We start from the raw sequence: 55623 nt of genomic DNA on the forward strand, positions 1-55623 counted from the left end.
TTGCGTCTGCTGGTGGATGATCTCCAGCAATCGGCGGTCGGCGTCGAGGATTTCCTTCGACTCTTCCAGCAATTGCGTCGCGTAGCTGATCGCCGCGAGCGGGTTGCGGATCTCGTGCGCCAGGCTGGCGGAGAAGCGGCCCAGCGTGGCGAGGGTGAGGGATTCGGCGCGGCGCGAGAGCAAGGACGTGTCGTCGAGGAAGACCAGCGACTGGTCGCTGTCGGCGAGCAGGCGCGTGAAGCGCGGCACGATCTCGGGCAGGTCGGGGCCGAACTGCATCGGCGTTTCATCGGCGACGCCGTCGTGGCGCCAGCGACGCAGGCGGCGATCCAGGTCGGGCGAGAGCGTATGCAGCGCATCGCCCTGCGACCCGGCGATCACCAGCAGCGCCGCTTCGTTCGCCAGGCGCACGGCGCCGCCGCCATCGACGAGCAATACGCCGGTGCGCATGCGGCGGATGATCAGCTCGCTGACCTCGGCCATGTTCGCGGCCTGCGCGCCGCGGTGTTCGGCGAGCGCCTGGCTGGCGCGCATCTGCCGGCCGAGCAGGTTGGTCAGCGTGCCGACGGCGATGAAGCTGATCGCGTACATCAGCAATTCGGCCGGTTGCCGCGCCGAGGCCACGCCTTCGGCACCGCTCCACAGGTATTCCAGGATCAGCGCGACGCCGGCGAAGGCCGCGATCGCGATGCCCGTGCGCATCGACAGGAACAGCGCCGCCGCGCCCACGTTGAACAGCAGCATCAGCGCCACGCCCGAAGCGGCGGAGGGCAGGGCGTGCATCGCCAGCGTCGCCGCCGCGATGTCGACCAGCACGCCGACCAGCGCCTGCACCTTCAGCGAGCCGCTGCGACCGGTGTAGAGGAGCACGACCGCGGCGACGAGATAGCCGGTCGCGGCCATCCCGCCGAGCATCGGCAGCGCCGGCGCGGCGAAGTAATTGCCGAACGGGCTGAAGACGACCAGGGCCAGCAGCCCGGCCTCCAGCGCGCGGTAGAGGGTGAACAGATAGAGCTCGCGGCGAAGCGCGCTCTGCGTGGTGGCGGGGGTGGGCGTGCGCGGCAAGCGGGGGTCCCCGATGAGGTTGGCCGGAGTATAGGGGGAGGCGGCTTTGCCCCGGGGGTCCCGCTTCGGCGACAATACCGCCCCTTTTCGCGCGTAACCCCCCATGAACTTCCACGAATACCAGGCGAAGCAGTTGTTTGCCGATTACGGCATCGCGGTCCCGGCAGGGCGCGTCGCCCGAACGCCAGAAGAGGCCGTCGACGCGGCCAAGGCCATCGGCGGCGACTTCTGGGTCGTCAAGGCCCAGATCCACGCGGGCGGCCGCGGCAAGGCCGGCGGCGTCAAGCTCGCCAAGACCTTCGACCAGGTGCGCGAATACGCCAAGGGCATGCTCGGCACGAAGATGGAGACCTACCAGTCCGCCGGCGTGGCCCTGCCCGTCGACTGCGTGCTGGTGACCCAGGCCACCGACATCGCCAAGGAGCTCTACCTCTCGGTGCTGGTCGACCGTTCGAGCAAGGCAATCACGTTCATCGCTTCGGCCGAAGGCGGCGTCGAAATCGAGAAGACCGCCGAGGAAAACCCCGACGCGATCAAGACGCTGCACGTGAACTACGTGCAGGGCCTGCAGCCCTACCAGTGCCGCGAAATGGGCTTCGGCCTGGGCCTGGATGCCAGGCAGGTGAACCAGCTGACGAAGATCATGCTGGGCCTGGCCAAGCTGTTCAACGAGAAGGACCTGGCGCTCGTCGAACTCAATCCGCTGGCGATCATGACCGACGGCAACCTCGCCGTCCTCGACGGCAAGATCAACTCCGACGACAACGCGACCTTCCGCCATCCGGAACTGGCCGCGATGCGCGACATCCGCCAGGAAGACGAGACCGAAGTGCTGGCCAGCCAGCACGACCTCAACTACGTCACGATGGACGGCAACATCGGTTGCATGGTCAACGGCGCAGGCCTGGCCATGGCGACGATGGACGTCATCAAGCTCAATGGCGGCGAGCCGGCGAACTTCCTCGACGTGGGCGGCGGCGCGACGAAGGAACGCGTCACCGAAGCCTTCAAGCTGATCCTGCGCGACGCGCACATCAAGGCGATCTTCGTGAACATCTTCGGCGGCATCGTCCGCTGCGACATGATCGCCGAGGGCATCATCGCGGCGGTCAAGGAAGTCGACGTCAAGGTGCCGGTGATCGTGCGCCTGGAAGGCACGAACGTCGAAGCCGGCAAGGAAATCCTCAAGAATTCGGGCCTGGCGATCATCGCCGCCGACGACATCAACGACGGCGCGAAGAAGGCGGTTGCCGCCGCCGCCGGCAAGTAAGGACCCGACACATGAGCGTTTTGATCGACAAGAACACGAAGGTGATCGTGCAGGGCTTCACCGGCTCGCAGGGCACCTTCCACGCCGAACAGATGATCGACTACGGCACCAAGGTGGTCGGCGGCGTCACGCCCGGCAAGGGCGGCACCAAGCACCTCGACCTGCCGGTCTTCAACACCGTGCGCGAAGCGGTGGAAGCCACCGACGCCGACGCCTCCGTCATCTACGTGCCGCCGCCGTTCGCGGCCGACGCGATCCTCGAAGCCGCCGATGCGGGCATCAAGGTCATCGTGTGCATCACCGAAGGCATCCCGGTGCTCGACATGCTGCGCGTCAAGAACGCGCTCAACGGCTACGAAGACGTCGTGCTCGTCGGCCCGAACTGCCCGGGCGTGATCACGCCGGGCGAGTGCAAGATCGGCATCATGCCGGGCCACATCCACAAGCCGGGCGTGGTGGGCATCGTGTCGCGTTCGGGCACGCTGACCTATGAAGCCGTGAAGCAGACCACCGACGTCGGCCTCGGCCAGTCGACCTGCATCGGCATCGGCGGCGATCCGATCAACGGCACCAACTTCATCGACGCCCTGCGTTGGTTCCAGGACGACCCGCAGACCCAGGGCATCATCATGGTCGGCGAAATCGGCGGCAGCGCCGAAGAAGAAGCGGCCGAATTCATCTCGCAATACGTGACCAAGCCCGTTGTCGGCTTCATCGCCGGCGCCTCCGCCCCGAAGGGCAAGCGCATGGGCCACGCCGGCGCGATCGCCTCCGGCGGCAAGGGCACGGCCGAAGGGAAGTTCGAAGCGATGGAGAAGGCCGGGGTCACGACGGTGAAGTCGCCGGGCGACCTGGGTGCTGCGATTGCGAAGCGCTTGAAGAAGTAATCGCGCCAAGCGCCGGAACGAAAAAAAGCCCCGCGAATGCGGGGCTTTTTTTGTTCATGCAACGCGGCGTCGAATCTCCCTGCCAAGTGCAACGACCCGGCGGCTCGCTCGCTGAAACACCTGGTTAATGATCGGCCAGTGCGAAGCGCGCTTCGCACCCCCCAAAGAATCACAGAGGCGAAGCCCCCGATCGAAGCGACCCGCAAGGTGATGCCCCAGCGTTGAGTGTTTCAAACTTTTTTCCCAAAAAAAGTTTGGAACACACAACGTTCGGGCGGCGCGCCAATGATTACTTAGGAGCCGAAGGCTCCAGGAAAATCAACCACGCAGCCACCGCAATCAACGCAAACCCAGCCCAGTGATTCCACCGCAACGGCTGCCCGAGATACCAGGCCGAGAACCCGGCGAACACCACCAGGGTGATCACCTCCTGCATCCCCTTCAACTGCGGCGCCGAGTAAACCGCGCTGCCCCACCGGTTGGCCGGCACCATCAGCGAATACTCGAACAAGGCGATCCCCCAACTGGCGAAAATCGCCAGCGCCAGCGGCGCCGACTTGTACTTCAGGTGCCCGTACCAGGCGAAAGTCATGAAAACGTTGGAACCCAGTAGCAACAGGATCGGGATCAGGCGGTCGAAACTCATGGAAGGGGGTCCTCGGAGGGGCGGGAATGGCACGGATATTGACGCGGATGAGCTTCTTCACGGAGCCTCGACCCCCGGATCGGCACCTTCACGAACCTGAAGACCCACCCAGGAGCCCTCCCATGCGCAGCAGTGAAGAACCCGCTGGCCTTGTCCTCATCGTCGAAGACAACCGCAACATTTCGGAAATGGTCGGCGAATACCTCGAAGGCCGGGGATTCGAAGTCGACTACGCCTCCGACGGGCTCGACGGCTATCGCCTCGCGGCCGAGAACAGCTACGACGTCATCGTCCTCGACCTCATGCTCCCGCGCCTGGACGGCCTGGAAGTGTGCAAGCGCCTCCGCGAGGAAGCCCGCAAGTCGACCCCGGTCCTGATGCTGACCGCCCGCGACACCCTCGACGAAAAGCTTACCGGCCTAGGCGCCGGCGCCGACGACTACCTCACCAAGCCCTTCGCGATCCAGGAACTGGAAGCGCGCCTGCGTGCCCTGATCCGCCGCGAACGCCGCCAGGTGGGTGCCGAGGTCCTCAAGGTCGCCGACCTGGTCCTCGACCCGGCCTCCCTGCGCGCCACCCGCGCCGGCAGCGAACTGCAGCTCTCGCCGATCGGCCTGAAACTGCTGACCATCCTGATGCGCGAATCGCCGCGCGTGGTGAGCCGCCAGGAGATCGAACGCGAGATCTGGGGCAACGGCCTGCCGGATTCGGATACGCTGCGCAGTCATCTCTACAATCTCCGCAAGACGATCGACAAGCCGTTCGAGAAGCCCTTGCTGCACACCGTGCAGAGCGCCGGCTACAGGATCGCGGACATCGAACAGCCGCCGGCCTGAGGATCGAAGTGCCCCAAGGGTTGCCACGCAAGATCCGGATCGCCTTTCTCCTCCAGGTGGTGCTGGTCAGCCTCGCGGTCGTGATCGCGGGCTGGCTGGTGTCGCTGGTGATTCGGGTCGGCTTCGTTCGCTCCGCCTCCGAAGCCGAGGCGGCGGACTTCTTTGCGCAAAAGGCGGTCAACGCCGAGTACGCGCTGCCGCACGGGCGCAACTTCCGAAGCTGGTTCGTGCCTGATGGCGAAACGCCGGTCGGGTTGCCGGACGGCGTCGCGCAATTGCCCGTCGGCCACCACGACCTGCGCACGCGGGACATCCAGGTCCGCGTTGCGAAGGGCGGGGGCGGCACGCTGTACATCGTGTACGACCAGGACCGGATCGACCGGCTGATGTATGCCTACGCGGTGTTGCCGGTCGCGCTGGGCCTGGCGGCCGTGTTCGCGGTGTCGCTGCTCACCTATCGCGTTTCCAAGCGCCTGGTCACGCCGGTCAATTGGCTCGCGCGCGAAGTCGCGGCCTGGGATCCGCGGCAACCCAACATCGATGCGCTCGCACCGCATCGATTGCCGGCGGACATCGGCAGCGGCGAAGCGCGACAACTCGCCAAGGCCTTGCACACACTCGGCGAGCGCGTGGAGTCCTTCGTCGCGCGCGAAAGAAACTTCACCAGAGATGCCAGCCATGAGCTGCGCACGCCGCTGACGGTGATTCGCGTTGCGGCGGATCTTCTCGAAGCCGAGCGCGATCTCAGCGCACGCGGCGAGCGATCGCTCCGTCGTATCCAGCGCGCAAGCCGCGACATGGAAGCGGTCATCGACGCCTTCCTGATCCTGGCGCGCGAAGCGGACATCGAACCGCAATCCGAGCATTTCGTCGTGTCGGACATCATCGACGAGGAAGTCGAGAAAGTGCAGCCGCTGCTGGACGGCAAACCGGTGGCGCTGAAAGTGATCAAGGACGCGAGCCCGGAATTGCACGCGCCTTCGCGCGTTTTGGCGGTGATGGTGGGCAACCTGCTCAGCAATGCGTGCCAGTACACCGACAGCGGCGACATCGAAGTGCGCATCGGGCAGGACCGCGTCACCGTGCGCGATACCGGCATCGGCATGACGCGCGAAACGCTGCAGCGGGCCTTCGATCCGTTCTATCGCGCCGACCAGGACACCGGCGGCATGGGCCTGGGCCTGTCGGTCGTGCGCCGCCTGGGTGAACGTTTCGGCTGGCCGGTGGTATTGGAGAGCGTGCCCGGCAGCGGCACGTTGGCGACGATCCAGTTCGTTCCCTGAACCGCGGAACCTTGGACGGGGCGCGTGGTCAACGCGCCGCGCGACTGCGCGTTCCCGCCGTCGACACCCCTCTCCCCGGATCCGACCCTTCCGCATGGCTGCTTCCCGTCCCGCGCCCGCCCGCAAGAAGCGTTTCGCCCTCCCGCCGCGTTCGGTCGCGGTGGCCCTGGTCCTGCTCGCGCTCATCGCCGCCGGTTGGTGGTGGACCCAGCGCAACGCGGAGGCCGCGCAGGGCGCCTTCCGCACGGCGGGGGTGGAACGCGGCGACATCCGCGTGGCGATCTCCGCCACCGGCACGCTGAGCGCGATCTCCACGGTCGACGTCGGCAGCCAGATCTCCGGCCAGGTCACCGACGTGTTGGCCGACTTCAACGATCGCGTCAGGAAGGACCAGGTGCTCGCGCGCATCGATCCGAGCACCTACCAGGCGCAGATCGCGCAGGGCGCGGCGTCGGTCTCCAGCGCGCGCGCCAATCTCGAAACCGCCCGCGCTTCGCTCGCCAACGCCGAAGCCGACTACCAGCGCAAGGCCGGCCTGTCGAAGGACCAGTTGATCGCGCGCAGCGACCTGGACCTGGCCAAGTCCGCGCGCGACCAGGCGCGCGCGCAGGTCGCCGCCGCGCAGGCGCAGATCACGCAGCAGCAGGCGTCGACGCAGACCTCGCAACTCAACCTGCAGCGCACGGTCATCCGCTCGCCCGTCGACGGCGTGGTGCTGACGCGTTCGATCGAACCCGGGCAGACCGTCGCCGCGAGCCTGCAGGCGCCGGTGTTGTTCCAGATCGCCGAAGACCTGTCGAAGATGGAAATCGTGCTGCAGATCGACGAGGCCGACATCGGCCAGGTGAAGTCGGGGCAGGGCGTGAACTTCACGGTCGACGCGTTTCCCGATCGCTCCTTCCGCGGCACGGTGCAGCAGGTGCGCCTGTCGGCGACCAACACCAACAACGTGATCACCTATCCGGTGGTCGTGTCGGTCGACAATCGCGATCAAGTGCTGCTGCCCGGCATGACCGCGAATGCGGAAATCGAAGTCAGCCGTCGCGACGGCGTGCTGAAGCTCCCGAATGCCGCGCTGCGCTTCAAGCCCGCCGACGAGGATGCATCCGGTGGTGCGGCGCCGACGCAATCGCGCGGTGCGCTCGCGGGCGAGTTGCCGAAGCTCGCGGCCGCGTTGCAGCTGCAACCCGCGCAGCAAGCCGCCTTCGACGCAGCGCTCAAGCAGATGCGCGAGCGCATGGCGGCGCGCCAGGCGCCGGTGGCATCGCAGCAGGGCGGTGGCAGCGCGTTGTTCGGCCGCGGCCCGAGCGGCGGCCCGTCGGGCGGCAACAACAGTGGCGGCGGCGCGAATCCCGCGATGCGCCAGAAGATGCTGGAGCGCTTCAACCAGCAGTTCGCCGCGTTCCGCGCCACGCTCGACGACAAGCAGCGCACGCAGTGGGATGCGGGGGTCGCGGGCCTGGTCGGCGCGCGTCGCGCACCGATCTACAAGCTCGTCGACGGCAAGCCGCAGATGGCGATGGTGCGCGTGGGCGTGTCGGATGGTTCGAGCACTGAAGTCTCCGGCGACATCGCCGCGGGCGATGCGGTGATCGTCGGTGCGCAGCGCGCCGAACAGAAGACCGCGCAATGAAATCCCTCCTCCGCGACCCCGCCCGCGACGGGGCGGTGATCGAAACCCGCGCGCTCGGCAAGGTCTACGCCGAAGGCAGCGAAGCCGAAGTGGTTGCGTTGCGCGATGTCGACCTGCGCATCGGGCGCGGCGAGTTCGTCGCGATCATGGGGCCGTCGGGTTCGGGCAAGTCGACGCTGATGAACCTGCTCGGCTGCCTGGACACGCCGAGCAACGGCACCTACTGGTGCACCGGCGTGGATGTCGCCTCGCTCGACGCCGAAGGCCGCGCGCGCCTGCGCCTGGACAAGATCGGCTTCGTCTTCCAGGGCTTCAACCTGTTGCCGCGCATGGATGCGCTCGAAAACGTCGCGATGCCGATGGGCTATGCGAACGTGCATCGCGACGAGCGCCTGCAACGCGCACAGGCGGCGCTGGAAGCGGTGGGCCTGGGCAACCGGCAGCATCATCGGCCGAGCGAGATGTCGGGCGGCCAGCAGCAGCGCGTGGCGATCGCGCGCGCGCTGATCAACCGCCCGCCGATCCTGCTCGCCGACGAACCCACCGGCGCCCTGGATTCGAAGACCGGCGAGGAAATCCTCGCGCTGTTCAAGCGACTGCAGCAGGAAGACCACACGGTGGTGCTGATTACGCACGATCCGGACGTGGCCCATCACTGCGACCGCATCTTCACGATGCGCGACGGCCTGTTGACCGAAGAGGCGCGCGCATGAACCCGATGGAAATCCTGCGCACCGCGTTCTACGCCCTGCGCGGCAACTGGATGCGCAGCGCGCTTACCTCGCTCGGCGTGATCATCGGCATTGCCGCGGTGATCGTGATGGTGTCGGTCGGGCAGGGCACGCAGGCGGAAATCGACAAGATGGTCGCCGGGCTGGGGTCCAATCGCCTGGACATCAGCGCAGGTTCGGGCCGCGGCTTCGGCGGCGTGCGCATCGGCAGCGGCAACACCTTCACGCTGACCGAGGACGACGCGCACGCGATCCGCACCGAGATCCCCGAAGTGCAATTCGTCGCGGGCAGCCTGCGCGGCAGTAGCCAGCTGGTTTTTGCCGAGAACAACTGGTCGAGCAACTGGCAGGGCGTGGAAGCCGACTGGTTCGACATCAACCGTTGGAAGATCGCCACCGGTGGCGGCTTCGATGCGCGCGCCTACACGGGCGCTGCGAAGGAAGTGATCCTCGGCGAAACCGTGCGGCGCGAGTTGTTCGGCGAAGACGATCCGCTCGGGCAGACGATCCGCATCGGGCGCGTGCCGTTCACCGTGGTCGGCACGTTGAGATCGAAAGGCCAGGGCGGCTTCGGACAGGACCAGGACGATGTCGTCGTGGTGCCGCTGGAAACCGCGCGTCGCCGCCTGATGGGCGCGATGGGCCTGCCGCCGGGCGCGGTGATGCAGATCGCGCTGGGCGTGGGCAACGCGAACGACCTGGACTACGTGCAGGGCGAAGTGGAAGCGCTGCTGCGCCAGCGGCACAAGATACAGCCCGGCGCCGACGACGACTTCAACGTGCGCAACATCGCCGAGATCATCAGCACGCGCACGGCGACCACCAACCTGATGTCCAAGCTGCTCGGCGCGGTGGCGACGATCTGCCTGATCATCGGCGGCATCGGAATCATGAACATCATGCTGGTGTCGGTGACCGAGCGCATCCGCGAAATCGGTTTGCGCATGGCCGTGGGCGCGGGGCCGCGCGACGTGCGGCGGCAGTTCCTCGCCGAGGCGATGCTGATCTCGATGATCGGCGGCGTCATCGGCATCGTCATCGGGATCGCGGGTGCCTTGCTCGTCGGCAAGTTCAGCGAATTGCCGGTGCAGGTGAACGCGAACGTGGTGGGCCTGGCGGCGGCGTTCTCGATCGCGACGGGCCTGTTCTTCGGGTACTACCCGGCGCGCAAGGCGTCGATGCTGGATCCGATCGAGGCGTTGCGGCAGCAGTAGTCCGAGTGCTGCGGAGACATTTCTCCACTGCATTCGCGGCCGCAACCACGTAGTGCGAGGCAGCGCGCGTCCGTAGCGTCGCTGCATGCTCCAGGTTCCCTCGATCCACGGCCGCGCATGCGTGCTCGGCGTCGTCGTGCTCGCGCTCGCGTTCGCCTTTCTCGGCACGCGCGGATTGTGGGAGCCCGATGAAGGCCGCTACGTCAACGTCGCGCTGGTGATGCTCGATCGCGGCGATTGGCTCGTGCCGATGCGGAACGAAGTCACGGGCCACTGGACCAAGCCGCCGATGACGTATTGGTTGATCGCCGCGAGCGTGTCGGGCTTCGGCCAGCATGCGTGGGCGGCGCGGTTGCCGATCGCACTGGCCTTCGTCGTGTGCGTGGCGTGCGTGGGTTGGATCGCGCGGCATTGCGCGCCGGGCCGCGCTGCGAAGGCCTGCCTGGTCTTCGCGACGATGCTTGCGCCTGCGTGCGCCGCACAACTGGTGACGACCGACTTTCCGCTTGCCGCCGCCGAAGCGCTGGCGATGGCGGCGTTCGTGCAGTCGCGGTTCGGGGCCGATCGATGGCGCGCTATCGCGTGGCTGGGGACGTGGGCGGGGTTCGGCCTGGCCTTCCTGATCAAGGGGCCGCCGGCGTTGCTGCCGTTGTTGGCGGTGGTGGCGCTGGCGTGGTGGGTGCCATCGCCGCAGCGCCTGTCGTGGCGGTGGCATGTGGGTGCCGTCGCGCTTTTCCTTGCGATCGCCATGCCGTGGTACATCGTGGTCGTCGTGCGACACGAAGGGCTGCTCGCGTATTTCCTCGGCGCGGAAATCGTGGATCGCATGGCGTCCGACCGTTTCGCACGCAATGGCGGCGCGTTCGGGTGGGCGATCGTGTACGGGCCGATGCTCGTGCTGGGCACGCTGCCCTGGACGCTGGCGTTGTGTCGATGGAGTTGGCGCGTCGGCGTTCGTCTGCGCGGATGGCGCGATGTGGCCGCGCGTGCCGTCGATGCGCCCGATGTCTTGCTGCTGGCCTGGATCGCGCTGCCCCTGCTCGTGTTCTGTCTCGCGCAATCGCGGTTGCCGTTGTACGTGCTGCCGTTGTTCGTGCCGATCGCGGTCGCCATCGCGCGCGTCGATGGGCGGTGGCCGCGTTTGTCATGGCTGGCACTGTGGGTGGTCGGTCTGCTCGCCATGCGCCTGGTCGCGGCGCATTGGTCGACGTCGCAGGATGCCTCGGCATGGGCGAAAGCGCTGACTGCACGCCTCGACGATGCCGTCGTGCGCAAGGTCGTCTTCGTCGACGACACGCCACGTTGGGGCTTGCATCTGCACATGGATGCGCAGGTCGAACGCCGGACGCGCGCAACGCACGTGGACGCACCGGTCTACGGCGGGCGCTTCGATGGCGGGGTGGTGGAGGCATTCGCCGGCGCGGGCACGGTCTTCATCGCACCGCATGCGCTATGGCCGGAGTTGCAAGTGCTGGCGGCCGGGCATGGATACACGGCGCAGGCGCGGGGCGCGCCCGTCGAAGGGCGCCAGGTCTTCACGCTGCGGCCGGCGCCGTGATCGCCGAATCGTCGCGGGCAACGCGCTGGAACAAGTGTCGATGCAAGTACGCGATGGCCGAAACCGCCATCAGGATTTCCAGCGAGCGGTAGGGAATCGCATAGCGCGGCTCTGCCTGCAGCACGACGTGGACGGCCGTGAGGTAGACCAGTGCGATTGCGACGACGCGCTCGGGGCCGCCACGGAACGCAGCCAGCACGAGCCCGCAGAAGGCAAGGCAGAACACGAGGGGGTTCAGTCCGTTCTGCAATGCAGACACGACCAGCAGCCAGCCGCGATCCAGCGGGGAATCGTTCTCCAGCACGGCATAGATGCCGCCCTGGCCGATGCGAATGTCCCAGTCGAACAGAAGGGTCGGCTTCGATAGATACCAGCCGGCGTACTTCACCGGATCGGCGGACATCCGCGCGATGGTCGCGCTGTAGTCGCCCTGCTTGGCGGCATCGACTTCCGCATTGATCGCCGCGTACTGGCTCGCCATGAATTGGCGTTGCCACTTCCACGCCTGGTGGTACTCGGGGAACGCGCCCTGGACCAGGTTCACCACTGCGCGCGTGTCGCCCTGCGCGCCCGTCAGCGCATTGCGCGCGGACCATCCCCCGATGGCGAGCGACGCAACCAGGCACATCACCACGCCGGCCCGCTTGCGCGCGAGCAGGAAGGGCAGGAACGCAATCACCGGATTGACGAGGTAGCCGAACCCGAACAGCGCGCCCGCGCCGACAGGACGCCGCAGGAGGACGCAAAGGAGTGCCGCGATCAGGCAGAAACCGAAGGTGATTTCCGTCAACACCGCGCCGGTGGCGGCGATGTGGTGCGGCTGGAGTGCCATCCACACCCCGGCGACGACGGCCCATGGCTTCGACAACCATCGACGCGCGATCGCCATCACGCAGCCGACCGTCGCCACGCCCATCAGGACCTGCGCCTGCAGCACCGCGGGGATCGAATGCAGCGCGGCCAGGAGGAGCGGATAGCCCGGCGTGCGGAACGCGTCCGGCGTGACGCCGTTCGCCGAAAACATGCCGTGTTGCAGCAGGTTCGCGGCGTAGGCGAGGTAGGTCCCGGAGTCGCCGCGCGCCAGATCGGGACACCATGCCGTCAGCACGAAGGACTCGCGCACGAGCAACGCGAGCGCCAGGACGGCGACGTATGGCAGCCACTTTCGAATCCCCATGCCCCGAAGCATACGGCCTGCACCCCGGTCGGGCTATGCTCGGCGCCAAACCAGCCGGTGCCCGCCATGCGCACATCCTTCCTGTTCGCCACGCTGCTCTGCTTCGCCGCCGCCGCCATGCCCTTGCACGCTGAAGAAACCGCGAAACCGAAGACCGCACTCGTCATCCACGGCGGCGCCGGCGTCATCGAGCGCGGCTCGATGACGAAGGAAGAAGAGGCGCAGGTCCGCGCCGCGCTCGACAGGGCGCTCGATGCGGGCAATGCGGTGCTCTCCAAGGGCGGCAGCGCGCTCGACGCCGTGGTCGCCACGATCCGCGTCCTCGAGGAAGACCCGCACTTCAACGCGGGCAAGGGCGCGGTGTTCAATGCCGATGGGCACCACGAACTCGATGCGTCGATCATGGAAGGGCACACGCAACGCGCGGGCGCCGTCGCCGGTGTTTCGACCGTGCGCAGCCCCATCAAACTTGCGCGCGCAGTGATGGAACACTCCCAGCACGTGATGCTCGCCGGCGCGGGCGCGGAGAAGTTCGCCGATTCGCAGCCCGACATCGAACGCGTTCCGAATTCCTGGTTCGACACCGACAATCGCCGCAAGCAGCTCGAAGAGGCGCAGGCCGCGGAGAAGGCGAACAAGCAGGCCGGCATCGATTTCCCCGGAACGCATTTCGGCACCGTCGGCGCCGTCGCGCTGGACGCACAGGGCCACATCGCCGCGGGCACGAGCACCGGCGGCATGACCAACAAGCGCTACGGCCGCGTGGGCGATTCGCCGATCATCGGCGCGGGCACCTGGGCCGACGCGCGCTGCGGCGTCTCGGGCACGGGCTGGGGCGAGTTCTACATCCGCGCCGCGGTCGCGCACGACATCTGCGCGCGCGTTGCCTACAGGGGCGATGCGCTGGCGGTCGCGGCCGAGGAAGTCGTCGACAAGATCGTGCCGGCGATGGGCGGCGACGGCGGTGCGATCGCACTCGACGCGCAAGGCAACATCGCGATGCCGTTCAACACCGCGGGCATGTATCGCGCGTGGCTCAAGCCCGACGGTTCGCGCGGCACGGCGATCTACCGCGACGAAGCGAAGAAGGACTGACGCGCCGCCCTCAGGCGATATTGGCCTGCGCGTATTGCGCCTTCGTCCATTCCTTCATGCGCGAGGCCAGGTCTTCGGGCGAGACGTCTTCCTTGTGCGTGCCCAGCGTCCATTTGTGGCCGAAGGGGTCGATCACCGTGCCCATGCGGTCGCCCCAGAACTGGTCGGCGATCGGCTTGTCGACCGACGCGCCGGCCTTCACTGCCTGGTTGAAGGCTGCGTCGCAGTCGGGCCCGTAGATGACGAAGCTCGTCGTCGCGCCGCCGCGGCGTTTGGGGCCGAGCGCGCCCATGTCGGGCCATTCGTCGCAGAGCATCAGGTTGGTGTCGCCGATGCGGATCTCGGCATGGCCGACGCGTTCGGTGCCGTCGGGGCCGGGGACGGGCAGGCGGTAGAGCTCCTTCGCGCCGAAGGCCGTGGTGTAGAAATCGATGGCCCGGGCCGCATCGTCGACGATGAGGTAGGCATTGACGGTGTGATAGCCCTCGGGAATGGGGCTGACGGCCATGGCGGCGCCTCCGGCTCGGCAAGCCGGCACCGTGCGCCGCCCAACGTTATGGGTCGGTGACCGGGACCTTTCGCGGTCGCCGTGCCCCGGCCGACGTGGCAGAATCCCGGCTTCTTGCGGTTCGCCGCGTCCGATGATCGTTCATGGCCGACCAATTCGGGCATATGCCCCGCGGTCCGGGAAGGATCCTGAAAGCCGCGACGTGGTCGATGCAGGGCCTGCGGGCGGCGTGGCTCCACGAGTCGTCGTTCCGGCTCGAGGTCTACCTCTTCGCCGTGCTCGGCCCGCTGGGCCTCTGGCTCGGCCAGTCGGGCGTCGAGCGCGCGCTGCTGGTCGGTAGCGGTTTGCTCGTGATCGGCGCGGAACTGTTGAACTCGGCCGTCGAAGCGGTGATCGAACGGTACGGCCCGGAGTTCCATGAACTGGCCGGGCGCGCGAAGGACATGGGCTCGGCGGCGGTCTTCGTGCTGATGCTCAATTTCCTGCTGGTGTGGGGCCTGATCCTGGGCGCGCGGTACTTCTGAAGACGCTGTAACCGAATACGTAGAGGATTCCGATGTTCGATTGGTTGGCCGACCCACAGGCCTGGCTCACCTTGTTCACCCTGAGTGCGATCGAGATCGTGCTCGGCATCGACAATCTCGTGTTCATTTCGATCGCGGTCAGCAAGCTGCCGCACGAAAAGCGGGAGAAGGCGCGCAAGTTCGGCATCGCGGTCGCGTGCATCACCCGCATCCTGCTGCTGCTCACCCTGGCGTGGCTCGCGGGCCTCACCGCCGACCTGTTCACGCTGTTCGGCCAGGGCATCTCGATGCGCGACCTGGTGCTGATCCTCGGCGGCGTCTTCCTCGTGGTGAAGGGCATCATGGAGATCCGCGACCTGGTCGCGGGCCAGGACGAATCGGAAGACATCCACACCAAGCCATTGGCGTCCTTCGGCATGGTGATCGCGCAGATCGCGATCATCGACATCGTCTTCTCCCTGGATTCTGTCATCGCCGCGGTCGGCATGGCCAACCACACCACGATCATGGTCGGCGCGATCCTGCTCGCGGTCGCCGTGATGCTGCTGGCCGCCACGCCCCTGGGCCACTTCATCGAACGCCACCCGACGATCAAGATGCTGGCGCTCGCCTTCATCGTGCTGGTGGGTGCCTACCTGCTGCTCGACGGCTTCGAGATGCACATCCCGAAGGGCTACCTCTACGGCGCGATGGGCTTCTCGGCGCTGGTCGAATGCCTGAACCTCTGGGCCCGGCACCGCGCCGCGCGGCGGAGCCTCGCACCCTGACGGCCCGCGCCCCGGCAGGGGCGCGGCGAAACGTCTTGATTGCCACGACACACCGCCGGTGTTCGAATGCCGCGTCCCCCACGCGGAGTCCACCCCATGCGATCGATGTCCCTGCGACCCACGTCGAACGTTTCGATGGGCCTGCGCGCCCTCCTGCTCGTCTTCGTGCTGACCCTGCTCTCGGGCTGCGGCTACAACCAGATCCAGCAGAAGGACGAGGCCACCAAGGCCGCCTGGTCGGAAGTGCTGAACCAGTACAAGCGCCGCGCCGACCTCATCCCCAACCTGGTCAACACCGTGAAGGGCTACGCGGCGCAGGAGAAGGAAGTCCTCATCCGCGTGACCGAAGCGCGCGCCAAGGTGGGCCAGATCAACGTCAATGCCGAGGACGCGGCGTCGCTGGCGGCCTTCCAGAAGGCGCAGGGCGATCTGTCCCAGGCGCTCTCGCGCCTGATGGTGGTGACCGAGAACTATCCCAACCTCAAGTCCGACCAGTCCTTCCGCGACCTGCAGGCGCAACTGGAAGGCACGGAAAACCGCATCACGGTCGCGCGCGGCCGCTACATCACCTCCGTGCAGGACTACAACACCTACATCCGCCAGTTCCCGCAGAACTTCACGGCGAAGATGTTCGGCCACAAGGAAAAGCCGAACTTCACGGTCGAAAACGAGGCCGCGATTTCCAACGCACCGAGCGTGGACTTCGGCGCCGCCGCGCCGCCGGCCGCCTCGACGCATTGACGCCATCGCGCTGATGCGCCGTTTTCTCGCCACGTGGCTGGCGTGCCTGCTGTTCGCATGCGCGCCGGCCTTCGCGCAGCAACTCGCCGCGATCCCCGCGCTCGACAAGCCGGTGATCGACACGACGGGTACGCTCGATGCCACGCAGGTCGCGGCCCTGGATGCGCAGGCGCGCGCGCTGCAACAACGCAAAGGATCGCAGTTGCAGATCCTGGTGGTGCCCACGACGCAGCCGGAAACCATCGAGCAATACACCGTGCGCGCGTTCGAACAGTTCAAGCTCGGGCGCAAGGGCGTGGACGACGGCGTGCTGATCGTCGTGGCCAAGGACGACCGCCGCGTGCGCATCGAACCGGGCTACGGGCTGGAAGGCGCGATTCCCGATGCGATCGCCAACCGCGTGATCCAGGAATACCTCGTGCCGAAATTCCGCGCCAACGACTACGGCGGCGGCCTGATCGATGCGAGCGCGGCCCTGGTGAAGCTGATCGACGGCGAGCCCTTGCCCGCGCCGATGGCCGACAACGCGCCCTCGCGCGAGGGCGGCGGCGGACACAACTTCCTGTTCGCCTTGTTCGCCGCGTTCCTCGTCGCGCAGGTGGCGCGCGGGATCTTCGGGTTCCTGCCGGCGGGTGTTCGCGGGATCGTCGGCGGCGGCGTGGCGGGCGGGATCGCCTGGCTGATCGCCGCCAGCCTGTTCGCGGGCGGCATCGGCGGGATCATCGGCTTGTTCATCGGCCTGGCAGGCAACGGACCGGGCGGCCGCTTCGCGCGCCACGGTGGTTGGGGCGGCATGGGCGGCGGCGGATTCGGTGGTGGCGGGTTCGGCGGCGGCGGGTTCGGCGGTGGTGGTGGCTGGTCGGGCGGCGGCGGCATGAGTGGGGGCGGTGGCGCCTCCGGGAGTTGGTGATGCGCTTGCTCCGTCACTTGTTCGCGCCCTCCGCCCAGGCCTGGCTGCCGGCCGACGCGATGGCACGCATCACCGCGGCCATCGATGCCAGCGAGCTCCGGCATTCGGGCGAAATCTGCTTCGCGGTCGAACCGGCGCTGCACTGGCGCCACATCCTGCGCGGCATCGATCCGCGCGAACGCGCCGAGCAGGCCTTCGCCAAGCTGCGCGTGTGGGATACCGAGGGCAACACCGGCGTCCTGCTCTACGTCCTGCTGGCCGACCACCGGCTGGAAATCGTGGCCGACCGCGGGCTGCGCGGCGTGGATCCGGCGGCCTGGCGCGCGGTCTGCACGACAATCGAATCGGGGCTGCGCTCGGACGATCCGGGCAGCGCGATCGTGCGCGGCATCGAGGCGATCTCCGGCCTGCTGGCCGAACATGCGCCGCGCATCGCCGGCCGCGAGGATCGCGACGAGCTGCCGAACAAACCGCGCTTCCTCTGACGCCCGATGTTGCACAATTGGGCGTCCCCGCCGACGGATTCGACGCCTTGCACGACTTGACGTACCTGCTCCAGGCCGATCCGATCGCCTTCGCGATCGGCCCGCTCAAGATCCACTGGTACGGCCTGATGTACCTGCTCGGTTTCGGCGTCGCCTGGTGGCTGGGCAACCGCCGCGTGCGCGCCGGGCGCCTGCCGGGCGTGGATGCGCAGGGCTTCGGCGACCTGATGTTCTACGCGATGGTCGGCGTCGTGCTCGGCGGCCGCCTCGGTTACATCCTGTTCTACGACTTCCACACCTACATCGCGCATCCGCTGCAGATGCTCAAGGTGTGGGAGGGCGGCATGAGTTTCCACGGCGGCTTGCTGGGCGTGGTCGTCGCCGTGTGGTGGTGGTCGCGCAAGCACGCGCTGCAGGTGGTAGACACGCTGGAATTCATCGCACCGCTGGTGCCGCCCGGCTTGGGCTTCGGGCGTCTGGGCAATTTCATCAACGGCGAGTTGTGGGGCAAGGAAACCGGCGCCGGTTGGGGCGTGGTGTTTCCTTCTTCGCTCGACGCGAAGTACCGCGCGCTGCCGCCCGATGCGCTGCGCGAGTTGTTCGACAGCGGTGCGCTGAATGCCTTCGCGCGCCATCCCTCGCAGCTGTACCAGGCCTTCCTCGAAGGGCTCGTGCTGTTCACCGTGTTGTGGGTGTATTCGCGCAAGCCGCGGCCGCGCTATGCGGTGGCCGGCCTGTTCGTGCTGTTGTACGGCGTGTTCCGTTTCCTCGTGGAGTTCGTGCGCGTGCCCGACGCGCAACTGCAATACCTCGCGTTCGGGTGGGTCACGATGGGCCAGGTGTTGAGCCTGCCGCTGATCGTCCTGGGCCTGGTCTGGTTGTGGATGTCGCGCCGCGCGCCGACGCTGCAACCCCGCGTCGCCTGATTCCACGGAGCGTCCCATGCGCCAGTACCTCGACCTGATGCGCGAAATCCTCGAGCACGGCACGCCCAAGGGCGATCGCACGGGCACGGGCACGCTGAGCGTGTTCGGCCGGATGATGCGGTTCGACCTGCGCGAAGGCTTCCCGCTGGTGACGACCAAGAAGCTGCACCTGAAGTCGGTGATCCACGAGCTGCTGTGGTTCCTGCAGGGCGACACCAACGTCGGATACCTGCGCGAGCGCGGCGTCACGATCTGGGACGAATGGGCGACCGAGGAGGGCAGCCTCGGCCCGCTGTACGGCGCGCAGTGGCGCAGCTGGCCCACGCGCGATGGCGGGACGATCGACCAGATCACCGCGCTGATCGACGGGATCAGGAAGAAACCCAACTCGCGCCGCCACATCGTCAGCGCCTGGAACGTCGAATATCTCCCCGACGAATCCCGCAGCCCGCAGGACAACGTCCGCGATGGCCGCATGGCGCTGGCCGCGTGCCACACCCTGTTCCAGTTCTACGTCGCCGACGGCCGCCTGTCGTGCATGTTGATGGCGCGCAGCCAGGATTTCCTGCTCGGCACGCCGTTCAACATCGCCAGCTACGCGCTGCTGGTGCACATGGTGGCGCAGCAATGCGACCTGGACGTCGGTGAATTCGTCTGGGTCGGCGGCGACGTCCACCTGTACAACAACCACCTCGAACAAGCGCGCCTGCAACTCACGCGCGAGCCCCGTCCGCTGCCGCAACTGGCGATCCTGCGGAAACCGGAATCGATCTTCGACTATGTATTCGAAGATTTCGAGATTCGCGGCTACACCCCGCACGCGGCGATCAAGGCTCCGATCGCGGTCTGAAGCGTCCTTGCCCTTAAGGGAGCCTTTGACCCGTCATCGGGCGGGCGTATGCTCGCCGGCGCCGGGGTTTCAGGGCTCGCACATGCGCATTCTGGTGGCAGACGACCATCCCATCATCTGCGTCGCACTCGGCGAAATGTTGCGCGTGGCGTTTCCATCGACGCTGCAGGGCGTCGACATCGTCGTCGACAGCGACGCGCTGCTCGCGCACCTGGCCAGCGACGTGCCGTGCGAGTTGCTCGTGCTCGACCTGTTCATGCCCGGCGCGGTCGGCAGCATCCCGCTGCTCGAACGTGTCGTCGCGCTGCGGCCCGGCCTGCGCGTGGTGACCTACACCGGCGCCAACCAGCCGATGCTGGCGCAGCAGGCCTTGTCCGCGGGCGCGCGCGCCTTCGTCTCGAAGGCGAGCGGGCCGGAAGTCGCGCTCGATGCGATCCGCGTGGTGCTCGGCGGGCAAGTGTTCGTCGACCCGCGCATCGACCTGGACGTCGCGCGCAAACATCCCTGGCATCTGCTGACGCCGGGCGAGCGCGGCGTCATCGTCGCGCTCGCGAGCGGGCACCACCTGCACGGGATCGCGCTCGACAGCGACCGCAGCTACAAGACGGTCACCGCGCACAAGTACAACGCGCTGCGTAAATTGCAGCTGGATTCCAAGACCGACCTGAAGCACTACCTCTCGCAGATCGGACTGGGTTACCTGCTCGGTTCGCACTGAAGCGCGGAGGCGGCATCCAGCTGGGCTTCGACCAGGTCGAGCGCCGCTTCCAGCGCCGACGCGCTCCACTCCTCGCATCCGGCTTCGCCGCGTGCGCACGCGGCCGCGACATCGTTCTCGCCGAGCATCAGCGCCGCGCCCCCGATGCGATGGAACATCGCGCGCAATTGCGCGAGGTTGCCGTTGCGCAAGGAAGTACGCGCCTGGCGCAGGTCCTGGTGCGAGGTGCCGACGAACAGCTCCCATTGCGCCACGTTGCGCGCACGCGCCTGCTCCGGCCCGTGCGTGCGCAACAAGGTGCCGAGCAGCGTGTCGAGCGTGGCCAGCGGAATCGGCATCGGCAGGCATGCGCGCATTCCGGTCTGCATCGACAGGGGTGTATCGAGCGCGGCGTCGTTGCTGTAGCCGACGATCGGACACGCATCGACCCCGCGCGCGATCGCCAGGTCGTTGATGCGCACCGCGAGCGAGAAGCCATCGGTGCCCGGCATGCGGCACGCGGTGAGCACGAGGTCGAATCGCGCTGCGTCGAGCAATGCGAGCGCTTGTTCCGCATCGTCCACGCACAGCGGCGCATGGCCGAGCGTGCTCAGTTGTTCGGCAACGACGAGACGATTGAGCGGATGCGCGTCGACGACGAGGATGCGATGCGGCATGCGAACTCCGGTGCTGGTCAGCGAGCCCAGCATCGTGGCGGATTTGCGTCCATGCAAGGCGGCAAAAACGTGCATCGGGGAAAACCTCAGGGAATTCGGGGAAGTTTCCCAATAGCTGTTTCCACCTAATCGCGCGTAGTTTGGAACTGTCGTCACCTCTGGGACGAATCGGCAGGGAGACAGGGCAATGAATGGGCTCGCGGATTTCGAAAAAGGCGTCAACGCGGTGGTGATGGACGAAGGTTTGGTCCATGTCGTGGACGAGGACGCATCGGTGCGCGACACCTTGCGGCGAATGTTGGAGGCCGATGGTTTCGCGGTGCGATGCCATGCCAGTGCGCGCGGCTTCCTTGCGGCGTGGCCGTCGGCGCCGGGCTGCGTGCTGCTCGACGTGCGCATGCCGGGGCCGGATGGCTTCGACCTGCAACTGGCGTTGGCGTATCGCCACGACGCGTTGCCGGTCGTCTTCATGGGGGCCTACGGCGACTTGCCGATGAGCGTGCTCGCGCTCAAGCGCGGCACCGTGCATTTCGTCGCCGAACCGATCCAGCGCGAGGCGTTGCTCGTCGCGGTCGGCAAGGCGGTCGAACGGAGCCAGGCGCAGCGGGAACTGGATTGCCGCCGCCGCGCGATGCGGGAACGTTTCCTGACGCTCACCGTGCGCGAACGAGCGGTGTTCGAACAGGTCACCGCGGGGCGCCTGAACAAGCAGATCGCAGCGGCCCTGTGCACGTGCGAGCGCACGGTGAAAGCGCATCGCGCCAACATGATGCACAAGCTGCAGGCGCATTCGGTGGCCGAGCTGGTGCGCATCGCCATCCACATCGAAGCGGACGCAGAAGTCGCCGCCTGAGTACGCGCCGTTTTCGTTTCGCCGCGGTTATGCGATGCCGCACTTGTCGGTTGTTCCGCATCCCGCGCCGCTGGCACGCTGGCTCCGCGCGCAAGATCGCGCGCGCTGCTTCCGACGGCCATGCATCGACTTGTCGTTGCCGACGACCATCCCATCGTCTTCCGCGCGGTGCGCGACGCGCTGCCGCCCGGCGGATTCCGCATCGTCGCCGAGTGCACCGATGCGGCGACGGCGTTCGCGGCGGTGCGTGCGCATACGACGGCCACGCATCCGGTCACGCTGATCCTGGACCTCGAACTCCCCGGCAGCGGCATCGCCGTGTTGCGGCGCCTGCGCGCGCAGCACGTGCCCGCACGCGTGCTGGTGCTGTCGGGCGAAGAGGAACGCGCCGGCGGCCTGCGTGCGTTGCGCGCCGGCGCCGACGGCTACGTGCCGAAGACCGATTCGCTGGCCGATCTTTCCCTGGCCATCGACCTGGTCGCGCGCGGCAAGCGCTTCTTCCGCCCCCTGGTCACGGCCGGCGCCGGACAGGGCGTGCAGGACGACGACACCTTGCTCGGCAGCCTGAGCGATCGCGAGTACGGCGTGCTGAAGGGCCTGGCCGAAGGCCGGACCAACGGCGAGATCGCCTTCGACCTGGCCCTGACGCCGAAGAGCGTCAGCGCCTGTCGCAACAAGCTGATGCGCAAGCTGGCCCTGGACAATTTGCCGGCGCTGATCGCATTCGCGCGCCTGAACCACGTGACGCACGACTAGTCATTCGACGGGCGCCACCAGCGTCGCCAGCGCCGCCGCCAGCTTGTCGACCTGGAAAGGCTTGGCCAGGTACGCATCCATGCCGGCGGCCAGGCACCGCTCGCGTTCGCCCTGCATCGCATTGGCCGTGAGCGCGAGGATCGGAAGCCGCGCGCGCTGCCCCGAGGCTTCCTGCGCGCGGACGCGTTCGACCAGGCCGTAACCATCCAGGCGTGGCATGTGGCAATCGGTGATCAGCGCGGCATAGCGTGCGGACAGCGCCGCATCGGACAACACCGCCCACGCCGCTTCGCCGTCTTCGGCCATGTCGCATTCCCAGCCGAGCTTGGCGAGTTGGCCGGCGATCACTTCGCGATTGACCGGATGATCTTCCGCCAGCAGCGCGCGCATGCCGCGCGGTGGAACGGCCGCCATGGCCTCCGACGCATTGTTTGCCGGCATGGCCGCGGCCACGAGCGGCAGGGTGACCGTGAAGCAACTGCCGGCGCCGGGCGTGCTCTCGCAGGCGACCGTGCCGCCCATCAATTCCGCCAGGCGCTTGACGATGCTCAGGCCCAGTCCCGTTCCGCCGAAGCGGCGCGTGGTGGCCGCATCGGCCTGTTCGAAGGGACGGAACAACTGCGCCATCGCTTCGGCCGTCATGCCGATGCCGGTGTCGCGCACGCGCAGTTGCAACGCGCTGCTGTCCACGCGCGCCTCGACGTCCACGCGCCCCTGCCCGGTGAACTTCACCGCGTTGCCCGCGAGGTTGAGCAGGATTTGCCGCAGCCGCACCGGATCCCCGACGACCCATGGCGGCACGTCGCCGTCGACGTGCACGCCGATGTGCACGTTGCGCGCGTTGGCCTGCGGCGCCAGCGAAGCGCACACCGCGTCGATCAGCGGGCACAGCGCCACCGGCACGTGTTCGAGTTCCAGCTTGCCGGCCTCGATCTTCGAGAAGTCCAGGATGTCGTCGAGGATGGTGAGCAGCGCGACCGACGAGGCGCGGCAACTGTCGAGCAGGCGTTGTTGCGCCGGCTGCAGCGGGGTATCGCCGAGCAGGTCGATCATGCCGAGCACGCCGTTCATCGGCGTGCGGATCTCGTGGCTCATCATCGCCAGGAAACGGCTCTTCGCCGCCGCCGCCGCGCGCGCCTGTTCGACGGCGTGCGCGAGTTGCTGCTGCACGCGCCGCTCCTCGGTGCGATCGATCGCGATGCCGACGATGCCGATCGCGCGCCCCCGCGCATCGAACACCGCTTGCTTCCGCGCGCGCACGTCGCGCAATTCGCCGTTGATGCGCATGCGCTCGTCGAAGGTGCGCGCCTGGCGGGAGGACAACAGCTGCCGGTCCTGCATGACGAAGCGGTCGTGCAGGCGCTTGCCGAACAACTCGCGGTCGTTGCGGCCGGTGATGGATTCGACCTCGCGCGCGAAGGTCGTGGCGAAGGCGCGGTTCACGCGGCGATAGCGCAGCGTGGTGTCCTTGAAGAACAGGATGTCGGGCACGGCGTCGAGGATGGATTGCAGCGTGCGTTCGTTCGCATCGTTGCGGCGGCGGCGTCGCAGGTCGAGGATGGACAGCACGGCGATCGCGCCCATGCCCAGCAGCATGAACGCGCGCTCGTGCCAGTGCTGCGAGACGAACCACAGGGCCGCGCCCATCGCGCAGATGAGCAACGGCGTGGCGAGGCCGGCGTCGAGCTGGCGGCGGAGACGATGGCGCAGGGTCGGCATGGGCCGAGCATAGGCGTGACGAATCGGGCAGGCGCCGCCAAAAGTACAAGCGCGAAATCTCGCGCTCCATTGCGCCGGATTCGGCCGCTCGTTGCCCTTTGGGCCAATGTCGCGCGTCGACCGTGTCCGAAAGAATCTTCTTCCACCAGACCCTCTCGATCAGAGCAGGAATCACGGCATGAATCGGTTGCGCTTACGTGTTGCAGGCCTCTTGCTGTGCTTGTCGCCCTTCGCCGCCAGCGCGGCGACGCCCGACGGCGGGTGGGATTGGGTCGTGGCGCCTTACGCCTGGGCGGCCAGCATCGGCACCGACGTGCGCACGAATACGCCGCCGACCGACGCCAGCACCGACACCGCCTTCCCGGATGTCGTCGACATCCTCGACGGCGTGTTCGAGGTGCGCGGCGAAGGGCAGGGCGATGCGTTCGGCGCGTTCGCCGACCTCACCTACTTCGGTCTCGCCGACGACACGCAGCGGCGTTTCCAGCGCACCGAGTCGGACCTGGACATGCGATTGATCGAAGTCGCCGGCGTGTGGAGCCCCGGGCCCGCACGCTTCACCGGCTTCGAGGCCTTCGCCGGCGCGCGCGTGATCGACCTGGATTTCACGGTGACTTTCCTGCCCGACAATCCCGCCTTCGCGCCGCATTCGATCCGCAAGGGCGAAACCTTCTACGACATGATGGTGGGCGCACGCTACACGTGGGCGTTCTCGGACCGCTGGTCGCTGACCCTGCGCGGCGATGGTTCCTTCGGCGACACCGAGGGCACCTGGAACGCGAGCGTGCTCGGCCAATATCACACCCGCCATGGCAGCTGGGCCCTGGGTTACCGCTATCTCGACGTCGACCTCGAGGATGCGGGCGACACGCTCAGCGTGACGCTCGACGGCCCCGTGATCGGTTACGCCTTCCGCTTCTGAGGAGTTCCCCATGCGCACATTGCTGACTTCCTTCGCCGTCGTGTTGTTCGCCTTCGCCGTGCTGCCCGCTTCGGCGCAGAAGCCGTCCGCGTATCCCTCCAAGGGGCAGACGGCCGAGCAGAAGACGCAGGACGATGCGGCCTGCGCGACCTGGGCCAAGCAGGACACCGGCATCGATCCCGCGGCGACGGCCGCGGCGCCCCCGCCAGCCACGGGCCCGCAGGGCGAACGCGCCCGGGGTGCCGTGCGTGGGGCCGCGGCCGGCGCAGTGATCGGCGAAGTGCACAACGGCGATTCCTCCGACGGTGCGAAGATCGGTGCGACGGCGGGCGTGGTCGCCGGCGGTCGTGCCGCGCGCCGCAACCAGGCCGCGCGCACGCAGCAATCGCAGCAGGCCCAGTCCGATGCGCACGCCAAGTACTGGAGCGCCTGGGGCGCGTGCATGGCGGGCAAGGGCTATTCGGTGAGTTGACCCCGGCCCGTCGGGGCAACGCCTGTATCGGTTCCAGTAAAAGTACGCTCGACAAGCCGACCGGGCCGGGCGATACCATCCGCCCAAACCTCGCCGAACCAGGCGGAGGAGGCCGGATGCATATGCTGCGCAAGGGATGGATCGCAGTGCTGTTGGCGTCGATGACCGCAAGCCCGGTCTTCGCGCAGCAAACGCCGGCGCAGCCGGCGGCACCGGTGGCGACCTCGGCGATGCCTGCGAAAGCTTCGTGCGGCACGCGCGGCCCGGGCGACACACGTCCGCGCATCGGCCTGGCCCTCGGCGGCGGCGGCGCGCGCGGCGTCGCGCACATCAGCATCCTCAAGGAACTCGAAGCACTGCACATCCCGGTCGACTGCATCGCCGGCACCAGCATGGGCGCGCTGGTCGGCGGGCTGTACGCCTCGGGCCGGTCGACGCAGGACATGGAGAAGCTGATCCTCTCCACGGACTGGAAACAACTGTTCGACGACAACGTCCCGCGCGAAGAACGCTCGTATCGCCGCAAGCACGACGACCGCGATGGCCTGGCCACCGTCGGCGTCGGCATCAGCGGCGGGCGCGTGCGCGTTTCGCCGGGCCTGTTGCAGGGCGAGCGCATCCTGTCGATGTTCGAACGCGAAACGCTCGGCGTGAGCGAGATCGACGACTTCGACAAACTCCCGATTCCCTTCCGCGCCGTCGGCACCGACCTCAACACCGGCCAGCCGGTCGTGCTCGGCGCGGGCAGCCTGCCGATGGCGATGCGCGCGAGCATGTCCTTGCCGGGCATTTTCCAGCCGATGCAGATCGACGGCACCGTGCTGATCGACGGCGGCGTCGCCAACCAGGTGCCCATCGATGTCGTGCGCGCAATGGGCGCCGACATCGTCATCGCAGTGGACGTGGGCACGCCGCTGGAAACGCTGAATCGCAACGCCAGCCTGTTGCAGGTCGTCTCGCAGATGAGCGGCATGCTCACCGTCGGCAACACGCAGCGCATGCTCGCCACGCTGGGCGATGGCGACGTGCTGATCGTGCCCAAGCTCGGCGCGGACGTGAAAACCGGCGACTTCGAAAAGGCGGCGCGCGCGCTGGAAATCGGCGACGCCGCGGCCGTCGCCGCGCGTCCGCAGCTTGCGCGCCTGTCGGTCGCGCCCGATGTGTACCTGGCCTGGCAGCAACACCGTCCCCTGCCGGCGAGTGCGCCCCCCGTCATCGCCTTCGTGGCGCTCGACAACGAGACGCCGTATTCCAACGAATTCCTGTTGTCGCAGCTCGACATCGACGTCGGACAACCGCTCGACACGCAGCGCATGGAAGAAAAGCTGATCCGCGTCTACAGCATGGGAACGCTGGCGAGCATCACGTACGACGTCGTGCGCGAAGACGGCAAGACGGGCTTGCGCGTGCACGCCCGCCAGAAGCCGCAGGGGCCGAACTACATCCAACTCGGTTTCACCCTGAGCAGCGATTTCAAGGGCACGTTCGAAACGGCACTGCGTGCGGCGATCCTGGTTACGCCCCTGTCCGAAAACGGCGCCGAAGGGCGCGTCACCGCGACGGTGGGCACCGAGCCGTCCCTGTCGGGCGAGTACTACCATCCCTTCGGCAAGTCGAACCGCTGGATGACCTACACGCGCGTGGGTTACTTCAATCCGAACTACCACGTTTTCGACGATGAAGGGAACGACATCGCCGAGTACGACGTGCGCACCTTCGCCGCCGATTTCCAGTTCGGCCGCGAGTTCGGCAACTACGGCGCGGCGGGCGTCGGCATCCAGCGCGGCACCGGCCACGCGAAAGTGGAAACGGGCGATCCGACGTCGCCGGATTTCGATTTCGACAGCGGCCGTGCCTACGCCTTCGTCAGCGTGGATCGCGCCGACAGCCTGTATTTCCCGCGCAAGGGCTACTGGGGGAACCTGTCGTACACGGTCGCGCGCGAAGGCCTGGGCAGCGACACCGACTACGACTCGATCGACTTCGACGTCATCGGGGCCAAGACCCTGAGCGGCCGGAACGCGATGCAGTTCGGCGCGTCATACCACGCGACCCTCAATGGCGAACTGCCGGTCCAGGATCGCTATCGCCTGGGCGGGCGCGGCAAGCTCGCGGGCTTCCGCACCAACGAACTCACGGGGCAGGACTACGCCCTGGTGTTCGTCGGCTACACGTATCAGTTGGCGGAGTTGTTCGGGCGCTCGGCGCTGGTCGGCGGAACGATCGAATACGGCAACGCCTGGGAAAAGCGTTCGGACATGGCCTGGAACGACGGCATCCTCAACGCCAGCGCGTACCTGGGGTTCGATTCGTGGTTCGGGCCGATGCTCTTCGGGTATGGCTGGCGCGAAGGCGGCGACGGCGTGTTGTTCCTCGAGATCGGCCGGACGTTCTGAGGCATGCGGTTCTGACGGCATACTCCGCCACATGATCCTTTCGCTCATCGCCGCCCTCGACGACCACCGTGCGATCGGCAAGGGCAACGCCCTGCCGTGGCACCTGCCCGCGGACCTCAAGCGCTTCAAGGCGCTCACCCTCGGCAAGCCCGTGCTGATGGGGCGCAAGACGGCCGAGTCGATCGGCCGCGCCTTGCCGGGCCGGCGCAACCTGGTGCTCACGCGCAGCGGTCGCGTGCCTTTCGACGGGATGGAAGCGGTGGCGTCGATCCAGGCCGCGATGGAAACCGCCGACGAGGTTTGCGTGATCGGCGGGGGCGAGGTGTATGCGCTCGCCTTGCCGATGGCGACGCACCTGCACCTGACGCATGTCGACACGGTGGTGGAAGGCGCCGATGCGTTCTTTCCGCCGATCGATGCGGGTGCCTGGCGCGTGGTATCGCGCGAATCGCATGCGATCGACGACAAGCACGCGCTCGCCTTCGAATTCGTCGACTACGAGCGCGCCTTGTCGTCCTTGTGATAGGGCGGACGCGCATTCGGCGGTGAGGCCGGCACGTCGCGCCCCGCGACCTGCGCCAGGCGCAGTTCGTCGGTATCCAGTTGCAAGGCGGTGAGCTTGCCGCCCCACACCGCGCCGGTATCGATCGCATGCACGCCGTGGCCGATGAACAGGCCCAGCGTCGACCAGTGGCCGCACACGATCTTCAGGTCGCGATCGGCGCGCCCCGGCACTTCGTACCACGGGTACAGGCCCGGCTGCTGCGTGCCCGGCGCGCCTTTTTCCTCGAACGCGATGCGCCCGCGCGGCGAGCAATAGCGCAGGCGCGTGAACACGTTGATGATCGCGCGATCGCGCTCCATGCCGGTCAGGCGCGGCGACCACGCGGGGCGATCGCCGTACATGTTCTTGAGCAGTTTGCGGAAATCGTTGCCGCGCAGTTTCTGCTCGATTTCGGCGGCGTGCTTCTGCGCCAGTTGCGTCGTCCACTTGGGCGCAAGGCCGGCGTGCACCATCATCCAACCGAGTTGACGATCGGCATGCACCAGCGGCTGCAGGCGCAGCCAGTCGAGCAGCTCGCGCGCATCGTCGGCGAACAACACGCGCTGCAGGTCGGCGTTGACCTTGCGCTGTTCGTCCGGGCGTCGCTCACCGATGGCGAGCAGCGACAGATCGTGGTTGCCGAGCACCACCACGCTCTGCGCGCGCAGCGAATGCACAAGACGCAGCGTTTCCAGCGATTGCCCGCCGCGGTTGACCAGGTCGCCGCAGAACCACAGGCGATCGGCCGCCGGATCGAACTTGATGCGCTCGAGCAGGCGTTGCAGCGGGTCGTAGCAGCCCTGCAGGTCGCCGATGGCCCAGGTTGTCATTGGCGTCGCATCCGTGCGCCCGCGTCAGTGCAGCGTACGCGGCGTGGTGAGCGTGAAGGCGGGGATGGGCGCCGCGAAGCGCGTCCCGTCGTCGGCGAGCATGTCGTAGCTTCCACGCATCGTGCCCAGGCTGGTTTCCAGCACCGCGCCGGAGGTGTATTCGAAATCTTCGCCGGGGCGCAGCCAGGGTTGTTCGCCCACGACGCCTTCGCCCGTCACTTCCTCGATCTTGCCGTTCGCGTCGGTGATCACCCAATGACGACCGAGCAGACGCGCGGGCACCTTGCCGCGATTGCGGATGTGGATGGTGTACGCGAAAACGAAGCGGCCTTCGTCGGGAGCGGATTCCTCGTCGAGGAATCGGGTGGCGACATCGATGTCGAAGGCGTAATCGGTGGTGCTCGTCATGCCGACAGTTTAGCCCGAGCGGTGCTGAATGCTAGGCGGCAGTCAGGTTCGCCAGGCGGATGAAGCCGGGCACGTTCACCTGTTCGGCGCGTGCATCCGGGCGCAGGCCCGCCGCTTCGATCATGGCCGTATCGGCCACGCCGTTGAGTGCGTTGCGGAGTGTCTTGCGGCGTTGGCCGAAAGCAGCGCGCACCACGTGTTCGAAGCGCTTGCGATCGCGCACCGCGATCTCTTCACGCGGCAGCGGCACCATGCGCACGACGGCGGAGTCCACCTTCGGCGGCGGTTTGAACGCGCCCGGCGGCACCTTGAACAGCGGCGTGACGCGGCAGTAAGCCTGCAGCATCACGCTGAGGCGGCCGTAGACCTTGCTGCCGGGTCCGGCGGCCATGCGGTCGACCACTTCCTTCTGCAGCATGAAATGCATGTCGCGGATGACCGGGGCGTGGTCGAGCGCGTGGAAGAGGATCGGCGAAGAGAGGTTGTAGGGCAGGTTGCCGACCAAACGGATCCGGGATTCGCCCGCGAGCGCCGTGAAATCCACCGTGAGCACGTCGCCCTGCACGATGGTCAGTTCGCCATGCGGCTTCGCCGCTTCGGCCAGCGGTGCGATCAGGTCGCGGTCGAATTCGATCACGGTCAGCGTGCCGTGGCGATCGAGCAGCGGGAAGGTGATCGCGCCCTGGCCCGGGCCGATTTCGACGAGGCGATCGCCGGGCTTGGGATCCACGGCCTGCACGATCTTCGAAATGATCCCTTTCTCATGCAGGAAGTGCTGCCCGAGGTGTTTCTTCGCTTCGCGCTGGAAGGTCGGCTTCTCGCTCATGCCCGTGCCTTCGCACGCGCCAGGCGTGCGCAGGTTTCGACCGCGGCCAGCAGGCTCGAGGGGTCGGCCACGCCGCGCCCCGCAAGTTCCAGCGCCGTGCCGTGATCGACGGCGACGCGCGGATACGGCAGGCCGAGGGTGAGGTTGACGGCGTTTTCGAAGCCACTGAATTTCAGCACCGGCAATCCCTGGTCGTGGTACATCGCCAGCACGGCGTCGCACTCGCGCAGCCTGGCGGGAAGAAAGGCGGTATCGGCGGGCAGCGGGCCGTCGAGCACCATGCCCTGCGCGCGCAAGGCGTGCAGGACCGGCGCGATCGTGTCGATTTCTTCGCGGCCCAGGTGCCCGTCTTCGCCCGCGTGCGGATTCAGGCCGAGCACGGCGATGCGTGGATGTTCGATGCCGAAGTCGCGGCGCAGCGCGCGGTGCAGCGTGCGCAGCGTGCGTTCCAGGCCATCGCGCGAGATCGCGTCGGAGACCGCACGCAGCGGCAGGTGCGTGGTGGCGAGCGCGACACGCACCGTGTCGTTCGCCAACATCATCACCACGTCGCAGCCGGCTTGCTGCGCGAGCAGTTCGGTCGTGCCGGTGTAGGGAATGCCGCCGGCGTTGATCGTGGCCTTGTGCACCGGCCCGGTGACCAGGCCGTCGAGGCTGCCGTCCAGGCAATGCTGCGCGCCCAGGTGCAGCGCTTGGATCACGGCACGCGCGTTGCGCGGATCGGGCTGGCCGAAGGCGGCGGGCGCCTTGTTGGGAACGGGATGGACGACGATGTCGCCGGCGTGTTCTGCGTGCGCGCCCGGGGCGAGCACGCGCAGCGGGAGATCGAGTGCATCGGCGGCCGCCTGCAAGGCGGCCGGATCTGCGAAGACCGCGAGCGTGCAATCCGTCCGCGGCTCCTGCGCGACGCGCACGCAGAGCTCGGGGCCGATGCCGGCCGGTTCGCCCGGCACCAGCGCCAGCCGCGGCAGCGCCACGTCAGCCGCCGTTGGCGGGCGGGATCGCCGGCGTGGTCGGGGCGGGCGTCGCTTCGACCGGAGCCGCAGCGGGCGCAGCGCCGGCCGCCGGCTGCTCGCCGGTTGCCGTCGGGGACAGGCGCAGTTCGACGAAGGCTTCGCCGCGCATTTCGCGGAGGAAGCGGTTGTATTCGTCCTCGAGCTTGCGGCGGCCGATCGCTTCGCGCATCTGCGCACGCTGGCTCTTGTTGTTCGTGCCCTGGCGCGTGCCGATGCGCTGCACGATGTGGTAACCGGCATCGGTGCGGAACGGCTTGGACACGCCGCCATCCTCGAGCGCCGCGAGCTGGCTGCCGAACGTCGGGCCATAGCGATCAGCCGCGAACCAGCCCAGGTCGCCGCCTTCGGCCTTGGTCAGCGCGTCTTCGGAATCGCTCTTGGCGAGCGCTTGGAAGTCCGCGCCGCCGGCCAGGCGCGCGGCGAGCGTTTCGATCTTCTGGCGTGCGGCCGATTCGGGATGCTTGTCGTCGATCATCGCGAGGATGTGGCGCGCATGGAATTCGGTGACCGGCTCGGCCGCGGCGGCCGCGTCGCGCTGCTCGACCAGCTTCACCAACTGGAAGCCGCTCGGGCCGCGGATCGGGCCGATGACCTGGCCGGCCTGCATCGTGCGGATGACGTTGGCGAAGGTCGGCGGGATTTCATCCAGCCCGCGCCAGCCCAGGTCGCCGCCTTCCAGCGCGTTGGGCGCATCGGAATAGCGCACCGAGGCCGCCGCGAAATCCATCTCGCCCTTGTCGATGAGCGCCTTGATGCCTTCGATCTTCTTCTGCCCCGTCGCAATCTGCTCGGCGGTCGCGCCATCGGGGATGGCCACGAGCAGGTTGGCGAGGTGGTACTGCTGGTTGTTGGCCTGCGCGGCGACGGCGGCGTCGACTTCGGCTTCGCTGACCGACACGCGGCCCTGCGCGAAGCTCTGGCGCAGCTGCTGGATCATGATTTCGTCGCGGACCGAGCGGCGGAACTCCTCCCACGTCTGCCCCTGCGTCACTTGCGCGCGCAGCTGGTCGACGGTGAGGCTGTTGCCTTCGGCGATGCGGCCCAGCGCGGCGTCGACGTCCTGGTCGCTCACCTTCATGCCCGAATCCAGCGCGCGCTTGGTCTGCAGCTTGTTGAGGATCAGGCGCTCGAGGACCTGGCGCTCCAGCACATCCTGCGGCGGCAGCTGGTCGGGGTGGTCGGCGTACTGGTTCTTGATGTTGGCCACCGCGTGGTCCAGCTCGCTGCGCAGCACGACGTCTTCCTCGACGATCGCGACCGGGCGGTCGATGGGCACCAGCGATTGCGCGTAGGCAAGAGGCGCCAGCGCGAGGGCGACGGCGAAGACACCGGCCAGACGGCGGCCGGCGGAACGGAACGATAGGGTCATGGCGTGGGATCCGGGTCCTCAGGGGGCTGGCCCACGGCGGTTTCCGGCGGGACCAGGTACAGATCGCCGCGATTGTAGCCAAGGATGGCCCGGCGCAGCGTTTTACGTGTGTCCTGACCGGCCGAACCGAGGCCTTTCAGTTCGATCTCCAGCAGGATGCCCCGGCTGAGATCGCCTTCGCGATTGTGCACGTAGCGGCGCCCCACCAACCGAACGGCGATGCAACAGCTGTCCCACTGCACGCCGAGGATCTGTTCCAGCGGCTTGTGGTCGGCGATGGAGTAGTAATGGCGCCCGACCACGCTCCAGGTGGGGTTGATCGGGTAGAGGAAGGAGAAGTCGGCCTGTTCGGAGACGTCGCGGCGGAAGCGGTAGGACAGGTTGACGATGCCGTCGTCGGGCAGCATGTAGCGGCCGCGGACGCTCAACAGGTCCTTCTGGCGCTCCTTCGGGTTCCATTGGTACGACGCGCCGAGGTTCCAGCGGTCGCTCGGCGCCCAGCCCACGTCGGCCACCCACGCCGAGCGGCCCTTCTCGATCGGCAGCTCGCGCGGCAGCACGACGCGCGAGTCGTCGAAATACTTGATCTGGCCCAGGCTGGCCGACAAGCGCTCCTTGCCGTCGGACTCGCGCAGCAAGCGTGTGGTGAGCGCCAGGGTGAGCTGGTTCGCGTCGGCCTGGCGGTCGGCGCCGGAGTAACGGTTGTCGCGGAACAACTGGCCCCAGCTGAAGGTGAGCGCGCCGGTGTCGAAGACCGGCAGGTCGTCCTGGTTGCGGTAGGGCGCGTTCAAGTAGAACAGGCGCGGCTCGAGGGTCTGCAGGTAGGACTTGCCGTCCAGGGTGGTCGCGCGGTCGAAGTACAGGCCCGCGTCGACGCTGCCGATCGGCACGCTGCGCGTCGGCGATTGCGCCACGCGCGTGGCGCGCGCGTAGTCCTCGTCGACCTGGTAGGCCGTGTAGCGCCACGCGAGCGTGGGCTTGAAGAACCAGGCCGCGCCTTCCAGCGGCAGCGAGATGTAGGGCTTGATGTCCAGGCGCGAGCCGCCGCCCGAACCGAATTGGCGCGGCACGCCCGGCCGGGCCGGCTGCGAGATGAAGGCCGCATCCTTTTCGAAGCGCACGGCCTCGGCGTCGACGCCGATGTCGAAGATCGTGTCGCGCCACTGGTAGGACGCGTAGGCGCGCGGCAGGCGATCGAAGGGCAGGCTGGATTCGCTCAGCGTGTAGTCGGCGAGCTGGTAGGTGTCGGCCATCAGGCCGGCGGTCCAGTTGCGGCCGCGGCCGTACAGGCCGACGTCGCTGTGCGCGTTGTATGCGGCGATGCCCTGGATCGAGTTGTTGAAATCCTCGAAATAGCGCGGATCGCTGATGTGCATGATGTTGACGCGCGTCTGCCAGTTCCGCGACAGGTTGCGGTAGCCGTTGGCCGCGAAATACCCGCGGGAACCGAAGCCCGGCTCGTCTTCGCGCAGCTTGTCGTTGGGCATGTAGGCGCCGGAGATCGTCGCCATGCCGTCTTCGTGCAGGTAGCGGAACTCGGCGCCGAGCATCGACCCGCGCGCGGTCATGATCCGCGGGTACAACGTCATGTCGTAGTTGGGCGCCAGGTTGATGTAGATCGGCTGCTTGTAGTCCAGGCCGTTGCGGTCGGAGTTGGCCAGCGACGGGAACAACAGGCCGGTGCGGCGGCGATCGTCGATCGGGAACATGAACCACGGCACGTACAGCACCGGCACCTTGCCCACGTGCAGGATCGCGTTGTGCGCGGTGGCGAAGCCCTCGGCCGAATCCACGTCGATGCGCTTGGCGCGCAGTTCCCAGTGGCGGTCGCGGGGGTCGCAGGTCGAATACGTGGAGTCGTGCAGGACGGCCTGCTGTCCGTGCAGGTCGATCTCCGAGGACTCGCCGTTGCCGCGGCGCGAGACCAACTGGTACTTCAGGTCCTCGATCTTGTGTTCGTCGGTGGCCTGGTTGCCTTCGGCGCGCTGCGCGGTGAGGCGCATCGCGGTGTCCTGGTAGCGGATGTTGCCTTCGGCGATGTAGCGCTCGGTGTCGGTGTCGTACTTCAGGCGGTCGGCGCCGAGGAACTGGTCGCCGCGGCGCAACGCGACGTTGCCTTCGAACTGGGGCGCGACCGTGGTGCCCGAGAGCGTGTCGCCCTCCACCCGGGTCGGCGCCGTGGCGCGCGTGCCGATGTTGATGCCGGTGGCGGGCACGTCGTCGAACGGCGCGATCGCATCGCGCACGGGGCAAAGCGAAAAATCGAGCGGCATGTCCTCCATCGACTGGGCCCGGGCCTGCGCGGTGAGCGAAAGGCCGATGCACAGGGCGAGGGTGGACGGACGGAGGCTGGAGCGCACGGACATCCCGGTCGTTGCGTTGAGTCGGCGGGCAGGATGACGCATGGCCCCGGAACGGGCAATGCACGCATCCATTCGCGCCATCGGCGCGTATCTCTCCGGGCAGGCAGGAAAAGCCTCCGCACCGTTTCACTTCCCCTGAACACCCCGCGACCGCGCAGACGCCAAACTCTGCGCGGCCGCCCCCTTGCGAGGAGCCCATAAGATGGACAAGACCGCCCGGCCGACCAATGCGCAGACCCGGAGCGACGCGCAGTGGCGCGAGCAACTCACGCCGGAGCAGTACGCCGTGTGCCGCTGTTCGGGCACCGAACGCGCCTTCACCGGCAAGTACTGGGACCACAAGGCCGACGGCGTCTACACGTGCGTGGCCTGCGGCACCCCGTTGTTCCTGTCCGACGCCAAGTACGACTCGGGCAGTGGCTGGCCCAGCTACTTCGAACCGGTCTCGCCCAGCGCGGTGACCGAGCATGTCGACGAAGGACACGGCATGCGTCGCGTCGAAGTGCGCTGCGCGAGCTGCGATTCGCACCTGGGCCACGTCTTCCCCGACGGCCCGAAGCCGACCGGCCTGCGCTACTGCATCAATTCGGCCGCGCTGGACTTCCACCCCGTCGCCGAAGTGGGCGGCGGCTAGGCCGCAGGCTGCAGGCCCGACAGCGCCGCCACGTGCGCGACGCTGCATTCGGCGAGCGCCTGCAGGTCGTATCCCCCCTCGAGCAACGACACCACCCGGCCGCCCGCGTGGCGGCCGGCGATGGCCGTCAGCTGCCCGGTGAGCCAGGCGTAATCGTCGGCCTGCAATTGCAGTTGCGCGAGCGGGTCGCGCCAGTGGGCATCGAAGCCCGCGGAGACGATCAGCAGTTGCGGCCGGAAATCCTCCAGCGCTGGCAACAGGCGCTCGCGCCATGCCGCGCGGAAGCCTTCGCCGCCCGAACCGGGGGGCAGCGGCGCGTTGAAGATGTTCCCGTCGCCGCGTTCTTCGAGGTAGCCCGTGTCCGGGTACAGCGGCGACTGATGCGAACTCAGGTAAAGCACGCGCGGGTCGTGTTCGAAGATCGCCTGCGTGCCGTTGCCGTGGTGCACGTCGAAATCGATGATCGCCACGCGCTCCAGCTTGCCGTGTTCGATGGCGTGCGCGGCGGCCACCGCGGCGCTGTTGAACAGACAGAAGCCCATGGCCACGTCGCCCGTCGCGTGGTGGCCGGGCGGACGGACGGCGCAAAACGCGCGCGTGGCGTCACCGTGCAACACCGCATCGGTCGCGGCGATGGCGGCGCCGGCCGCGCGCAACGCAGCTTCGGCCGACGCGGGCGAGAGCACGGTGTCGGCATCCAGGTGCACGCGCGCCTTGGGTTGCGTATCGAGCACGGTGGCAACCAATTCCGGCGTGTGCACGCGCAGCAACTGGCCGCGCGTGGCGCGCGGCGCTTCGTGCCACTCCAGCGCGGGGAACGCGGCGTGCAGCGCATCGAGCACGGCGCGCAGGCGTTCGGGGCGTTCGGCGTGGCCCGGGCCGGTGTCGTGCGCCAGGCACGCCGGGTGGGTCCAGGCCTGCATCACTTGCGGCGCTCGTGTTTCCACAGCACTTCGCCGTGCCCCGAGTCGCGCGCCAATACGCGCGCGAGCACGAACAGCAGGTCGGACAGGCGATTGAGGTAACGGATCGCTTCGCCACGCACGGCGTCGTGGCGCGCGAGCGTGACGGTTTCGCGCTCGGCGCGGCGCACGATGGTGCGCGCGAGATGGCAACGCGCCGCGGCCTCGCCGCCGCCGGGCAGGATGAAATCCTTCAGCGGCGGAAGCGGATCGTTGAAGGCATCCAGGTGCTGTTCGAGCGCATCGATGTCGCTTTCCTGGATCGCCGCATGCCCCGGGATGCACAGCTCGCCGCCGAGGTCGAACAACTGGTGCTGCACGGTCGTCAGCAGTGCGACGATGGCCTCGCCCTGCGGCGCCGGCATGGGCGCGGCGAGCAGCAGGCCGATCGCGGAGTTGGCTTCATCGACGGTGCCGTAGGCCGCCACGCGCGCCGAATCCTTCGCAACGCGCGTGCCGTCGCCGAGACCGGTCGTACCGTCGTCGCCGGTCTTGGTGTAGATCTTGCTGAGGCGATTGCCCATCGACGCGTGTCGGCTGGGCGATCAGACCGTCTGCGCGCGCAGCGCCGGCACGTGGCGGCGCAACAGCGCGAACCCGCCGAACAGCAGCGCCGAGTAGAACAACGTGCCGAGCACGGTCCACTGGAAGAAGGGCAGCGCCTGCACGTAGCAGGGGACGATCCCCGTCGTGCACGCCGGGTAGCCGGGCACCATCTGCGCGGTGAGCCACACGCCGAAGTTGCTCACCAGGAAGAACAGCACCGAGCCGGCCAGCGAATAGCCCAGCACGCGCGCGCCGCTCACTTTGCCGCGCAAGCCGAAGCCCATCAGCGTGGTCAGCGCGATGCACGCGTAGACGATCCAGAAGCTCGGCGTGGAGAAATACTCGGCATACGAGCCGCCCATCCGCTGCGCGAGCACCAGGTCGGACACGAACATGCCCGCCAGCGGCACCAGCAGCGCCCACTTGCGCGCGGCGAAGTAGGCACCGCCGAACAGGGCGATGGCCTCGACCGGCGAGAAGTTCGGCGGATGCGGCAAAAGGCGCGTCAGCGCGGCGATCAGGATCAGGCCGGCCAGGGCGATGGGACCGGGCGCGATGGCGGCGGAAGACGAAGGCTCGCGATTCATGCGTTGACGGGCGATGGAGCGGATGGACCGTTAGCATACCCCACCCGCCCCCACGGACCTCCCACCGCCATGCCCACCCCCCGTTTCGATGTGGCGATCGTCGGCGGAGGGCTCGTGGGCGCAAGCCTTGCCATCGCGCTGGACCGCATCGGCCGCAGCGTGGCGCTGGTGGAGGCCGCGCCGCCCGGCGCACCGCCGGCGGTGTTCGACGAACGCAACCTGAGCTTTGCCGAGGCGACCGTCCACGGCCTGCGCGCGCTGGGCGTGCTGCAGCGCCTGCGCGCACCGGTGGGGCTGATCCGCCGCATCCATGTCAGCCGCGCCGGCGATTTCGGCCGCGTGGTGCTCGATGCCGCCGAACACGGCCGCGAGGCCTTCGGCCAGGTCGTCGTCGCGCGCGACTTCGGCCTGGCGCTCGAAGACGCCCTGAATGCCTGCACGCACGTGACGCGTTTTCGTCCGATGCGCTTCGAAGGCACGTCGATGGGCGAAGGCGCGCGCGTCCTGCAACTTCGCGATGCCGACGGCAACGCGCACGCCATCGAAGCGCAGCTGCTCGTCGGTGCCGACGGCACGCGCTCCGGCGTGCGCGACGCATTGGACATCGGCGCCGACGAACACGATTTCCAGCAGACCCTGTTCGTCGCGCGCATCCGCGCCGAACGTGCGCCCGATGGGACCGCCTACGAACGCTTCGGTGCGAACGGCCCGACGGCGCTGCTGCCACGCGGCGACGGACATTTCGGCGTCGTGCACGGCGTCTCGCGCGACGAGGCCGACGCCGTTGCGGCGCTTCCCGAATCGGCCTGGCTCGAGCGCCTGCAAACCGCGTTCGGTTGGCGCGTCGGCCGCTTGCTGTCGAGCGGCCCGCGCAGCGCGTATCCGATCGTGCAGGTCGTCGCACGCGCGTTGACCGCGCAGCGCGCGGCGATGGTCGGCAATGCGGCGCAGACGCTGCATCCGATCGGCGCGCAGGGCTTCAACCTGGGCCTTCGCGATGCGCTGACGCTCGCCGAATTGATCGAAGCCGGCGGCGACACGGGCGATCCGGCACTGCTCGCCGAACACGCGCGTCGTCGCGCGGACGATCGCGAACGCACGCTGCAATTCTCCGGCGGCCTCGCGCGCCTGACCGCGAACGACGGCAAAGCGATACGCCCGCTGCGCAGCCTCGGCTTCGGCGCCGTGCAGCATCTGCCCGCGCTGCGTGCGCAACTGGTCGGTGGCGCACTGGGCTATCGCGGCGACGTGCCGCGCCTGTGCAGGGGCGAGGCATGAGCCGTCGCGGACGCCTGGATGCGGTGATCGTCGGCGGCGGCGTCGTCGGTTGCGCCGCCGCGCTTGCGCTGGCGAAGCAGGGGCTCGAGGTCGCGCTGCTCGAAGCGCATGTCCCCGCCGCGTGGTCGCCTTCCAAACGCGACCTGCGCGTCTATGCCTTCGCACCCGACAACGCCGCGCTACTCGATCGCATCGGCGTGTGGCGCAGCGTGCGCGAAGCGCGCCTCCAACCCTATCGCCGCATGCGCGTGTGGGACGCGGCGGGCGGCGGCGAATTCGCATTCGACGCGGACACGCTCGCGCGCGCCGAACTGGGTTGGATCGTCGAACACAATCTCCTCGTCGACCGACTGTGGAACGCATTGCCCGGCGCCGGCGTGCGCGTGCATGCGTCGACGCGCGCCGAAGCGATCGAAGCACACGACGAAGGCGTGCGCGTGCGCCTGGACGATGGCGTGACGCTCGATGCGCGAGTGGTGCTCGCCGCCGATGGCGCGGAATCGGCCGTGCGCGCGATGGCCGGGTTCGAAACCGATCTCCACGACTACGCACAGAAAGGCATCGTCGCGTACGTCGCCAGCGAGCGGCCACACGAAGACACCGCATGGCAACGCTTCCTGCCGGGCGGCCCGCTCGCGTTGTTGCCGTGCATGCCCGGTGAGCATGGCGAGCACTTGAGTTCGATCGTGTGGACCGTGCCCGACGCGCAAGCGCAACGCCTGCTCGCGCTGGACGCCGACGCCTTCGGCGTCGAACTCACCAACGCCTTCGAACATCGCCTCGGCGCGCTGACGTTGCATTCCACGCGCGCGGCCTTCCCGCTGCGCCGGCAACTGGCGAACGACTACGCGAAGGGCCGTGTGTTGCTGCTCGGCGACGCCGCGCACGTCGTGCATCCGCTGGCCGGGCAGGGCGTGAACCTGGGCTTGCGCGACGTGTCCGCCCTGGCGCAATCGATCGAAGACGCCAACACGCGACGCACCGATTGGACCGCGCCGCATCGCATCGCGCGCTGGGCACGCGCGCGCCGCAGCGAGAACGCCACCAACGCGCACGCCTTCAGCGCGATCAACGCCCTGTTTTCGAACGACGACATGGCCAGCACGCTGTTGCGCGGCCCCTTGCTGGGGCTGGCCGGGAAGATGCCGCCACTGGCGCATGCCCTGTGGCGGCACGCCGCGGGGGTTTGAACCAACGCAAACGCCGGCGATCTGCCGGCGTTTCCGTTCCTGGGTTGCAACGATTGCTTACTGCAACCAGCCCTTCATTTCGTCCTTGGACAGGCGTCCGTTGTGGTTGCTGTCGACCACGTGGAATTCGCGCATCAAATCATCGTTGCCGCTCGCACGGACTTCAGCACGGCTGACGCTGCCGTCGCCGTTCTTGTCCAGCGCGCTCCAATCGACCTTGTAGTTGGAGGAGATCGAATCGGGCGCGTGCTCATGCACGGCAACCGGCGCGCCCGGCGGCGGAGGCGGTGGCGTCGGCGGCATCGGTGCGCCCGGCGGAGCAGGAGGCGGAGGCGGCGGAGGCGGCACCGGCGCTTCGGGCGGCGCAGGGGCGCCCGGCGGTGGCGGCATCGGCGCGGCCGGCGGCGCGGGTGGTTGGTCCGTCGGCGGCATCGGCGCCATCGGTGGCATCGGCTGCGTCTGCGGATCGGTCGGTGTCGGCGTGGGCGCGGTTTGCGCGAAGGCCGGCGCGATCGCCAGCGCCGCGAGCAAACCAAGGAACAACGGGGTCTTGCGGGTCATTGCGAGCACTCCCTGCGGTGGACTGCGCGACCGTAGGAGCGCGGGGATCAAACGTCCGTCAATTCACGCGACCGCCCATTGCCGCCGTTCAGCTGCCGCGCGCCATCGCGAAGACCGTGATCTCTTCGCGGTCGTGATAGAGCTGTTTGGCGCGGATGCGCATCGGACGCTGGCTCTGCTGTTCGAACAAGGCCAGGCACTCGCGTGTTTCGTCCCAGCGCTTCTTCATCGGTAATTTCAGGTTGAACACCGCGTGCTTGCACCAGCCTTCGCGGAACCATTGCGCCATGCGCGCGGCGACGCGCTTGGGCGACTCGACCATGTCGCACACCATCCAGTCGAGCGGTTTGGGCGGTTGCCATTGGAAGCCGTCGGCGCGCAGGTGCTCGACCAGGCCGCTGTCGAGCACGTGCTGGCGCAGCGGGCCGTTGTCGATCGCGGTGACGCGCACGCCATGTCGCGTAAGCACCCAGGTCCAGCCACCGGGCGCGGCGCCGAGATCGGCCGCGCGCATGCCCGACTGCAACCAACGCGCGCGTTCGTCGGGTTCGAGCAGCACGAGGAAGGCTTCGTCGAGTTTCGAGGCCGAGCGCGACGGCGCATCCTGCAACGTGCGCAAACGCGGGATGCCCAGGGGCCACGGCGACGCATCGCGCGGATGGCCGCTGGCGAGCAACACGTGGTCGCCGGTAAGGAAGCACACATGCAAGCTCGGCAAGGCGGCGTCGGCCTGCGCCGTCAACAAGCCCGCCTTGCGCAAGGCAGGCCGCAAGGCATTGCCGAAACTGCGCGCGAGCCCGGCGAGTTGGCGCGCTTCATCAGAATCGGGATGTTCGACGATCAGATCGCCGAAGGCCGCGCGTTCGAACAGGGCCGCCACGATCGGCGTGATGCGGTCCTTGGCGTCGAGCCCGCGCAGATCCGCGAGCAGGCGCAGCTTCTGCCGCGCGAAGATGATGTCGCGCAAGGGCAGTGCCTGCGCGAGTGCGTGTCCCTGCGTGCTGAAGAATTGCACGAAGCCGGTGTTGCGTTCGGCGCGCGCCCAACCGGCATCGCCGGCCTGTGCCGCGCGTTCGCCGAGCTCGGCGGCCAGCTCCGGTTCGAAGCCGGGGCGGCAATAGCACAGCAGTCCGTTGGCGCGCTCGGCTTCCACGCTCAGTAGAACGCGCCGCCGGACGCGCCGTAGCGGCGCAACACGTCGCACGCCGCGTCGCGGTGCAGGTCGCGGGTGACGGCGATGCCACGGCGTTCGAGCTCGCCGACCCAGTCCTGGGGCAGGGGGCCTTCGTCGAATTCGGTCAGGCGCATGACATCTTCCGAACGCGCGCCGATCAGCAAGGCATCGATGCCGGCCCAGAAGGTCGCGCCGTAACACTGGCAACACGGCTGCGCGGAGGTCGCGAGCACGATGGGGCCGGCGCCTTCGCCGGGCGCCGATTCGTTCAGGCGCATGCGTTGCATGCGTTGTTGCGCGAGCATGTACGCCATGATTTCGGCGTGCGCGACCGAGCAGGCGTGCGGCTCCACGCGATTCACGCCGACGGCGATGATGCGATCGTCGGGCCCGAACACCGCCGCGCCGAACGGGCCGCCGGTGCGCGCTTCGACATTGCGCGCCGACAGATCGATCGCCAGCGCGACCTTGTCGGCATCGCTCGCATAGGTGCGGGTGGTGTCGACCGCGTCGTGCACCCATGCCGGCAGCGTGAGGTGGACCTGTGCGTAGAGCATCAGCGCACCGACGTCGCTGGCGCGGGATCGATCACCGGATCGAGCGCTTCACGCTTGGCGATGCATTTGTCCTGTACGCAGCGGCATTGCGTGCCGACGCATTGCGGCTTCGCGCTGCAATCGGCGTCGACCTTGCACGTCATGTCCGCAACGCGCTGCGGCGGCGGCAACTGTTGCGAAGGATCCTGCGCCGCCGGCGCCGCGCAGGCGGCGAGCGCCATGCACGTGCACAGCATGAGCAGGCGCGTCGCGTTCATCCCTTCGTCGCCCAGTTGTCGCGCAGCGTGACGCTGCGATTGAACACAGGCGCGTCGCTGCGGTGGTCGCGGCGGTCGGCCACGAAGTAGCCGAGGCGTTCGAACTGGTAATTCTGTTCCGGTGCGGCGAGCGCGGCGGCCGGTTCGACCCACGCGCGCACGACGGTGCGCGATTCCGGATTCAGATGATCGCGGTAGGTCTTGCCGTCGGTGTCGTCGTCGGGATCGGGCACGCTGAACAGCCGGTCGTACAGGCGCACTTCCGCCGCGACCGCGTGCTGCGCGCTCACCCAGTGGATCGTGCCCTTCACCTTGCGGTCGGCGCCGGGCATGCCGGGGCGCGATTCGGGATCGAGCCAGCCGCGCAGTTCGACCACGTTGCCGTCGGCGTCCTTGATCACCTCGTCGACGCGCGCGATGCCCGCGCCGCGCAGGCGGATTTCGCCGCCGGGCACCAGGCGCTTCCAACCCTTGGGCGGCACTTCGGCGAAGTCGTCCTGTTCGATCCACAACTCGCGCGAGAACGGAATCTCGCGCTCGCCCTGCGTTTCGTCCTTCGGGTGATTGGAGAAGCGCAGCGTTTCGGCGTGGCCTTCGGGCAGGTTGGTCAGCACGAACTTCAGCGGCCCGAGCACCGCCATGCGGCGCGGTGCATGCGCGTCGAGGTCTTCGCGCAGCGTGTTTTCGAGGACCGAGTAATCGATCAGCGAGTTCTGCTTCGACAGCCCCAGGCGCGAGACGAACAACTTCAACGCCGAAGCGGTGTAACCGCGGCGGCGAATGCCCTGCAGGCTCGGCATGCGCGGGTCGTCCCAGCTCTCGACCAGGCCGTCCTGCACCAGCGCCATGAGCTTGCGCTTGCTCATGACGGTGTAATTGAGGTTGAGGCGCGAGAACTCGATCTGGCGCGGCTTGCTCGCTTCGAAGGGCAAGCCCTTGCCGGTGAGCGGCGCGACCAGTTCGGGATGGTGGGCGAGATCGACCTTGTCCACGCACCAGTCGTACAGCGGGCGATGATCTTCGAACTCGAGCGTGCACAGCGAATGCGTGATGCCTTCGACCGCGTCGCTCAGCGAGTGCGCGTAGTCGTACATCGGATAGATCGGCCAGGTGTTGCCGGTCTGGTGGTGTTCGGCGTGCTTGATGCGATACAGCGCCGGGTCGCGCAGGTTGATGTTGCCGGCGGCCATGTCGATCTTCGCGCGCAACGTGCGCGCGCCGTCGGGGAATTCGCCGGCGCGCATGCGGCGGAACAGGTCGAGGTTTTCCTCGACGCTGCGGTCGCGATACGGGGAGTTGCGGCCCGGCTCGGTCAGCGAGCCGCGGTATTCGCGCACCTGCTCGGCGGTGAGGTCGCAGACGAAGGCGTCGCCCTGGGCGATCAGCTTCTCGCCGGCCAGGTAGAGGACCTCGAAGTAATCCGAGGCGTGGCGCAGGTCGTGCCATTCGAAGCCCAGCCAGCGCACGTCGTCCTTGATGGCCTCCACGTACACCGGGTCTTCCTTCACCGGGTTGGTGTCGTCCAGGCGCAGGTTGCACCAGCCGCCGAATTCGGCGGCGATGCCGAAGTCGGTCCAGATGGCGCGCGCGTGTCCGATGTGAAGGAACCCGTTGGGCTCCGGCGGGAAGCGGGTCTTGATCGACGCGTGGCGGCCGGTGGCCAGGTCCTCGCGGACGATCTGCCGGATGAAGTCGGTGGGGCGCGGGGCGTCGGCGGCGTCGGCGGCCGGGGGGGCGGGGGCTGTGGACACGATGGGTTCTGGAGGCGGGCCCGGCGAGCCAGGCGTAATGTGACGGGCAGCGAGTTTAGCCGACGGCCTGTCCAGGCACCGGTTTGCGTTGAATGGCATGAAAGTTGCGACACAGTTCTCCAACCGGGGGTGACCGCGTATGCGGGTCGTGTACGAAGCAGCGCACGTGATCGACGCCCATCTGGTGCGCCACGCACTGGAAGCGGCGGGCATGCACGTGTTCGTGCGCGGGGAAGCGCTGCTCGGCGGGCTCGGGGAACTCGGGATCTTCGGATTGGTGCAGGTCTGCGTGCTGGAGACCGACTGGGCGCAGGCGCGCGAAGTGGTCGAAGGGCTGGCCCTGTCGGTGGCGTCCGGGGATGCGCCGGAGGTGCCCCCACTTCCCTTGCCGGGATTGGCCACCTGAACGCGCGGCCGGCCATCGGGGGAAGGTCGGCCAGGGCGAACGCCTTCGGCGAAGGGCGCGCGGCCGTGTCGTGCGTCCTCGCCTGCCTGATGGTCTGGGGTCTGGCGATGTTGCCGTTCGACGCGGCCGCGGTCGCGCATCGGCCCGCCGTCACGCGCGTGGTCGAAGGCGACAGCGTGCGCGTGCCGCCCTCCGACACGCCTGTCCGCATTCCCCTGCGCCTGAACCGCGGGGACGCCATCATCGACCGCCTGTGGGTGCAGCGATCGATGGTCGATGAAATCTGGCTGGAAGCGCGCATGGGGCATGGCACCTGGCGTTCGCCGGTGCAGTCCTTCTTCCGCCCGGAGGATGACGGTCCGTCGTTCCCGACGGGCTTTGCGTTCCAACTTCCGCCGGGCGTCGAAGACGTCGACCTGATGGTGTCCACCCACGCGCCGGTGCGGCTGCGGCCCACCTCGCAGACAGCGAGCGCCGTGGCGGAAATGCAGCAGCGCGGCAGCGCGCTCGCCGGCGCCAACTACGCGAGCCTGGCCGTGCTCGCCTTCATCGCCTTGTCCCTGTTCGCGGCGGTGCGCGATCGCATCTATCTCGCGTTGCTGGCCTTGTCGGTGACGGCGCTGGCGTGGTTCGTCGCGTCGAACGGGCATCTGTTCGCGTGGCCCGGCGTGCGTTGGTTCGCGCTGTGGGGTGCGCAGGGCGTGTGGGCGCTGCAGTTGCTGCATTGCGCGGCCGCGACGTGGCTCGCGCAGCGCTATGCGGAACTGGAAGTCGCGCAGCGCAGGCTCGATCGCGCCGGCGATTACTTGCGATACGTCGCGCTCGGGCTCGCCGGGATCGCGCTGCTGCGCCTGGAAGTGTTGTCGGTGCCGATGGCGTGGGCGGCGGCGCTCACCGGCGGCGCGACGATGGCCTACATCGTCGCCACCGCCCTGGTCGCGGTGCGCCGCCGCATCTGGAACAGCCTGTCGGTGCTCACCGTCGTGCTGGTGCTCGCCGGCGCGTTCGCGTTGCGCGCGTTCATGCCTTTTGGCATCCATGGGTTCTGGGTGCGCTACGGCCCGCAACTGGCGCTCACGGTGTGCGTGTTGCTGGTGGCGGTCGGCATGATCGGGCGGATCGCGCACGTGCGCGACGAACGCGATCGCGAACGCCTCGCGCGCGGCGACAGCGAACGCCGCCTGGAACGCGAAGCCGCGCGCGTCGACCTGGTGCAGCAACTGCAACGCCGCCTGCGCGAATTGCCCGCGGGCGACCTGGAATGGGCGGCGTTTCGCAGCGTGTTCGAACGCCTGCTGCCGCTGCTGCGGCTGGAATCGGCGGCGCTGGTCGCCTACGGCTTCCACGGTTTCGATCTGTTGCTCGCCGAACCGATTTCCAGCAAACCGCATTACACCGACCTGCTCGCCACGCGCATGGGCATGATGAAGGGCCTGGCGCGCACGCAGGCGCCGGTGCAATTGCAACTGGGCAACGGAGACGCGCTGCATCTGTTGCACGGCGTCGTGCCGCTGCCGATCCGCCCGCCCTCGTGGGGCGTGCTGCTCCTGCAACGCAGCGATGGATCGAGTTTCACCGACGAAGAACTCGCGCTCGCCAGCGACTTCGGCCGCTTGGCCGTGCAACACGCCGACGAAGCGGCGGCGGCCCTCAACCTGCGGCGCTCGGCCGAACTCGACGCGCTGACCGGCACCTTCAATCGCCGCACGATCGATCTGTGGCTGTCGCGTTCGTTCTCCGAGGCGCATCGCGAAGACCAGTTGCTGTCGGTCTTGTTCGTCGACATCGACCACTTCAAGTCGATCAACGATTCGCACGGGCACGCGGCGGGCGACGCCGTACTGCGCCAGGTTTCCGAGGTGTTGCGCAAGGAATTGCAGCCGACCGATTTGCTGGGCCGCTACGGCGGCGAGGAATTCGTAATCGTGCTGCCGGGGCGCAACGGCGACGACGCGCGCCAACTCGGCGAACGCATCCGCGCGGCGATCGAACTGGTGCGCCTGGACTACGAGGGCAAGCCGATCCGCATCACCGTCAGCGTCGGCGTGGCCACGCGCCTGCCGCGCGAGAACGAACCGGCGGCGGCCGTCGCGCGCGCCGACCAGGCGCTGTATGCGGCCAAGCGGGGTGGACGCAATCGGGTGAACGTGGCGCCGGCGGTGTTCACGTGAAGCAAGAGCGGGAATGGGGAATGGGGAATGGGGAATAGATGATTCGTAACGGGTGTCGGCGACGCTGCACCAGGGACGGAAGTACTATTCCCCATTCCCTATTCCCCATTCCCGAGCCCCATGCTCACCCTCGTCATCGGCAACAAGAACTACTCCTCCTGGTCGCTTCGTCCCTTCCTCGTGCTGCGCACCTTCGGCGTGCCCTTCGATGAAGTGCGCATCCTGCTCGATACGCCGCACTTCCAGCAGGACGTCGCGAAGTGGGCGCCCAATCTGCGCGTGCCGGCCTTGCACGACGACGGGCTGGTGATCTGGGATTCGCTGGCGATCTGCGAATACGTCAACGAGCAATACCTCGATGGCAAGGGCTGGCCGTCCGATGTCGCGGCACGCGCGCAGGCGCGTTCGGCCGCCGCGGAAATGCATTCGGGTTTCATGGCACTGCGCAAGCAGTGCCCGATGAACATGCGCCGCACGCCCGACAACTATCGCTGGAACGAGGAGGCCGAGCGCGACATCCAGCGCGTCCAGGCGCTGTGGCGCGAGTTGAAACAGGCGCATGGCCAGCAGGGTCCGTTCCTGTGCGGCGCGTTCTCGATCGTCGACGCGATGTTCGCGCCGGTGGTGTCGCGCTTCCTGTCTTACGGCGTGCCGATGGACGACACCGCGCGTGCTTTCAGCGATGCGATCCAGTCGCTGCCGGCGTGGCAGGAATGGCGCGACGCCGGTTTCGCCGAAGCCGAATATCTCGAAGACACCGAAAAGTTCCGCGCATGACCGCCGCCGCCCCGCGCGGCGCGCTCGCGACGATGCTGCTCGGCGCGGTGCTGATCAGCACGTCGGCCGTGTTCGTCCGGTGGGTCGAGATGGGGCCGACGGCCTCGGCGTTCTGGCGCATGGCGCTGGCCACCGCGATGTTGTTGCCCGTGCTGGCGGTCGCCGTGCGTCGCGGTGCATCGACGTTCAAGCCTTCGCCGCGCGTGCTGGGTCTGGTCGCCATCGCCGCGGTGTTTTTCGCGCTCGATCTGTGGATGTGGCACCGGAGCATCCTCTATGTCGGCGTGGGCATGGCGACTTTGCTCGGCAACTTCCAGGTCTTCGCGCTCGCCACGTACGGCGCGTTGGCGCTCGGCGAACACGGCGGCTGGCGCCTGTGGGCGGGCCTGTCGCTCGCGATCGCGGGCCTGGCGTTGATGCTCGTGCCGGGTTGGTCGCATTTCGACGCGCACTTCCACGTCGGCGTGTGGTTCGGCCTCGGCACTGCGGCGGCGTATGCCGGATTCCTGATCGCCTTTCGCAAGGCGCAGGCCACGCGCGGCGGTGCATCGAACGAATCCTTGTTGTGGTGGATGTGCGTGTGCACCGCGGTGTTGTTGCTGCCGATGACGCTCGCCGGTGGCGAAGCACTGCCGCCGCGCAGTGGTGCCGATTGGGGTTCGCTGCTCGCCTATGCCTTCATCGCGCAGGTGTGCGGCTGGCTGGTGATCGGGAGGGCGATGCCGAAGTTGTCGGCCGGTGTGCTGGGCTTGTGCCTGTTGCTGCAGCCGTTGATGGCCTACGTCTGGGACGCCACGCTGTTCGGCACGCGCCTGGATGCGCTGGGCATCACGGGGCTTGGCCTGTCGCTGGCGGGCATCTTCCTCGGGCTGACGCGCGGTACGCGCGCGTCGGCGGCGTGAGCGTCACTGCCGCGCGATCGAACACACGTAGACGACTTCGCACGCGCCGTTGCCGCTGTCTTCGCGCGTGAGCGAGCTGCGCCAGTGCCAGCCATCGGGCGCGTCGGCTTCGACGAGCCAACCATCGATGCGGACGTTGTCGCCGGTGCGCACCTGCGACAACACGCGCGCGGCATCGGCGTTGGCCGGGATCATGTGCATGTTCGCGCTGGAGCGGATGATTTCGCGCGTGGGAATCGGCGGCGCGCCCTGCCAGCGATAGTGGTACCAACGATTCGACTGGTCGATGTTCAGTTGCGACAGCACCGCGTCTTCGCGCATGCGGCCCCAGCCCAGCGCGAGATCGGTGGGCGAGAGGTCGGCTTCGCGGCCGAGCGTGTAGTCCTCGCGCGACAGCACGCGTGCGTCGACGCTGAAACCCGCGAGCGGTTGCAACCGTGCAGGCTGCAAACGAATGTCGCCGAAGCCGTCCGGCACCGGGCTCTGCAAGGGGGCTTCGCCTGCGGGTACGCGCGGCGGCGCCGGGCATGAAATGGAAGCGCCGGCCACGGCGGCCGGCGCTTCGGGCGTGCGATGCCACCACCACCAGGCGATGACGAACACCACCACGACGATGGCCCATTTGCGCAGGCTCATGCCGATTTGCCTTTCGCGGCGGCCGCGCGCTTGACCGGTGGCGGCGCGAGCTGCGCCATCGGCGTGAACAAGTCCGGCGGCAAGGTGCGGAAGATTTCGGCGAGGCGCCCGAGGAATTCGCCCATCGCCGAACTCTTGCGCCACACCATCGCGATCCTGCGGCTGGGCTGCGTGCCGCGGAAGGAGAGCAGATGGATGTCGTTGGAGCGCGCGACCGGCGGCTTCACCGCGAGCGTGGGCAGCAAGGTGACGCCGACATTCGCGGCGACCATCTGCCGGAGTGTCTCCAGGCTCGTCGCCTGGAAATCGCGCATTTCGCCTGCGCCGGCGAGTTGGCAGACATCCAGGGCTTGATCGCGCAGGCAATGGCCGTCTTCGAGCAGGAGCAGGCGTTCGTCGGCGAGATCCTTCAGCGACAGGTCGCTGCGCCTGGCGAGCTTGTGCGTTTCGGGAACGGCGAGCAGGAAGGGTTCTTCGAACAGGAACTCCACATGCAATTGATCGTCGTGGACCGGGAGTGCGAGCAGGCCGGCATCGAGGCGGCCGTCGCGCAGGCGCGAAAGGATGACGTCGCTCTTTTCCTCGACGAGCAGCAGTTCGAGGTTCGGAAAGCGCGCGCGGATGCGCGGCACGACGTGCGGCAACAGATAGGGCCCGAGTGTGGGGAACAGGCCCAGGCGCACGGTGCCCGCTTCGGGGTCGCGGCTGCGGCGGGCGGCTTCGCGCATCTGTTCGACCTCGGCCACGATGCGGCGCGCGCGATCGGCGATGTCGCGGCCGGCGGGCGTGAGCATGACCTTGCGCGGCGCGCGCTCGACGAGCGAAACGCCCAGCTCTTCCTCCAGCTTGCGGATCTGCGTGGACAGGGTCGGCTGACTGACGAAGCTGGCTTCGGCCGCGCGGCCGAAGTGCTTGTGGTCGGCGAGGGCCACCAGATAACGCAGGTCGCGGAGATTCATGAACGATAGCCTATACCTATCGTCAACATCCAAACAATCGACTTGCCGTATGAGACGACGAACGGCAGACTGCCTGTCTTCGCCGGGGGAACGCACCCGGCGGCCCCATGTTTCTCCCTTCCCCCTGTGCGATTAGGAGCACTCCTGCATGTTGACCGTCGGCGACAAGTTCCCCCAGTTCAACCTCAAGGCCACCGTCTCGAACGACCTGAACAACGCGTTCGTCGACATCACCAACGACACGTACAAGGGCAAGTGGCTGGTCGTGTTCTTCTACCCGAAGGACTTCACTTTCGTGTGCCCGACCGAGATCACCGGCTTCGCCAAGCTCGACCAGGCCTTCAAGGATCGTGACGCGCAGCTGCTGACCGGTTCGACCGACAGCGAGTTCGTGCACCACGCCTGGCGCACGCACCACAAGGATCTCAACAGCCTGCCGTTCCCGATGCTGGCCGACATCAAGCGCGAGCTGACCTCGGCGCTGGGCATCCTGGGTTCGGATGGCGTGGCGCAGCGCGCGACGTTCATCGTCGACCCGAACGGCGAAATCCAGTTCGTCTACGTGACCGCCGGTTCGGTCGGCCGCAACCCGGAAGAAGTGCTGCGCGTGCTCGACGCGCTGCAGACCGACGAGCTGTGCCCCTGCAACTGGAAGCAGGGCGAAGAAACGCTGAAGGTCGCCTGAGAAAGCGACACCCTTCGCCCCGCGCGCGCCGTGCCCCCTCGCGGCGTCTCCCTCCCCCGAAACGCGCGGGGCATTCGTGGCCGGGCATCCCCCGGCCACGTTCTTATCGGAGCCATGCAATGAACCTGCAGGACCTGCGCAACACGATCCCCGATTACGCCAAGGATCTGAAACTCAACCTCGACTCGGTGCTGAGCGAAACCGGCGCCGCCGGCCTGGACGCCAAGCGCATCCGCGTCATCGCGCTGGCCTGCGCGATCGCAGCGCGCCACCGCCCGCTGGTCGAAGCCATCGAAGCCTTCGCCGCCGAGCAGCTGTCGCCGGAAGAAATGAACGGCGCGCGTTCGGCCGCCGCGATCATGGCGATGAACAACATCTACTACCGCGCCACGCACCTGATCCACAACGACGAATACGGCACGATGCGCGCCGGCCTGCGCATGAACATCATGGCCAACCCCGGCGTCGACAAGATGACCTTCGAACTCGCCTCGCTCGCCGTGTCGGCCATCAACGGCTGCGGCGCGTGCCTGGATTCGCACGAACGCACGCTGCGCATGCACGACATCAGCGCCCAGGGCGTGCAGAGCGCGCTGAAGATCGCCGCGGTGGTGCACGCGGTTGCGGTGACGTTGGAGCAGTCTGAGCACTGATCCACAGGATCGTGTTCTCAGAAATTTCTCCGTGATCCATTGAAGCCTCGGCGCAACGTCGAGGCTGTCTCCGCTGCCTGCGGAACATTTCGAAACGTAACTTCCGGTAACCGTTAAGAGGGTCTTAACCCTCGCGGTTTCATCTATGACCGGAGTACGCAAGGAATGAATCAACGTCATCCCGTTTCCCGCCGCGCCTTGTCGCGCCGGTTCCAGCGCACGGCGCTCGCCGCTGCCCTGAGCTTCTGCTTCGCGACGAACGTCCACGCACAAAGTTCGGTGGGTTCGATCTTCGGCGACACCGGCGCAAACGCGTCCGTCCAGATCGAGAACGTCGATACCGGCACGCGTCGCGAGATCACCGCCGATGCCGCGGGTCGCTTCACCTTTCCGCAGCTTGCGCCCGGCCGTTACCGCGTCGTCTCCGAAGGCTCGACCAAGGACGTGCAGGTCAAGGTTGGCACCGGTAGCGAGGTCGATTTCACGCGCGCAGCCAACGAACTGGCGACCGTTGTGGTGGAAGGTGCGAGCACGTTCAATCCCGTCGACGTCTCGTCGGTGGAATCCACGACGGTCTTCACCGCCGCGCAGCTCGAACAACTTCCCATCGCGCGCAGCGTGACCAGCGTTGCGTTGCTGGCGCCCGGCACCGTGCGCGGCGACACCGGGCTGGGCAACGGTAACCTCGCGTCCTTCGGCGGGTCTTCGGTTGCGGAGAACGGGTACTACATCAACGGCTTCGACGTCACCAATATCCGCAACTTCCTGTCGTTCGCCGAATTGCCGTTCGACGCGATCGCCGAACAGCAGGTCAAGACGGGTGGCTACGGCGCCGAATACGGTCGGTCCCTCGGTGGCGTGATCGGCTTGGTCACCAAGCGCGGCACGAACGAATGGAAAAGCGGGGCAAGCGTGTATTGGCGCCCGGGCTCACTGACCGAGAACGGCACCGACGTGCTGAGCCGGGATCCCGCGCGCATCGGCACCAACGATCCGCTGTACGTCTATCGCTCCGACAACACGTCCGACCGCTTGAGCTACAACGTCTGGGGCGGCGGCGCGCTGATCAAGGACAAGCTTTTCATGTTTGGCCTGGTCGAAGGCCAGGACGACACCGATGACATCTACGGCAGGGACATCAGCGAACATCGCGCAAACAACTCGCCGAGCGCGTTGCTCAAGCTCGACTGGAACATCACCGACAACCACCTCGTCGAATTCACCGGCATCTACAACAAGTCCGAGCAAACCACGCACCACTACGCCAATCCCACCGGGGTGCTGAACTCGGGCCAGCACGGCACCTTCCTCAACACCTCCACGCTGGAAAACGGTGGCGAGGTCTACATCGCGAAGTACACCGGCTATCTCACCGATTCGTTCACCGTGTCCGCGCAGTACGGGTACCTCAACAACGTCAACAACTTCCAGTCGGAGTTGCCCGGCGCCGACTGCCCGGCGATCTACGACAGCCGGGCACCCGGCCTGCCGCTCAGGAAGGTGGGGTGCTGGACCGAAGCGCAGTTCACGGTTCGCGACGCCGCCTTCGGCGGCCGGCCGGACGAGGACACCCGCAATGCCTGGCGCATCGACGCAGAATGGCAGGCGGGCGACCATCGCGTGCGTTTCGGCCTGGACCATGAAAAGTTCGAGTCGACCCACGCCGGTACCACCTACAGCGGTGGCAACTACTACCGTTATTTCCGCGCCTCCGACATCTTCGGCGCGGGCGCGACCGGCGACGTCGTCCGTCATCGCACGACGTATTCCGAAAGCGGGGCCTACAACGTCGTAAACAACGCGGCGTACGTGGAAGACAACTGGCAGGTCACCGACAAGTGGATGATCTACGCCGGCCTGCGCGCGGAAACGTTCGAGAACAACAACGCGCAAGGTCAGACGTTCATCGAATCGGACACCTTGTTCGCGCCGCGCCTTGGCTTTTCGTGGGACGTCCTCGGCGATTCGAGCTTCAAGGTCTTCGGCAACGCGGGCCGGTATTACATCCCGGTGGCGAGCAACACCAATATCCGCGCTTCGGCGACCGAATACTCGACGGAAACCTGGTACGTGCTCGATGGCGTGAACGGCGATGGCACGCCGATCATCGGTTCCGTGGTGAGGCCGACCGCCGTCAACGGCGCACTGACCCCACCAGACCCGCGTACCGTGGCGGCGACGAACCTGGACCCGATGTACCAGGACGAATACATCCTCGGTTTCCAGAAGCAGCTCACGCCGAACTGGATGCTGGGCATGCGCGCGATCCACCGCGACGTCAAGGCGGGCATGGACGATATCTGCTCGAAAAACGGCTTCAACCAATGGGCGGCGGACAATGGTTTCGACCCGGCCTTCGCAGCGGACGGCCTGGGCATCGACATGGCGAACTGCTTCATCGCCAACCCGGGCAAGGACGTCTCGATTGCGCTGGATCCGACGAACTCGGGCACGCTCCAGGTCTACACCGTACCGGCGCATTACCTCGGCCTGCCCGAATACCAGCGGACCTACAACGCGGTCGAATTCTTCTGGGAGCGCTCGAAGGCCGATAACTGGTACATGCAGGGCTCCTATACGTTCGCGAAAAGCCGCGGCAACGCCGAGGGTTACGTCAACTCGACGCTCGAGCAGGAAGACGCGGGCCTGACGCAGGACTTCGACTTCGCGGCCTTCGAGCAGGGCGCCTACGGCTACCTGCCGAACGATCGCCGGCACTCGCTGAAGTTGTTCGGTTCCTACGACCTGAGCGACCAATGGGTGGTGAGCGCGAATCTGCTGATCCAGTCGGGCCGCCCGGTGAGCTGTTACGGGTTCATCCCCACCGAGGCCCTCAACATCGGGGCGCCCGACGAGGGCACGCTCGGCCTGTACAGCGCATCGAGTTTCTATTGCCCCGACGCGAACGGCCAGTTCGCGGTCCCTGATGCCGGCGCGGATGGCGTCGCCGGTACGGCCGATGATTTCGAACGTCGCTATCGCCTCGGCAATCGCGGTGACCAGGGGCGCACCCCGTGGACACAAACGCTCGACCTGGGTGTGTCCTACACGCCGACATGGGCGCAGAAGAAGCTGACGCTGCAGATGACCGTGTTGAACGTCCTGAATGCACAGACGGCGACGGAATGGAATGAAACATCGCAAACCACGCGCCTGGATGCCGCGACACGTCCGGACTACCTCAACGATGTGAATTACCAGACGCCGCGGTCGGTGGAGTTCGTGGCGCGTTACCGCTTCTGATCACCCCGGAGGGCGGCCGCGGCTGCGGTCGCCCTCCAATGCGGGGTGAGTCACGTTCACTAGGACTTTCGTCATGGGTCCTTGCGGGGACCCCGACGTACTCTCGGCGGCTTCGCCCCTGGAGCTTCAATCCATGCCCTTGCTTCGCCGCAGTCTCCTCGCCACCGCGCTCGTCGCCTCGCTCGGCGTCGCGCATGCCGCCGATCCCTCCGGCGTGCCGCAAGGCCCGCTCCCGCGCAACGTCGTGCCCTCGCTGGTGTCGCTCGAGCTCAAGCTCGATCCGAAGCAGGCCACCTTCACCGGCACCACGCGCATCGAAGCGCAGGTCGCCGAAGCCACCGATTCGTTCTGGATGCACGGCCGCGATCTGAAGATCTCCAAGGCCGAGGCCATCGTCGGCAAGAAGCGCATCGCGCTGACGGCGACGCCGGCCGATGTCTCCGGCGTGTTGAAGATGCAGGCCGCGGAAAAGATCCCGGCGGGCAAGGCGGTCATCGAAATCGCGTATGAAGCCCCGTTCGGCGAGTTGCAAGGCGCGTATCGCGTGAAGCCGGACGGCAACGATTACGTCGTGACGCAGATGGAGCCGATCGGCGCGCGCAACACCTTCCCGTCGTTCGACGAACCCTCGTTCAAGCAGCCCTGGGACATCACGCTGATCGTTCCGGAAAACGACGCGGCCATCGCGAACAGTGCCGAAGCGAAGACCGAAAAACTGCCGGGTGGTTGGAAGAAGGTCA

Annotated in this window: 56 protein-coding genes (2 of these 56 running past the window's edge); 34 read left to right on the forward strand and 22 right to left on the reverse strand. The window is 67.5% G+C overall.

Annotation, left to right across the window (positions count from 1 at the left end):
• Positions 1-1065, reverse strand: partial view of a sensor histidine kinase gene (locus AB4059_RS10845; RefSeq protein WP_498978908.1) — the 5' portion only. Its footprint begins 522 nt before the window's first position; the window shows 1065 of its 1587 coding nt (coding positions 1-1065); the start codon lies at positions 1063-1065; the stop codon falls past the left edge of the window.
• A 103-nt stretch (positions 1066-1168) separates the two neighbouring features.
• Between AB4059_RS10845 and sucC the strand changes: the two genes are divergently transcribed.
• On the forward strand, positions 1169-2335 hold the full coding sequence (gene sucC / locus AB4059_RS10850; RefSeq protein ID WP_498978909.1) for an ADP-forming succinate--CoA ligase subunit beta: 1167 nt from the start codon (positions 1169-1171) through the stop codon (positions 2333-2335).
• An 11-nt stretch (positions 2336-2346) separates the two neighbouring features.
• Positions 2347-3222 (forward strand): succinate--CoA ligase subunit alpha, encoded by an 876-nt coding sequence (gene sucD, locus AB4059_RS10855; protein ID WP_498978910.1) that lies wholly within the window; start codon positions 2347-2349, stop codon positions 3220-3222.
• Positions 3223-3511: 289 nt separating this feature from the next.
• Here sucD and AB4059_RS10860 read toward each other — a convergent pair whose 3' ends face one another.
• Complete coding sequence (locus AB4059_RS10860; RefSeq protein ID WP_498978911.1) at positions 3512-3868, reverse strand: DMT family protein; 357 nt, start codon at positions 3866-3868, stop codon at positions 3512-3514.
• A gap of 122 nt (positions 3869-3990) precedes the next feature.
• Between AB4059_RS10860 and AB4059_RS10865 the strand changes: the two genes are divergently transcribed.
• From AB4059_RS10865 to AB4059_RS10890, 6 genes are all read left to right on the forward strand, one after another.
• Positions 3991-4704 carry a response regulator transcription factor gene (locus AB4059_RS10865; RefSeq protein ID WP_036170123.1) on the forward strand — a complete coding sequence of 238 codons (714 nt, stop codon included), beginning with the start codon at positions 3991-3993 and terminating at the stop codon, positions 4702-4704.
• An 8-nt stretch (positions 4705-4712) separates the two neighbouring features.
• On the forward strand, positions 4713-5987 hold the full coding sequence (locus tag AB4059_RS10870; RefSeq protein ID WP_498978912.1) for a sensor histidine kinase: 1275 nt from the start codon (positions 4713-4715) through the stop codon (positions 5985-5987).
• Between the two features lie 94 nt (positions 5988-6081).
• Complete coding sequence (locus AB4059_RS10875) at positions 6082-7620, forward strand: efflux RND transporter periplasmic adaptor subunit (protein WP_498978913.1); 1539 nt, start codon at positions 6082-6084, stop codon at positions 7618-7620.
• On the forward strand, positions 7617-8333 hold the full coding sequence (locus tag AB4059_RS10880) for an ABC transporter ATP-binding protein (RefSeq protein ID WP_498978914.1): 717 nt from the start codon (positions 7617-7619) through the stop codon (positions 8331-8333). The genes AB4059_RS10875 and AB4059_RS10880 overlap by 4 nt, the downstream gene beginning before the upstream one ends.
• Positions 8330-9565: an ABC transporter permease gene (locus AB4059_RS10885; protein ID WP_498978915.1), complete on the forward strand. Its 1236-nt coding sequence runs from the start codon at positions 8330-8332 to the stop codon at positions 9563-9565. Before AB4059_RS10880 ends, AB4059_RS10885 begins: the two co-directional genes overlap by 4 nt.
• An 85-nt stretch (positions 9566-9650) precedes the next feature.
• Positions 9651-11123 (forward strand): ArnT family glycosyltransferase, encoded by a 1473-nt coding sequence (locus AB4059_RS10890; protein ID WP_498978916.1) that lies wholly within the window; start codon positions 9651-9653, stop codon positions 11121-11123.
• Here AB4059_RS10890 and AB4059_RS10895 read toward each other — a convergent pair.
• Positions 11101-12300: a glycosyltransferase family protein gene (locus AB4059_RS10895; RefSeq protein WP_498978917.1), complete on the reverse strand. Its 1200-nt coding sequence runs from the start codon at positions 12298-12300 to the stop codon at positions 11101-11103. The two genes, AB4059_RS10890 and AB4059_RS10895, sit on opposite strands and share 23 nt — an antisense overlap.
• A 117-nt stretch (positions 12301-12417) precedes the next feature.
• Here AB4059_RS10895 and AB4059_RS10900 point away from each other — a divergent pair, with 117 nt between their 5' ends.
• Positions 12418-13395 carry an isoaspartyl peptidase/L-asparaginase family protein gene (locus AB4059_RS10900; protein ID WP_498979065.1) on the forward strand — a complete coding sequence of 326 codons (978 nt, stop codon included), beginning with the start codon at positions 12418-12420 and terminating at the stop codon, positions 13393-13395.
• 10 nt (positions 13396-13405) lie between these two features.
• Here the strand turns inward: AB4059_RS10900 and AB4059_RS10905 are convergent, their stop codons facing one another.
• On the reverse strand, positions 13406-13903 hold the full coding sequence (locus AB4059_RS10905) for a VOC family protein (protein WP_498978918.1): 498 nt from the start codon (positions 13901-13903) through the stop codon (positions 13406-13408).
• A gap of 143 nt (positions 13904-14046) precedes the next feature.
• On the opposite strand from AB4059_RS10905, the gene AB4059_RS10910 reads away from it, so the two are divergent.
• The 8 genes from AB4059_RS10910 to AB4059_RS10945 all read left to right on the forward strand — a co-directional run bounded on the left by AB4059_RS10910 (position 14047) and on the right by AB4059_RS10945 (position 19824).
• Positions 14047-14427, forward strand: a complete 381-nt coding sequence (locus AB4059_RS10910) for a diacylglycerol kinase (protein ID WP_498978919.1) — start codon at positions 14047-14049, stop codon at positions 14425-14427.
• Between the two features lie 32 nt (positions 14428-14459).
• Positions 14460-15194 (forward strand): TerC family protein, encoded by a 735-nt coding sequence (locus AB4059_RS10915; protein WP_498978920.1) that lies wholly within the window; start codon positions 14460-14462, stop codon positions 15192-15194.
• A 135-nt stretch (positions 15195-15329) separates the two neighbouring features.
• The gene (locus tag AB4059_RS10920; RefSeq protein WP_498979066.1) at positions 15330-15935 is read left to right on the forward strand and encodes a LemA family protein; all 606 of its coding nucleotides are present in this window, start codon (positions 15330-15332) and stop codon (positions 15933-15935) included.
• A 13-nt stretch (positions 15936-15948) separates the two neighbouring features.
• Positions 15949-16845, forward strand: coding sequence for a TPM domain-containing protein (locus AB4059_RS10925; protein ID WP_498978921.1), 897 nt, complete (start codon positions 15949-15951; stop codon positions 16843-16845).
• A complete protein-coding gene (locus AB4059_RS10930) occupies positions 16845-17330 on the forward strand; it encodes a TPM domain-containing protein (RefSeq protein WP_498978922.1) in 486 nt (161 codons plus the stop codon). Before AB4059_RS10925 ends, AB4059_RS10930 begins: the two co-directional genes overlap by 1 nt.
• A gap of 56 nt (positions 17331-17386) precedes the next feature.
• A complete protein-coding gene (lgt, locus tag AB4059_RS10935) occupies positions 17387-18256 on the forward strand; it encodes a prolipoprotein diacylglyceryl transferase (RefSeq protein ID WP_498979067.1) in 870 nt (289 codons plus the stop codon).
• A 16-nt stretch (positions 18257-18272) separates the two neighbouring features.
• A complete protein-coding gene (thyA, locus tag AB4059_RS10940; RefSeq protein WP_498978923.1) occupies positions 18273-19106 on the forward strand; it encodes a thymidylate synthase in 834 nt (277 codons plus the stop codon).
• An 82-nt stretch (positions 19107-19188) separates the two neighbouring features.
• Positions 19189-19824, forward strand: a complete 636-nt coding sequence (locus AB4059_RS10945; RefSeq protein ID WP_498978925.1) for a response regulator — start codon at positions 19189-19191, stop codon at positions 19822-19824.
• Here AB4059_RS10945 and AB4059_RS10950 read toward each other — a convergent pair.
• Positions 19803-20555, reverse strand: a complete 753-nt coding sequence (locus tag AB4059_RS10950; protein ID WP_498978927.1) for an Hpt domain-containing response regulator — start codon at positions 20553-20555, stop codon at positions 19803-19805. The two genes, AB4059_RS10945 and AB4059_RS10950, sit on opposite strands and share 22 nt — an antisense overlap.
• A gap of 112 nt (positions 20556-20667) precedes the next feature.
• On the opposite strand from AB4059_RS10950, the gene AB4059_RS10955 reads away from it, so the two are divergent.
• Positions 20668-21333, forward strand: coding sequence for a response regulator transcription factor (locus AB4059_RS10955; protein ID WP_498978929.1), 666 nt, complete (start codon positions 20668-20670; stop codon positions 21331-21333).
• A 120-nt stretch (positions 21334-21453) separates the two neighbouring features.
• Positions 21454-22089 (forward strand): response regulator, encoded by a 636-nt coding sequence (locus tag AB4059_RS10960; protein WP_498978931.1) that lies wholly within the window; start codon positions 21454-21456, stop codon positions 22087-22089.
• Here AB4059_RS10960 and AB4059_RS10965 read toward each other — a convergent pair whose 3' ends face one another.
• Positions 22090-23808: a PAS domain-containing sensor histidine kinase gene (locus AB4059_RS10965; protein WP_498978933.1), complete on the reverse strand. Its 1719-nt coding sequence runs from the start codon at positions 23806-23808 to the stop codon at positions 22090-22092.
• A 178-nt stretch (positions 23809-23986) separates the two neighbouring features.
• On the opposite strand from AB4059_RS10965, the gene AB4059_RS10970 reads away from it, so the two are divergent.
• The 4 genes from AB4059_RS10970 to AB4059_RS10985 all read left to right on the forward strand — a co-directional run bounded on the left by AB4059_RS10970 (position 23987) and on the right by AB4059_RS10985 (position 28121).
• Positions 23987-24730, forward strand: a complete 744-nt coding sequence (locus AB4059_RS10970; RefSeq protein ID WP_498978936.1) for a hypothetical protein — start codon at positions 23987-23989, stop codon at positions 24728-24730.
• A 10-nt stretch (positions 24731-24740) separates the two neighbouring features.
• Positions 24741-25202, forward strand: coding sequence for a glycine zipper family protein (locus AB4059_RS10975; protein ID WP_498978937.1), 462 nt, complete (start codon positions 24741-24743; stop codon positions 25200-25202).
• Positions 25203-25318: 116 nt separating this feature from the next.
• Positions 25319-27598: a patatin-like phospholipase family protein gene (locus tag AB4059_RS10980; RefSeq protein ID WP_498978939.1), complete on the forward strand. Its 2280-nt coding sequence runs from the start codon at positions 25319-25321 to the stop codon at positions 27596-27598.
• A gap of 31 nt (positions 27599-27629) precedes the next feature.
• The gene (locus tag AB4059_RS10985; RefSeq protein WP_498978940.1) at positions 27630-28121 is read left to right on the forward strand and encodes a dihydrofolate reductase; all 492 of its coding nucleotides are present in this window, start codon (positions 27630-27632) and stop codon (positions 28119-28121) included.
• On the opposite strand, the gene AB4059_RS10990 is transcribed toward AB4059_RS10985, so the two are convergent.
• From AB4059_RS10990 to lptD, 6 genes are read right to left on the reverse strand one after another with little or no spacing between them, the layout of a single operon-like run.
• Complete coding sequence (locus AB4059_RS10990) at positions 28094-28972, reverse strand: symmetrical bis(5'-nucleosyl)-tetraphosphatase (protein WP_498978942.1); 879 nt, start codon at positions 28970-28972, stop codon at positions 28094-28096. The two genes, AB4059_RS10985 and AB4059_RS10990, sit on opposite strands and share 28 nt — an antisense overlap.
• 24 nt (positions 28973-28996) lie before the next feature.
• Positions 28997-29380 (reverse strand): Co2+/Mg2+ efflux facilitator ApaG/CorD, encoded by a 384-nt coding sequence (gene apaG, locus AB4059_RS10995; protein WP_498963487.1) that lies wholly within the window; start codon positions 29378-29380, stop codon positions 28997-28999.
• Positions 29381-29411: 31 nt separating this feature from the next.
• Positions 29412-30206, reverse strand: a complete 795-nt coding sequence (rsmA, locus tag AB4059_RS11000) for a 16S rRNA (adenine(1518)-N(6)/adenine(1519)-N(6))-dimethyltransferase RsmA (RefSeq protein ID WP_498978943.1) — start codon at positions 30204-30206, stop codon at positions 29412-29414.
• Complete coding sequence (pdxA, locus tag AB4059_RS11005; RefSeq protein ID WP_498978945.1) at positions 30203-31183, reverse strand: 4-hydroxythreonine-4-phosphate dehydrogenase PdxA; 981 nt, start codon at positions 31181-31183, stop codon at positions 30203-30205. The genes rsmA and pdxA overlap by 4 nt, the downstream gene beginning before the upstream one ends.
• A gap of 1 nt (position 31184) precedes the next feature.
• Positions 31185-32591 (reverse strand): peptidylprolyl isomerase, encoded by a 1407-nt coding sequence (locus tag AB4059_RS11010; protein ID WP_498978946.1) that lies wholly within the window; start codon positions 32589-32591, stop codon positions 31185-31187.
• Positions 32588-34951, reverse strand: a complete 2364-nt coding sequence (gene lptD, locus AB4059_RS11015) for an LPS-assembly protein LptD (RefSeq protein ID WP_498978948.1) — start codon at positions 34949-34951, stop codon at positions 32588-32590. The genes AB4059_RS11010 and lptD overlap by 4 nt, the downstream gene beginning before the upstream one ends.
• A 205-nt stretch (positions 34952-35156) precedes the next feature.
• Here lptD and msrB point away from each other — a divergent pair, with 205 nt between their 5' ends.
• Complete coding sequence (gene msrB, locus AB4059_RS11020; RefSeq protein WP_498965073.1) at positions 35157-35588, forward strand: peptide-methionine (R)-S-oxide reductase MsrB; 432 nt, start codon at positions 35157-35159, stop codon at positions 35586-35588.
• Here msrB and AB4059_RS11025 read toward each other — a convergent pair.
• The 3 genes from AB4059_RS11025 to AB4059_RS11035 are packed head-to-tail and all read right to left on the reverse strand — an operon-like array spanning position 35585 to position 37683.
• Positions 35585-36511 (reverse strand): histone deacetylase family protein, encoded by a 927-nt coding sequence (locus tag AB4059_RS11025; RefSeq protein WP_498978950.1) that lies wholly within the window; start codon positions 36509-36511, stop codon positions 35585-35587. The two genes, msrB and AB4059_RS11025, sit on opposite strands and share 4 nt — an antisense overlap.
• Positions 36511-37074, reverse strand: coding sequence for a cob(I)yrinic acid a,c-diamide adenosyltransferase (locus AB4059_RS11030; protein ID WP_498978951.1), 564 nt, complete (start codon positions 37072-37074; stop codon positions 36511-36513). Before AB4059_RS11030 ends, AB4059_RS11025 begins: the two co-directional genes overlap by 1 nt.
• 21 nt (positions 37075-37095) lie before the next feature.
• The gene (locus tag AB4059_RS11035; RefSeq protein ID WP_498978952.1) at positions 37096-37683 is read right to left on the reverse strand and encodes a DUF6580 family putative transport protein; all 588 of its coding nucleotides are present in this window, start codon (positions 37681-37683) and stop codon (positions 37096-37098) included.
• 69 nt (positions 37684-37752) lie between these two features.
• Here AB4059_RS11035 and ubiH point away from each other — a divergent pair, with 69 nt between their 5' ends.
• On the forward strand, positions 37753-38961 hold the full coding sequence (ubiH, locus tag AB4059_RS11040; protein ID WP_498978953.1) for a 2-octaprenyl-6-methoxyphenyl hydroxylase: 1209 nt from the start codon (positions 37753-37755) through the stop codon (positions 38959-38961).
• Positions 38958-40151, forward strand: coding sequence for an FAD-dependent oxidoreductase (locus tag AB4059_RS11045; protein ID WP_498978954.1), 1194 nt, complete (start codon positions 38958-38960; stop codon positions 40149-40151). Before ubiH ends, AB4059_RS11045 begins: the two co-directional genes overlap by 4 nt.
• A gap of 57 nt (positions 40152-40208) precedes the next feature.
• On the opposite strand, the gene AB4059_RS11050 is transcribed toward AB4059_RS11045, so the two are convergent.
• From AB4059_RS11050 to AB4059_RS11070, 5 genes are all read right to left on the reverse strand, one after another.
• On the reverse strand, positions 40209-40712 hold the full coding sequence (locus AB4059_RS11050) for an EF-hand domain-containing protein (protein ID WP_498978955.1): 504 nt from the start codon (positions 40710-40712) through the stop codon (positions 40209-40211).
• A gap of 88 nt (positions 40713-40800) precedes the next feature.
• Positions 40801-41865, reverse strand: coding sequence for a 23S rRNA (cytidine(2498)-2'-O)-methyltransferase RlmM (rlmM, locus tag AB4059_RS11055; protein WP_498978956.1), 1065 nt, complete (start codon positions 41863-41865; stop codon positions 40801-40803).
• A gap of 2 nt (positions 41866-41867) precedes the next feature.
• Entirely contained in the window at positions 41868-42443 is a 576-nt protein-coding gene (locus AB4059_RS11060; RefSeq protein WP_498978958.1) for a nucleoside deaminase, read from the reverse strand.
• Positions 42443-42700, reverse strand: coding sequence for a hypothetical protein (locus AB4059_RS11065; RefSeq protein WP_498978959.1), 258 nt, complete (start codon positions 42698-42700; stop codon positions 42443-42445). Before AB4059_RS11065 ends, AB4059_RS11060 begins: the two co-directional genes overlap by 1 nt.
• On the reverse strand, positions 42697-44451 hold the full coding sequence (locus tag AB4059_RS11070) for a glutamine--tRNA ligase/YqeY domain fusion protein (RefSeq protein ID WP_498978960.1): 1755 nt from the start codon (positions 44449-44451) through the stop codon (positions 42697-42699). Before AB4059_RS11070 ends, AB4059_RS11065 begins: the two co-directional genes overlap by 4 nt.
• Before the next feature lie 139 nt (positions 44452-44590).
• Here AB4059_RS11070 and AB4059_RS11075 point away from each other — a divergent pair, with 139 nt between their 5' ends.
• The 4 genes from AB4059_RS11075 (at position 44591) to AB4059_RS11090 (ending at position 48707) form a co-directional block, all read left to right on the forward strand.
• Entirely contained in the window at positions 44591-44857 is a 267-nt protein-coding gene (locus AB4059_RS11075) for a putative signal transducing protein (protein ID WP_498978962.1), read from the forward strand.
• 65 nt (positions 44858-44922) lie between these two features.
• Positions 44923-47028: a diguanylate cyclase gene (locus AB4059_RS11080; RefSeq protein ID WP_498978963.1), complete on the forward strand. Its 2106-nt coding sequence runs from the start codon at positions 44923-44925 to the stop codon at positions 47026-47028.
• 120 nt (positions 47029-47148) lie between these two features.
• Positions 47149-47805: a glutathione S-transferase family protein gene (locus AB4059_RS11085; protein WP_498978965.1), complete on the forward strand. Its 657-nt coding sequence runs from the start codon at positions 47149-47151 to the stop codon at positions 47803-47805.
• Positions 47802-48707 (forward strand): DMT family transporter, encoded by a 906-nt coding sequence (locus AB4059_RS11090; RefSeq protein WP_498978966.1) that lies wholly within the window; start codon positions 47802-47804, stop codon positions 48705-48707. The genes AB4059_RS11085 and AB4059_RS11090 overlap by 4 nt, the downstream gene beginning before the upstream one ends.
• Before the next feature lie 3 nt (positions 48708-48710).
• Here the strand turns inward: AB4059_RS11090 and AB4059_RS11095 are convergent, their stop codons facing one another.
• Positions 48711-49343, reverse strand: coding sequence for a hypothetical protein (locus AB4059_RS11095; protein ID WP_498978967.1), 633 nt, complete (start codon positions 49341-49343; stop codon positions 48711-48713).
• Positions 49340-50302 carry a LysR substrate-binding domain-containing protein gene (locus tag AB4059_RS11100; RefSeq protein WP_498978969.1) on the reverse strand — a complete coding sequence of 321 codons (963 nt, stop codon included), beginning with the start codon at positions 50300-50302 and terminating at the stop codon, positions 49340-49342. Before AB4059_RS11100 ends, AB4059_RS11095 begins: the two co-directional genes overlap by 4 nt.
• 148 nt (positions 50303-50450) lie before the next feature.
• Here AB4059_RS11100 and AB4059_RS11105 point away from each other — a divergent pair, with 148 nt between their 5' ends.
• The 4 genes from AB4059_RS11105 to AB4059_RS11120 form a co-directional block, all read left to right on the forward strand.
• Positions 50451-50987 carry a peroxiredoxin gene (locus AB4059_RS11105; RefSeq protein ID WP_498978970.1) on the forward strand — a complete coding sequence of 179 codons (537 nt, stop codon included), beginning with the start codon at positions 50451-50453 and terminating at the stop codon, positions 50985-50987.
• A 119-nt stretch (positions 50988-51106) separates the two neighbouring features.
• Complete coding sequence (gene ahpD, locus AB4059_RS11110) at positions 51107-51640, forward strand: alkylhydroperoxidase, AhpD family (RefSeq protein ID WP_498978971.1); 534 nt, start codon at positions 51107-51109, stop codon at positions 51638-51640.
• 165 nt (positions 51641-51805) lie between these two features.
• Positions 51806-54883 (forward strand): TonB-dependent receptor, encoded by a 3078-nt coding sequence (locus tag AB4059_RS11115; protein WP_498978972.1) that lies wholly within the window; start codon positions 51806-51808, stop codon positions 54881-54883.
• A 133-nt stretch (positions 54884-55016) separates the two neighbouring features.
• Positions 55017-55623: the beginning of a M1 family metallopeptidase gene (locus tag AB4059_RS11120; protein ID WP_498978974.1), read on the forward strand. 2090 nt of this gene lie beyond the right edge of the window; only the first 607 of its 2697 coding nucleotides appear in the window; the start codon lies at positions 55017-55019; its stop codon lies off the right edge, out of view.

The organism is Lysobacter sp. 2RAF19 (assembly GCF_052115395.1).
In the GTDB taxonomy this organism is placed as follows: Bacteria; Pseudomonadota; Gammaproteobacteria; order Xanthomonadales; family Xanthomonadaceae; genus Noviluteimonas.

What these genes read in the sequence shown, in the direction of transcription:
- sucC (WP_498978909.1), top strand. Translation starts at nt 1,169, where the DNA reads ATGAACTTCCACGAATACCAGGCGAAGCAGTTGTTTGCCGATTACGGC.
- sucD (WP_498978910.1), top strand. Translation starts at nt 2,347, where the DNA reads ATGAGCGTTTTGATCGACAAGAACACGAAGGTGATCGTGCAGGGCTTC.
- AB4059_RS10860 (WP_498978911.1), bottom strand. Translation starts at nt 3,868, where the DNA reads ATGAGTTTCGACCGCCTGATCCCGATCCTGTTGCTACTGGGTTCCAAC.
- AB4059_RS10865 (WP_036170123.1), top strand. Translation starts at nt 3,991, where the DNA reads ATGCGCAGCAGTGAAGAACCCGCTGGCCTTGTCCTCATCGTCGAAGAC.
- AB4059_RS10875 (WP_498978913.1), top strand. Translation starts at nt 6,082, where the DNA reads ATGGCTGCTTCCCGTCCCGCGCCCGCCCGCAAGAAGCGTTTCGCCCTC.
- AB4059_RS10880 (WP_498978914.1), top strand. Translation starts at nt 7,617, where the DNA reads ATGAAATCCCTCCTCCGCGACCCCGCCCGCGACGGGGCGGTGATCGAA.
- AB4059_RS10885 (WP_498978915.1), top strand. Translation starts at nt 8,330, where the DNA reads ATGAACCCGATGGAAATCCTGCGCACCGCGTTCTACGCCCTGCGCGGC.
- AB4059_RS10890 (WP_498978916.1), top strand. Translation starts at nt 9,651, where the DNA reads ATGCTCCAGGTTCCCTCGATCCACGGCCGCGCATGCGTGCTCGGCGTC.
- AB4059_RS10895 (WP_498978917.1), bottom strand. Translation starts at nt 12,300, where the DNA reads ATGGGGATTCGAAAGTGGCTGCCATACGTCGCCGTCCTGGCGCTCGCG.
- AB4059_RS10900 (WP_498979065.1), top strand. Translation starts at nt 12,418, where the DNA reads ATGCCCTTGCACGCTGAAGAAACCGCGAAACCGAAGACCGCACTCGTC.
- AB4059_RS10905 (WP_498978918.1), bottom strand. Translation starts at nt 13,903, where the DNA reads ATGGCCGTCAGCCCCATTCCCGAGGGCTATCACACCGTCAATGCCTAC.
- AB4059_RS10910 (WP_498978919.1), top strand. Translation starts at nt 14,047, where the DNA reads ATGGCCGACCAATTCGGGCATATGCCCCGCGGTCCGGGAAGGATCCTG.
- AB4059_RS10915 (WP_498978920.1), top strand. Translation starts at nt 14,460, where the DNA reads ATGTTCGATTGGTTGGCCGACCCACAGGCCTGGCTCACCTTGTTCACC.
- AB4059_RS10920 (WP_498979066.1), top strand. Translation starts at nt 15,330, where the DNA reads ATGGGCCTGCGCGCCCTCCTGCTCGTCTTCGTGCTGACCCTGCTCTCG.
- AB4059_RS10925 (WP_498978921.1), top strand. Translation starts at nt 15,949, where the DNA reads ATGCGCCGTTTTCTCGCCACGTGGCTGGCGTGCCTGCTGTTCGCATGC.
- AB4059_RS10930 (WP_498978922.1), top strand. Translation starts at nt 16,845, where the DNA reads ATGCGCTTGCTCCGTCACTTGTTCGCGCCCTCCGCCCAGGCCTGGCTG.
- thyA (WP_498978923.1), top strand. Translation starts at nt 18,273, where the DNA reads ATGCGCCAGTACCTCGACCTGATGCGCGAAATCCTCGAGCACGGCACG.
- AB4059_RS10945 (WP_498978925.1), top strand. Translation starts at nt 19,189, where the DNA reads ATGCGCATTCTGGTGGCAGACGACCATCCCATCATCTGCGTCGCACTC.
- AB4059_RS10950 (WP_498978927.1), bottom strand. Translation starts at nt 20,555, where the DNA reads ATGCACGTTTTTGCCGCCTTGCATGGACGCAAATCCGCCACGATGCTG.
- AB4059_RS10955 (WP_498978929.1), top strand. Translation starts at nt 20,668, where the DNA reads ATGAATGGGCTCGCGGATTTCGAAAAAGGCGTCAACGCGGTGGTGATG.
- AB4059_RS10960 (WP_498978931.1), top strand. Translation starts at nt 21,454, where the DNA reads ATGCATCGACTTGTCGTTGCCGACGACCATCCCATCGTCTTCCGCGCG.
- AB4059_RS10965 (WP_498978933.1), bottom strand. Translation starts at nt 23,808, where the DNA reads ATGCCGACCCTGCGCCATCGTCTCCGCCGCCAGCTCGACGCCGGCCTC.
- AB4059_RS10970 (WP_498978936.1), top strand. Translation starts at nt 23,987, where the DNA reads ATGAATCGGTTGCGCTTACGTGTTGCAGGCCTCTTGCTGTGCTTGTCG.
- AB4059_RS10975 (WP_498978937.1), top strand. Translation starts at nt 24,741, where the DNA reads ATGCGCACATTGCTGACTTCCTTCGCCGTCGTGTTGTTCGCCTTCGCC.
- AB4059_RS10980 (WP_498978939.1), top strand. Translation starts at nt 25,319, where the DNA reads ATGCATATGCTGCGCAAGGGATGGATCGCAGTGCTGTTGGCGTCGATG.
- AB4059_RS10985 (WP_498978940.1), top strand. Translation starts at nt 27,630, where the DNA reads ATGATCCTTTCGCTCATCGCCGCCCTCGACGACCACCGTGCGATCGGC.
- AB4059_RS10990 (WP_498978942.1), bottom strand. Translation starts at nt 28,972, where the DNA reads ATGACAACCTGGGCCATCGGCGACCTGCAGGGCTGCTACGACCCGCTG.
- apaG (WP_498963487.1), bottom strand. Translation starts at nt 29,380, where the DNA reads ATGACGAGCACCACCGATTACGCCTTCGACATCGATGTCGCCACCCGA.
- rsmA (WP_498978943.1), bottom strand. Translation starts at nt 30,206, where the DNA reads ATGAGCGAGAAGCCGACCTTCCAGCGCGAAGCGAAGAAACACCTCGGG.
- AB4059_RS11010 (WP_498978946.1), bottom strand. Translation starts at nt 32,591, where the DNA reads ATGACCCTATCGTTCCGTTCCGCCGGCCGCCGTCTGGCCGGTGTCTTC.
- msrB (WP_498965073.1), top strand. Translation starts at nt 35,157, where the DNA reads ATGGACAAGACCGCCCGGCCGACCAATGCGCAGACCCGGAGCGACGCG.
- AB4059_RS11025 (WP_498978950.1), bottom strand. Translation starts at nt 36,511, where the DNA reads ATGCAGGCCTGGACCCACCCGGCGTGCCTGGCGCACGACACCGGCCCG.
- AB4059_RS11030 (WP_498978951.1), bottom strand. Translation starts at nt 37,074, where the DNA reads ATGGGCAATCGCCTCAGCAAGATCTACACCAAGACCGGCGACGACGGT.
- AB4059_RS11035 (WP_498978952.1), bottom strand. Translation starts at nt 37,683, where the DNA reads ATGAATCGCGAGCCTTCGTCTTCCGCCGCCATCGCGCCCGGTCCCATC.
- ubiH (WP_498978953.1), top strand. Translation starts at nt 37,753, where the DNA reads ATGCCCACCCCCCGTTTCGATGTGGCGATCGTCGGCGGAGGGCTCGTG.
- AB4059_RS11045 (WP_498978954.1), top strand. Translation starts at nt 38,958, where the DNA reads ATGAGCCGTCGCGGACGCCTGGATGCGGTGATCGTCGGCGGCGGCGTC.
- AB4059_RS11050 (WP_498978955.1), bottom strand. Translation starts at nt 40,712, where the DNA reads ATGACCCGCAAGACCCCGTTGTTCCTTGGTTTGCTCGCGGCGCTGGCG.
- AB4059_RS11060 (WP_498978958.1), bottom strand. Translation starts at nt 42,443, where the DNA reads ATGCTCTACGCACAGGTCCACCTCACGCTGCCGGCATGGGTGCACGAC.
- AB4059_RS11065 (WP_498978959.1), bottom strand. Translation starts at nt 42,700, where the DNA reads ATGAACGCGACGCGCCTGCTCATGCTGTGCACGTGCATGGCGCTCGCC.
- AB4059_RS11075 (WP_498978962.1), top strand. Translation starts at nt 44,591, where the DNA reads ATGCGGGTCGTGTACGAAGCAGCGCACGTGATCGACGCCCATCTGGTG.
- AB4059_RS11085 (WP_498978965.1), top strand. Translation starts at nt 47,149, where the DNA reads ATGCTCACCCTCGTCATCGGCAACAAGAACTACTCCTCCTGGTCGCTT.
- AB4059_RS11090 (WP_498978966.1), top strand. Translation starts at nt 47,802, where the DNA reads ATGACCGCCGCCGCCCCGCGCGGCGCGCTCGCGACGATGCTGCTCGGC.
- AB4059_RS11095 (WP_498978967.1), bottom strand. Translation starts at nt 49,343, where the DNA reads ATGAGCCTGCGCAAATGGGCCATCGTCGTGGTGGTGTTCGTCATCGCC.
- AB4059_RS11100 (WP_498978969.1), bottom strand. Translation starts at nt 50,302, where the DNA reads ATGAATCTCCGCGACCTGCGTTATCTGGTGGCCCTCGCCGACCACAAG.
- AB4059_RS11105 (WP_498978970.1), top strand. Translation starts at nt 50,451, where the DNA reads ATGTTGACCGTCGGCGACAAGTTCCCCCAGTTCAACCTCAAGGCCACC.
- ahpD (WP_498978971.1), top strand. Translation starts at nt 51,107, where the DNA reads ATGAACCTGCAGGACCTGCGCAACACGATCCCCGATTACGCCAAGGAT.
- AB4059_RS11115 (WP_498978972.1), top strand. Translation starts at nt 51,806, where the DNA reads ATGAATCAACGTCATCCCGTTTCCCGCCGCGCCTTGTCGCGCCGGTTC.